Source organism: Candidatus Rickettsia barbarica, assembly GCF_041477405.1.
Lineage (GTDB): Bacteria > Pseudomonadota > Alphaproteobacteria > Rickettsiales > Rickettsiaceae > Rickettsia > Rickettsia rickettsii.
This window is the reverse complement of sequence record NZ_JBEWYL010000002.1, coordinates 230,686-288,356: the sequence shown is the minus strand read 5'-3', so window position 1 is coordinate 288,356 and position 57,671 is coordinate 230,686. Positions and strand designations below refer to the sequence as shown.

Here is a 57,671-nt window from a genome sequence, read left to right as displayed (position 1 = left end):
GCAAGTACTGCATAGTTTGAATCAACTTTAGCATTCTGAGCCATTCGCATAGCCTCAGAGTTTGTACTGTCTAGTTTGTCAAAAACAATTAGTTTAAATTTACCGATATTCATTTTTTTAGTAGCCGTCATTGCGAGGAAAGGCCAGCTTTGTTGCATGGCTTGAAAAACCCGCTCGATGTCATTCCTGCGAAAGCGGGAATGACATAAAAACACCTAACTCGCCTCCTACTGACATGACTTGTAGTTACACTATGTTTGCTTTGAATTTTTGGTGCTTCGCTTTTACTCTTAGTTATAAAGCTTTCTAAATCTTGTTTAGTAAATTTAAACTTAGCAATAAAACAGCAGTGTTTAAAGCATTTTCACGTAACTGTTCATTAGTTGCTCTTAGAGTGTTCAGTATATTTAAATTTTCCTCCTACTTTTGCAAGTGTCTTAAATAATATATCAAGCTAAAAACTTTACGGTATCACTTGGGCTTTCAAATTTTTTTGCACTATATATAGCAATATTTGCATCAGTTTCCATACCCGTACGTACCAAAAGCCATAGCTAGAGTTCTACCTTGTTTTTTAGCTAAGGTAATCTCCCCCATATTATCAGTTATTGCTTTTGTATCAAATTCCAGTTCATTGCCTTTAAAATATTTTGTCGGTATATTATCTCTATATCTGCCGTCTATATATTTTTTATTGTCAATTTCTACCGGCTTAAAAACAAGCGGTATAGAAGCAGAAGCACAGCAAGCTAAAGTAATTGCAACATTTGGCGTATCAAAACTATTGAAAATAGTTAGTTCACTTGTCTCTTGCTTGAGTTGCCATAATTACTAAATCTTTATACTGCACTGGATTGTATTTTCGCAGTAACGCTATATCCTTAAAATATATTTTACCGTCTTTTTGGTTGTATCTTTCTCTTAATTCATCAAGAGCTTTATCATCTTTAACATTTACTATATCTGATCTCTGTAAAAAATTTCCTGTATTATTCTTTAATAACAAGTTCTAATAGAGCATATAAAGGTTTACCGTCTTTATTTAACTGTATTATATCCGCAGAAAATCCTTTTTTTCCAAGTAAAGTTTGCAGATTTGTATTTTTAGAAATTGCTTCAAATTGCTTAGGCGGGTGTCCCAAGAGCTACCACTGTGGCAGTTATAGCACCAGCGGAAGAACCTGCTACCGTCTTGACATTATCTAAAATACCAGCTTTTTTGCGGTCTCATAAGCTCCGGAATATATTGCTCCCTTAGCTCCTCCTCCACTAAAAGCTATATATTCGATAGGAGCTTTCTGTGCTTGCTCGAACTTCTGCAATGTTTTTGTTTGATTGCTAGAAGATTGTTGAATTTTTTTAGGTCTTTTAACTCCTCTAATATATCAGATTGCTCATTAACTCCAGGAGTTTGTGACTCTTGGCTTCAGATTATTAATAATAGGATGTTTTCTTACCTTTATATCAGCCATAGTTTTATTTTATTAAGTTATCTTCTACAAACTTCCAGTTGATCATATGCTTAATAAATATATCAACATAATCAGGTCGTTTGTTACGATAATCAATATAATAAGCATGTTCCCATACATCACATGCAAGAAGCGGCTTCATACCGTGTGCTATAGGTGTACCGGCATTAGCGGTTTTTATAATTTGTAACCTATTATCGTGATATATAAGCCATGCCCAGCCGCTACCGAATTGCCCTACTGCCTCTTGCTTAAACTGTTCGCAAAACTCTTCAAAACTACCGAAATCTTTATTAATTTGTTCTAATATTTTACCGCTTGGCTTACCTCCGCCTTGCGGCTTTATTGAATGCCAAAAAAAGGTATGATTCCATATTTGGGCTGCGTTATTAAAAATAGCCGCATTTGAGTTTTGTGATGACCATTCTATTATTTCTTCTAAATCTTTTTTTTGTAATTCTTCTTGATCTGTGAGTAAATTGTTTAGATTTTGTACATAAGTATTATGATGCTTACCATGATGATAATCAAAAGTCTCGAGAGTAAAATGTGGTTTAAAACTTTCTTTCTCATAAGGTAAATCAGGTAAGATAAAAGGATATGAGGTTTGATTAGATTTGTTGCAATAGGTCATGTTATTTTCCCCTATGTTGGTTTTTATATATTTATAGCGAGAATCAATACGTCATTGCAAGGAAAAATTGAAAATTTTGACGAAGCAATCTCAGGAGTTCTACTTTATGAGATTGCCACGCTCCTTGCAGTTGCTTGCAATGACGATTTAGTATCCACGCAGGCATGACATCATAGTAACTTATAAAAATCGGAAGCTAAATAAAGCGATCCGGTTATTATAATGTTTGCTTTATTATCGCCGTTTATCTTCTTTATATCACTAATCGCTTCTTCGAGTGAGTCGCTTTCGCTAAAATCAATACCACTCTTTCTGCCTTCCAAATGTATTGTTGCTGCACTATGGCTTAGCGGTTCGGATAAAACTTTAACGCCGTAACCTTTAATTGTCAAATCCTTAAAGTAAGAGCAAAATTCCTCAATATTCCTATTTTTAGTCATACCGAGTATTAAATATATCGATGATTTTAAATTATCACGCATCCAATTTGCCAAAACTTGAGCTCCGCTATTATTGTGCGCTACGTCTATCCAAATTTGAACATTATCACATATTAATTTAGAATATTTTTTCGGTTCTATTTTTTCGATTCTAGCAGGCCAAATAGTATTTTGTAATCCTTTAGCAATAACCTCATTACTAATATTAAATTGTTTGTTAATAAGGCTTATTAAGGCAATAACGCTTGCAGCATTTATTAATTGATGATCACCAAGTAGCGAAGGAGTAGGAAACTCATAGGTAAAATTTTGTGATGAATAAATAAATCCGTTGTCCGTCTTTTTAATACCGAAATCATATTCATAACAGAAACTTGGTACTTCTAACTCTTCAGCCTTGGCAAATAATGTTTCATAAACTTCCAAAACTTGCATACTTATAACGCAAGGAACGCAAGACTTCATAATACCAGCTTTCTCAACTGCTATTAGGGGTAATGTATTACCCAGCATATGCATATGATCATATGAAATAGGTGTAATTAAAGTAATTAACGGTTGTTCTACTATATTTGTTGCGTCTAACCGACCGCCTAGTCCCGTCTCTAAAATTAATATATCGGCTTTTGTTTTCTCAAATGCTAGAAACGCTGCTGCCGTAGTACCTTCAAAGAAGCTAGGTTCAATATTAAATTTTTCGCTTGCTACCCTCACCTGCTCACAAACCTGCCATAATTCATTATCTGAGATTTGCTCACCTGCTACTACGATTCGTTCATTAAATTCTAATAAATGAGGAGATGTATAGCAATGTACCTTATAACCGGCAAGCGTAAAGATGCTTTTAAGCATAGCACTACTTGAACCTTTACCGTTTGTACCTGCTATATGTATGACGGGAGGAAGCCTTAAATGAGAGTTACCTAAGGCTCCTAAAAGTCTTACTATATTTTCAAGATCATATTTAATGTTATTTTTCCAGGTCGGCACCGGAAAATGCGGCATTAGCATTGTTATTTATTTTTTTCATGAATGATAGAGTTATACCATATTTGTTGTCAACTTAAAGATCGATGCCATTCCTGCAAAGGTGGTGTTTTTGCATGGTTCGAAAAACCTACTCGATGTCATTCCCGCGTAAGCGGGAATCCAGGGTAAAGCGAGATAAATCAAGCTTTTAGAAAGCTTAAAAGTAATGGATTCCCGCTTGCGCGGGAATGACATCGAAACTTTAGATCAACTGTTTTTAGGCAATACTGAAGTTCATCGAGTTTTTGGTTTTACTGCTTTGGTTTTACTGCATTGATAAGTCCAATTAATAATACTGATTTAATTATTCCCGGTATTATAAAAGGTAATACGCCGCCGTAAAAGGCACCGTTTGCTCCTAAGAGTGTAGAGAGCCACATCCAGCCTAAGCTTATAATAATTATATTACCGATCAAATATAAAGATATCTGATTTAACCATTGATTAGAAGTAAAAATTTTATCTTTTAAGCTCGCCATAACATATACGGCAATTACAAAACCTGCTAGATATCTTCCGGTAGGATCGAATAATATTCGTAAACCGCTTGAAAATTCTCCGAACACAGGGATTCCCATTACTCCAAGAGTTATGAAAGATAATATTGTTAAAGGTGCGGTAGTCTTATTATATGTAAGTCCGATGAATATCACTGCAACGGTTTGCAATGAAATAAATATAGGCTTTATAGGTATTACTATTTGTGAACAAATAGTAAGTAATGCCACTCCTAAAACTATTTCTATTGCTTGCCTTGTGGTTAACGGTAGTGAGATTGAATTAAGTTGCATAGAATTACCGCATGATCTATTTTTAAGTAATTACACTAAATAGAATTATATAATGTCCTTGTCAAGAATATAAAAATGAAAATAAAAATTTATAATGATCTAGGAGTTTCAAAAGAAAGTATTAAGCATTGCGTGCATACCTTAAGACTTTATGCTCCAAAGTATAACGTAGATTATATTACTGCACAAGAAATTATAGACGAAAAGTGGGTTCAAAACACCTTATTACTTATTTTACTCGGTGGAAGAGATTTATACTATGTACAAAAATTGCAAGGCAAAGGAAATGCTAATATAAAGAATTATATTAAAAACGGTGGTAATTTTCTTGGGATATGTGCAGGCAGTTACTACAGCGGTAACTATGTAGAATTCGCTAAAGGAACAAATATAGAGGTTATAAGTAAAAGAGAATTAAAGATTTTCAATGGAACGGTTAGAGGACCATTGCTTGCTCCTTATTGTTACAACTCACATAAAGGAGCAAGAGCCGCTTATTTAAAAATAAATCCAACACTTAATTTAAATATTAAGGATTGTTATGCTTTTTATAATGGCGGTGGATATTTTATTGATGCAGAAAATACCAAAGATACTGAAATAATAGCAAGTTATGAGGATTCCTCAGGCTGCAATAATAAAATGTACTTACGGCGACGGGACAGCTATTTTAAGTGGAGTGCATCTTGAATATGAGCCTGCACTCATAAAAAATCAATCTCTTAATAATATGCATAAAATACTAAAAGCTCATGATACGGAAAGAATCAAATTATTAAATTATATATTAGACTTCTTCGGAAACACGCTTATAGAGAGGAATTTGTAGAAAATACGCAGCACAACAGAACCGCAGCGTACGTAGAAGTACGTGAGAGGATGCGAGCAGCGAATTGATTCGCAAATTATCTCTAGAAGTAGAGTTTCCGAAGAAGTCTATTCAAAAATCTAAATCTGTATAATAGTTTGGAGGGGTAAAGCCAGGGATTCTATCTTGTAGTAATAACCTAAAAGCCGGTCTTGATTTAATTAGTGAATACCAATGTTTGATCAGCGTCCATTTATCCCAATAAATCTCACCGAAATAATCGAGTACCGATAAGTGACAACTTGCGGCAATATCGGCAATAGTTAGTGACTCCGATACAAGATAACTTCTTTTTTCTAGTAAAGAAGTTATATATTCCAAGTGATAATTTAAATTATTTTTTGCAACACGTAAAAACTCGGTTCGTGGGCTGCTCATTTTAGCAATTGATCTTATAACTTTTTCATCGATAATAATCTTAGTAACTTCACGATAAAATTTATCGTTAAACCAAAAGAATAATCGTCTAATTTCGCAACAAATATCAATATCTTCATCTAAAAAATTAAAATTCGGATATTTGCTATTAAGATATTCAACAGAAGGATAAATACCTACCACAAATAAACCGTATGATTCTGCTAAAATAGGTAAAGTTCCGGCAGGATTTATTTTTAAAAAATCTTTATTGAATTGCCAATAATCTTCTTTAATCGTAGTAAATTCTATATCTAATTCTTTTAAGAAGATACGGGCTTGTCTTGAAAGAGGACAAATAGGATTATGATATAACTTTTTCATTAAATTGTGTTACAGTCCTAGTCATTCCGCGACTTGATCGCAGGATCTATCAATATTTGTTAAGCTATTTTCTAAGCTCCCGCGCTCAAGTCGCGGGATGACAATAAGGTCTATAAGCCGGATTCTGTATGAATATCAATTCATTGCAGTTATTTATCTAGGATAAACGTTACCGTTTACCTCAAGCGATCTACCCGTATTACAAGCCGGTTAGAGATAACCCGGGAACTTAGATAAGTTCTTGTGTAACGCCTATTTGATCTTGCTCTTGGTGGGGTTTACCATGCGTAATTTGTTACCAACTTACCGGTACGCTCTTACCGTACCTTTTCACCCTTACCAAAAATACTCGATCAACTGCAAAAATTGGCTGCGTCATTTCACAAGTACTACGGTACTCACGTATTAAGTATACGCTCCGTTCCTCGTCTTATGAACTCCTAGCTCTTTTTGAAGTTGATCTTCGTATTCATACTTGGCGGTGTATTTTCTGTGGTACTGTCCCTAAAGTAATAATACTCTGCCGGAGGTTAACCGGCACCATACCTCTATAGAGTCCGGACTTTCCTCGTGATCTATAGCTTTGCTATATTATCACGCAACTGCACGACCATTTAGAATTATGGTCAATTTTCTTAAATTAGTCAATAACATTTAGAATAAGTTCAATTAACTTATTAGGTTCTGTGAAGGTTTCTAATTGATTTGCTATTTTGAGATATTTTTTAGCGAAAATTAATAAGATTTTTTTTGAAAATTTGACTTTTGTACACAGAATATAATTAAATTAGCAAGTATAATACAAATTTAAAATTTCAACTATTTTATTAAAGATATTCTTAATTTAACGTTGCTACTATTTTTTTCATACTGTATAAATATGTATTTAATGCTCCTAAACACATAAATTGTTAGCAAATTTTGATATATGATATGAAAAAATTAATTTATTATTTTGGCAGTAATGGTAGTGATGGAAACGCTAGCATGAAAAATATACTTGGTAACAAAGGTGCTGGTCTTGCCGAAATATCTAACCTCAAACTACCTATTCCTGATGGTTTTACAATAACTACAGAGCTATGTAATTATTTTTATACCCACAATAATAACTTTCCTAAAAACTTTCAAAGCGACTTAAAAAAAGCTATCACTGAACTTGAAATAATTACCGGTAAAATTTTCGGCAGTACAAGCAATCCTTTATTGTTATCGGTGCGTTCGGGCTCTACGGTTTCAATGCCTGGAATGATGAATACTATCCTTAATCTTGGAATGAATAACGAAGTGTGTAATGCTCTTGCAGATTCCTGCGGTGATAAACGATTTGCTCTTGATAGTTACAAAAGATTTTTAGAAATGTACGGTTCAACGGTATTATCTATACCTAGTGATCTATTTGAACAAATTTACGAAAAGCACAAGATGCAAGCCGATATTCATAAAGATAGCGATATTACTGTAGAATTATTAGAAAAAATTATTGATGATTTCAAACGGTTGCATATTAAGTATACTAAGCAACTGATTAATGATCCTTATGAACAGTTAGAATCGGCAATTAAAGCGGTGCTACATTCTTGGATGAGTAATAGAGCAGTTATATATAGAAAAATCAATAATATTTCGGAGGATTTCGGTACGGCTATTAATATCCAAGCAATGGTTTTCGGTAATTTAGGTAAAACTTCAGCTACGGGAGTTGCTTTTACTAGATCACCTTCTACAGGAGAAAAAAAGCTCTTTGGAGAGTTTTTAATAAATGCTCAAGGTGAAGACATAGTATCGGGAACTAGAACACCTATGCCTATTATTGCAAATGATTCAAATTCTATGCAAGCAATGATGCCAGAAGTGTTTAAGGAGTTATCACAAATTGCACAAAAGCTTGAAGAACATTACTTAGATATGCAGGATATAGAATTCACTATAGAAAATAATAAGCTATATATTTTGCAAACACGTACTGCAAAAAGAACAGCCATTGCTGCTATTAATATTGCCGTACAAATGGTAGAAGAAAAGCTTATTTCTAAAGAACAGGCCTTAATGCGAATCGATCCGGAATCATTAAATCAATTATTACATACAAGAATTGATTACAGTAAGGGGCTTACTTCTATTGCTGAGGGGCTACCTGCTTCTCCTGGGGCTGCAACAGGTATTGCAGTATTCTCACCTTATGATGCCGAAAAATTATCTCATCATCATAAAGTAATTTTAGTACGCCATGATACTAGTCCTGAGGATATTAACGGAATGCATGTTTCTTCAGGTATTTTAACTATTAGAGGGGGAATGACTTCACATGCTGCAGTTGTGGCAAGAGGTATGGGGAAGCCTTGTGTTTGCGGTACAAGTAATTTATCTATAGATGAGAAAAAGCAAATATTAACAGCAGGCGACATAGTTATTAAACAAGGTGATATTATAACGATTGACGGAGGTAGCGGTAAAATCTTCTTAGGTGAAATGCCGTTAATTCAACCTACTTTCAGTGAAGAATCAAAATTAATTTTAGATTGGGCAGACGAGATTAGTAGCTTAAAAGTTCGTGCAAATGCTGAAACAGTTAACGATGCTTTAGTATCTGTAAAGTTTGGAGCTCAAGGTATAGGTTTATGTCGTAGCGAACATATGTTTTTTGATAAAAATAAAATTCCTTTAGTAAGAGACATGATTATTGCTCCTGATATAGAACGGAGAAAGCTTGCCGTGCAGAAATTATTACCTCTGCAAACTGAGGATTTTAAAGCTTTATTCAGAGTAATGAAAGATAAACCGGTAAATATTAGATTACTTGATCCGCCGTTACATGAGTTTTTACCTACCACCGAAGAAGATAAAAAGAATTTGGCCAATAGCTTAAATCTACCTTTATCCATGATTAATCAACGTCTTCATGCTATACATGAAGTAAATCCTATGCTCGGTCACCGTGGATGTAGACTTGGTATATGTTCGCCGGAAATTTACCAAATGCAAATTGAAGCAATTTTTACAGCTATTTTTGAGCTACATAAAAAAGAACATATAGAATGTAACTTAGAATTAATGATCCCTTTAATTAGCAATGTAGGTGAAATACAAAAGCTTAAAATGGATATTTATGCGGTAATAGAGGAATTAGAGCAACGTTATAGATATAAGTTTTCCTTTACGCTCGGTACTATGATAGAACTACCCAGGGCAGCACTCGGCAGTAAGAAAATAGCTAAGGAAGTTGACTATTTTAGTTTTGGTACTAATGATTTAACTCAGACTACATATGGAATTTCTAGAGATGATATTGCCTCTTTTCTTCCATATTATTTAGAAGAAAAGATTTTTGAATCCGATCCATTTACTACTCTCGATGAAGAAGGAGTAGGAGAATTAATTGAAATTGCTATAAAACGCGGAAAAAGCAGTAATGCTAATTTGAAACTCGGAGCTTGCGGAGAACATGCAGGGAACCCTGCCTCTATAGAATTTTTTCATAGAATGAATTTAAACTATGTTTCTTGTTCTCCATACCGTATCCCTATAGCAAGAATCGCCGCAGCACAAGCTAAAATTAAACACGGGTGATAAAGGCGTTGTTGCAAGCGGGTATTGGATACCTATAGTACCAGACATTTTCGTTCTATATCATTTCCGCGTGGCCTTGTTGTGTGAATCAATTTCACCTCTGTCATCCCGTGGCTTGACCACGGGATCCAGTTAAAAATACTAATAATATTAGTATTTTTATTGTTTTTTGGACCCTGTGGTTAAGCCACGGGGTGACACAGTGGTTTTTACCGGTTCACGCAATGACCAAAAAATTATTTACAAATTAATATGATCATAATACCAATATTAAGCATTTTTGGGTTTTCATCTTTTTTTGCCAAATATTTCAAAACAAAATTGACTTTCGCTATTCCCATAACAATCAGCATATTAGTACCGATTTTATATTGTTTTGCTATGTTAAAGCTATTACCGGCTGCAACATATATATATTATTTCATCGGTATATTTTTAGCTTTCATGTCATTCCTGCATTTTATAGGCGTTGTTGTAGGGGGTGGCTCCGCTCCTGTCATCCCGCGACTTGATCGCGGGATCCAGTTAAAAATGTTTAGTATTTTTAAGTTATATTTTTGGATACCGTGGTCAAGTCACGGTATGACACTGCACGCATTTCTTGATCTATGCAATAATACCTCCTTCATGTCATTTCTGTGGAAGCAGGAATCTAGAAAAAATATAATTGAAATCATTGTATTTACTTTATTGACTCTTTTGTTTTTTCTTTATACCAGAGATGCATCGCTGCGTTCTTATGATGATTTCTCACATTGGGGAATATTTACTAAAGAATTGTTATATTTCGGTGTTTTTGAAAATCAGTCTTCGTTAACTTCCATTATTACTACTCATGCCCATTATCCAAGAGGAGCTGCCGTTTATCATTATTTGATGCTGCTACTTTCAGGTTATTCGGACGGTAACGTATTATTTGCTCATTTCTTATTACATTTAGCATTTCTAGTTCCTTTAGCCGCAAATAAGAAATTGTGGCAAACCGGAATGTTGTTTTCACTTTTACTTTGCGACGTAGTATTATATACGACTGGAATTCGTTCAATATATAACGATAGTACTATTGGCTTAATGTTCGGAGCTATTTTTGCAATTTATATCCTTGCGGAAGACAAGAAAAAAGCATTATTACTTATTTTACCTATTACGATATTACTTGCCTCTTTCCGAGAAATTGGAACATGGCTTGCTAGTTTTGCTTCGATAATTCTTATAGCTCATTATACAATTTTTTATAAAAAGCCTAAAAAATCAAGTGATTATATTATGTATCTGATTTTACTTACTTTACCTATTTTGTGTAGTTTTATTTGGATGAGTTATTTTAAAAACACCCATGATTTTTTTGACAGATGCGAACATAGTTTTAGCAATTTAGTATATATTGCTGAAAATTTTAATGAACAGCATAGATCATTATTACTAAATTACGGTAAATTTCTCTTGTTATTCTTATTAAAAGAAGGAAGTTTAGTTGTATATACTATTTGTATAGCTGCATGGTACGGAATTCGTAAATATAAACCGGATTTGCTGAAAGAATATAAATTTTTCCTGATAAGTACGTTTGCGTGTTTTATAATTTTTGCTTTGTGGCGGTTATATTTATATTTCTTTAACTTTAGTTATGAAGAGGCAATTAGAGGGGCATCATTACTTAGATATCTTGGATGTTATGTTATAGCTATCGGAATGATTGCAACTTCGTATGTTAAAAATAGTATTTTCTTACACAAGCAAAGTAATAAAGAATTATTTATATTCCTTCTGCTGCTTGCTGTTTCTACGTTTTCCGTAGTAAAAAATATACTAAGAATCAAACACTTCAACTTAGAACAAAAGAATTTTATCCAGCAAACAACAGAAGTTAAAAAGCTATTGGAGCAAGGCAATAAAATTGACTTTAACTTTAGCGGTAAGAAAGATAATTTACAATGTTATATATTAAATTATAATCTAGTACCGTATTTAGGTAAGAAATCCTTACAAGAATGCATAAAAGCTTCTAAAGAAGCGATTATAGAAACAAAGGAAGAAGCGGTATATGCTCCTTTTAAATAGCGTTGAGGATTTTGCACAGCTCCTATGTCATTCCTGTGTGGCCTTGTTGTGTAGATATTACCCCATCATTGCGAGCAGTTGTAGTACTTGCGTGGCAATCTCATAAAATAATAACAGATTTCTGAGATTGCTTCATCAATTGCTATGCAATTTCCGTAACTCAGATGGGAAAGCTGATTCACGCAACAACATCACGCGAGAATAACATAAAACCAATATAGATTTTTAACAATTATGGATATAAAATATAATTTAGCTGCCGCTTACCGAATAATGGCGTATTTATCGCTGGATGATCATACTTATACGCATCTATCCGCAAGACCTAAAAATGCCGTTTTTTACTATATTTATCCTTTTGGACTAAGATTTGAAGAAGTAACTACAGAGAATCTTTTAAAAGTTAGTTTAGACGGACAAATTTTAGAAGGAGAAGAATATCAATATAATAAAACCGGTTACTTTATTCATGGTAGTATTTATAAAACACGCCCTGATATTTCTGCTATTTTTCATTATCATACTCCTGCATCTATTGCCGTTTCTGCTTTAAAATGCGGGCTTTTACCGATCAGTCAATGGGCATTACATTTTTACGATAGAATATCATATCATAATTATAATTCTCTAGTACTAGATGCCGACAAACAGAGTAGTAGACTTATTACTGACCTTCAACAGAATTATGTGATGTTACTTCGTAATCACGGTGCTATTACCTGCGGAAAAACTATTCATGAAGCTATGTTTTATACTTACCATTTAGAACAAGCTTGTAAAACGCAATGCCTACTAAATTCTACAAAAGAACAAGAGCTTATAATCCCTTCCGTAGAAATATGTAAGCAGACGGTAAAAGACTTATTATCGTTTGAAGAAGATTTAGGCAAACGTGACTGGGCAGCTTGGCTACGACTTGTGAAGATGTGATCACAATACTACGACCCCAGCGGCTTTACTTGCTTGTTTTAAGGATTTATCAAGTGTTGCTATTGGTAACCCACAGCGTAATACTAGCTCTAAATAGCTAGCATCATAAAGTGTTAATCCATATTGTACGGCTAAATCCATTGTCTCAAACCATATATGTTCCAATGTTATTTGATCAATTTTGATGTAAAGATCCTTTAAAGTATAAATTGCTTGGTGACGTTGATTTGCAGTAAGACGTTTTGTACGCTCTGCACATAATAATACATTTCCAATCTCAAGCCCCCAAATAGCAGGGACAATTGCTCCTTCTGTTATGGTTTTATCTAGTATATCCAAGCTTGCTACTTCATCAGGCATAAGCCATGATAAAGCAATTGAAGAATCTAAAACAAAAGAGACCATTTTTTACTTCTTACCCTCATTTTTGTAATTTAGCCATACTTCTAAATCCGATGGTTGTAAATTAATTTCTTTTGCAAGTTTTCGAAGTCTAAGAGCTGCAATCTTTGCTATTTCAATATTATTATGAGAATCAATAGGAACAATTTTTGCAGCAGCTTTTCCTCTTTTAGTAATTAAAATTTCTTCACCTTTACTCACTCGGTCTAATAATTTAGAAAAATGGGTTTTAGCATCAAAGGCTGTAATTGTGTTTTTCATATAATGAACTAGTTAATTAACTAGTCAGTTATAACATATTTTAAATTTAAATGTCAAAAACTTTAATAGATATCTTTCCAAACACTTATAGAGAGGAATTTAAAGGAGACACGAAAGCACTTGTCACCGCAGCATACAAACTAGTACGTGAGGATACGAGTCTAGGCTTGATGTATAAATTACCTCTAGAAGCGAAGTTTGAGAAAATGTCTAATGCTTACAACCGCTACCGTGAATATGTGGAGGATGGAGTTTGATATGCTTTAGCATCTTTTTAAGTAGTGTATCACGCTTAAGTTTTGATAAATAATCTAAGAAAGTTTTGCCGTTTAAATAATCTATTTCATGCTGAATTACAGTTGCTAAAAAGCCTTCTGCTGCTAGTTCTTGCTTATTACCGTTATAATCAAGATATTTTACCTTGATTGCTTTTGATCATGTAATAGATGCTTCAATGCCTGGAAACGATAAAGAACCCTCAATAAAAGTTTGTTTTTCTTCTGAAAAATAAGTTATGTTCGGATTAATAAAAACTATAAATGATGACTCAGTGTCCATGCGCAACAACGCATCCTTGCAATGGTGTAGCTTTTTCAAACCATCAATATTTATTTAGCAATGCCATTATTTCATTACGATAGCTGATAATATATTCTGATTATAAGGTTCTTGCAAGTGATATGAGCGTCTGTTACTTGGATATTTTAACGGATTTGTGTAAGTATCTTCAGCAATATTTTTTATATCTTTGACGCCTGCTTCTTTAAGTTTTAACTCTACAAAAGCCGGTAAATCAAACATATAATGATTTTCTTTTATAGAGTTTATAAAAAACTGTTTATTGTTAATATCCTTACTTAAGAAAGCTTTATAATATTCATCATCAACTTCATATGAACTTTGAGCTATAGCAGGACCTATCACTGCTATTAAATTCTTTGCTCCTTTTTCTATTATTTTAGTAACTATATTGCTAATAATATTATTTATACTTCCTTTCCAACCTGCATGTGCCGCTCCGATTATTTTACCGTCGCCGCTTGCAAGTAATACCGGTACACAATCTGCTGATTGTACCGCTAATATTAAATTTTTCTTAGTTGTAATGCTACCATCTGCTTCAGGTACGGCAATTATGGACTCATCAGCATTAACAATTTGATTGCCATGTATTTGGTTTAAAATTAAAATATCTTGTGCTTTAAAATAAGTAATAATAGATTTTTTGTTTTCAACTATTTCTGTTTCATTTATAGAGTTATTTTTTTTTATATATCTATGACTAGAATTATTGAATGTTTTATCAAAAATTTTATAATAAACTGATCCGTTTATTAATCCTTCCATGAAAATATCCCATATTAATTATAATAGTTTTATTAATACTTTATCCGGTCGTTTACAAAAAAATAAACAGCTAGAAAAAATAATAGCACAATTTCATCAAGACTATAACCTAAGCCCTATTATTGGCGTAGAAATAGAGTTTTATTTAAGTCACAATATTGATATAGCTAAATTTGAAATACTTTCAAGAAAATACTTAGCTAGATTTAAAATTGCTAAAATAAAAAAAGAAAAAGGCAATAACCAATTTGAAATAGATCTTCCCCCTTCTGTAAACTTAATACAATATATAAAAAATATATTAGAGGTTAAAACTATTTTAACAAAAATGGCACAGCAGTTAAACGGTTATATAGATTTTTCGCCTAAGCCGTTTTTGGATGATTATGGTAATAGTATGCATTTTCATATTAATTTTAATTCCGAGTTCAATGATTATTATATAATTTTAGCAGCACAAGGGCTATGTCACTATATGTTAGACACCCTACTCGCTTTTATGCCTACTACTCTAGATTATGCACGGATAAATAAAAAATTTATGGCTCCTACGCATATATCGTACGGTGGAAATAATAGAAGTGTAGCCGTACGAACTCCAAATGCTTGTCCCAAACGTTTAGAACATCGCTTATCTTCCCCCGAAACCGATCCATATATAGCAATTTTTACTATTTTAAAGTCAATATTGTTGGCTTTAAAATCTCCAAGTTCGCTCCAAACAATAGAAAAAATTTACGGGAATGCTTTCGATCCACAATATAATTTAACTCCATTACCGACATCATCTCAGGCGAGCTTTATGTTATTTAAACCGGATTTTTTTAAATAATTTGTATTTTGTTCACAAAACCTAAAAACTAAACAATAATTGTTTTTTACAACTAAAATAAAGATTGATATAAAATATTCAATATAAAACTGCCGAAATTGTTTCAATTAAGTATTTTATTTTTCTGATGAAGTACTTTAAGCTGCACTTCACTCTATATTTTCATAATTTTTCATTAGATAATTAAATTCCGCACCATAGATAAATATCATATTTATAATATAGAAGAATATTAATGTAACTATTATACTACCAAGTGAACCATACATGAGATTTAATTGATTATAGTAGACTATATAAGTTGAAAGTAAATAGCCGCTTATTATCCATAATATCACAGTTAATAAAGCCCCTGGAAATACATCAATAAAATTTAGTTTTACATTAGGTAATATATAATACAAAGATGAGGCACCTAAAAATAATAAAATTAAAATTAAAAAATATCTTATAAAATTTAAAATGATCTTATATTTTTCAATGGTCTCTAATATTATCGGAATTTTTGTAAATAATATTGGAATCACCACTAAAAGAAACATAGTAAAGGTAATCAAGGCACTAATTATAAGAAACTGTATAATACTAAGTAATCTTCTTCTTATATAAGGGGGTGGAGATTTTATTTGATATACACGATTTAAAATAGTCCTTAAACATTCTACAAAAGAAGAAGCAGTCCAAATACTGCCTACTATGGCAAGATTCATTAAACTTTGAGGAGGAGCACTTAGTAATTCGCGTATTCTTTTTTCTATTGATTCCGTTGCTTGTTCCGGAAGACTCTCTAGAAAAATTTGTATAAAATTTTGACCAAGTTCCGAAGCTCCTAAAAAGCTTGTTAAAGCTAATAAGAATACTAGGAAAGGGAAAATAGATAAAAGTATCATGAATGACATATATCCCGAATGTTCAACGCCATCATCTTCTATTGTTCTAAATAAGGCTACGTAAAGACAATTAAAAATTTTTCTCATTATAAAAGCTAAGTTGTTATTATTAATTTTATATTTAATCTTAAATAAGTTCGCTGTAAATAATTAATTTATAATTAAAATGAAACTATACTTTATCCTTGATTTGAAATATTAATATAGAAATGAAATTTTTTCCTTGCATTAATTTTATATTTTTCTATAATGTACCAAAATTTTATTTTTTATAAATTGTTAATTTATGCTTCAGTAAATAAGTTTTTAAAACATAAGGTATTCATATTTTACAAATAATTTTAAAGTTCTTATGATATTTTTATTTGATAAGAAATAATTTTATTCTTTAATAATTATTTACCAAATGATTACAAAAAACTTAAAAAATGTTATTTTATAGTTGCTTATAATATTAATTTATGGTATCATTTCCATTTACGCTTGGATAAGTTTAACGGTATTAAATTATTAATAACCACATGTTTTATAATAATATAGGATAATATCATTTTTGTTCAAAGAAAATTTTTAAATATAGATGTAATTAGTAGTAACCAAGGAGAGGATAATGGGTAGAAAAAACGATATTATACAAAAAATCGATAGTTTTATCGGCAAGAAAATTTATTCTTTAAGACTCGCTAAGGGGTTATCTCGTCAACAACTGGCTGAAGTAATTGATGTTACGCATCAACAATTACAAAAATACGAAAAAGCAATTAATAGAATTTCTGTAGGAAGGCTAGTACTAATCGCAGAAGCTTTAGATAGGAATATTGATTATTTCTTTGAAGGTTTAGAAGAAGCTAATAAACCGCAGCCCGTACATACTCAACATCAACGTATGTGCATTGAAGTTTCAAGAAATTTTATGAAAATTAATAGCACGGAAGAACAACAAGCCGTTAATAATTTAGTAAAATGTTTAGCTGGAAAGAAAAACTAAAAACTAATGCATAACGGCAAGCTGCCATTCTGATTACGTTGTGATATAATTTATGTCATCCCCGCAGAAAGCGGGAATAACATTGTTTGCCTTGATAATATACAGAATACAAATCTTAATCAGCGTTGTGGAGGGGAAGACTCTCTTTTAATAGGTGTTGATTTATTTAAATTTTTCGACTGAATGATATCTCTTGCATTCATTAATGCTCCCATAATTTTTATATTCCCTTTGATATTAACTCTATCTCTTCCTACTACTACCCTTACATCTTCCATTTTAACACTAGGGTTTTCAATTGCTTCTGCTCGTTTTTGTTCTTGTAATAACTTATCTATAGTTTGTAAACGTACCTCTTGAGATAAAGTTTTATCATCAATTAAATTAGTTTTAATGAAACTTTGCTGTTCTTCAGTAGAAGATTTAGTACCAAATGCCTTTACCAGCTCATCTACTTTTTTTATTGATTCCTCTTTTTTTTCTTCAAGAGTTTTAAGGTTACCATTTCGAGAAAGCATAGCACGAAAATTATTGACTTTCTCAACTGCAAGCTTAGAGATATTATTTAATATACTAGAAGTTTCTTGTACAATTCTTTCTTCTGCCGACACTACCGGTTCTTTAGATTTTTCTAATGCTTCTATAACAGGATTAACAGCGTTAATTACTTCTCGAGCTTTGTTATATATATCATCGTGAGGCTTGTGTTCTTCTATATTCTGTCCTTTTAACCCTTCAGTTAAATTTTGAGTGTCTCTATCTAAAGCTGCCTCACTCGCTGCATCTTTAGCTTTTTTAAGTGCCTCTTTCTCAGAGTCATTAATATTACTATTATCGATCCCGCTAGAAACTGCCTTAGTTATTTCAGGACCTCCTTTGCCTTCATAAATACCGTCTACTAACCCTTTAGTCATTAGCTCTCTATCAGGTAAATTGGTCTGACTTTCTGCAATACCTTTTTCCGCTGATGCCATAATAAGTGCTTTATTAGGTAAGGATAAAGAGGTATCACTATGAGTAGCTATAGTCTCGCCTACCCCTTTAATAATCGCTGCTTTGTCTTGAGCTTCAAACGAGCTTCCTGCAACTGTGTTAGTAATTTCTTGAATTATTTCGCCTTTGACTTCTGCTGTAGCCGGACCATCTAAAACATTAGACGTAATGGTTTGTATGTTTGTTGTTTTTAATTCAGTATTACTTAGAGGATCAAACACAATATCATTTACTTTTTTTATTGTATCTTTTTTAGTTTGTTCTGCCGTAATCTTATCTAAATGCTGCTGCATCAATTGTTGTTGTGCCAGACTGAGCACTTGGGCTTCTACATCTTTCTTTAATACAGAACCTAATAATTTTTGTTTTTCCGCATTGCTTAATTCAGATACATTAACCTTATCACCTACTGCTATAAGCATTGTCCCTTTATCTTCAGTAGAAAGGTTACTTTTTATTACAACATCCTTAATACCGTCAATTGTTGCAGCTCTACTTGCATCATCTTTAAGACTTAAACCGACATCTACTGCCTTTTCTAACATCTGCTGTTTTTGCTTCGGCTCAAGATTCTCTGAATTTAAAACGATAGCTACTGTAGCTTCAAGCATTTTTGATTTTTCTAGGTTTGGGGTATTCTGATCATTTTTTATGGTTTCTAATACTGCATTGACTCCAGCTACTTTTGCATCCGGTTTGAGGTTTTTATTATTGACCGTATTTTCAGCTAAAGCACTGATATTAGCCTGCTTTTCAGCAATATCACTTTTCTCATTATTAAGAATTGCCGTGGCTGTTTCTTTAATTAAATCAATTTGTTTATTGCTATCAATTTCTTTTGTTAAACCTGCATTTACATAATTTAATAAATCTTGCATGCTGCCTGATAAAGCCGTAGCTGTATTAAGAAGATTTGGAGTCACTTGTTGCGACTGTTGCATTTGTGAAGTCTCAGGTTGCAGTGGTTGGTTAGTAGGAGTAATTGGCGGTACTTGTTGTTTATACTGAGGTGGTTCAACCGATGAACTTGCTGTTTGCTGTGGAGTTATTAGCGGTTGTTCCTTACTTTGTCCTTGTCCTATTATAATATCTTCAGCTTGCGATAAATCAACGCTCTGTCCTTGGTTTAGTTCTACCTCCTTCATCATTTCTTTATATTTACCGCGTGTTACCGCAAGTGTATAAATTTCTCCACCATGCTCTATATAAGCTATTGCGTCATCTCCGGTTCCGGCAAATTTTAAAGGTTTTGGTGAGCTTATTTCTTTAAGTTGAGGTTTACCGTTTGGTCCTTCTTCGTAGTGGGCAGTGAAATATACGGCTTTATCTTTGGAGGGCTTTGTGCCATCAGCTTTTAATGCTACCATCGATAAATGTATTGACCCATCGGCTTTATCAAGTTTTATAGGAAAATCTATTTCCCTATATGAGCTGATCTGCACCTGAGTACCATCTTGTTTAGCTAAAGTAAAAGGCTTAGTTTTAACAGTTGTTTCATTTAAGGTACAGAGTTCATCACCTGCATCATTTTTAACTACTGTTGCTCTAAAATCGCTTGCACTTACGTGATGTTCCCACTGTACCGGTTTAAATCCACCAGGGTATCCACTAGCGGCGCTAAATGTATTATGCACATTTTTATAGCCGGCTATGTCTATTGATTCTAATTTCTTTTTAAGTTCAGGCTTTTCTAAAGCCTTATCAATAAATTCTCTATTAGCCGGATTACCGAAAAAAGTACTTAATGTTTTATCTTTTTCTTTTTCCTCTTCTATTTCTTTTCTTTTTTGTTCAGCTAAATCACGGTCTGTAAGGGCTGCCAGGTCTTTTAATATTTGTTCTATTAAATTATCTTTTTGCGGTTGTATAATTGTTTCTCTTACAGCCTTGGTTATTGGGTCTGATGTCTGACTGTCAGGAGAGATATTGCCCGATAAAGTACTCATTGAAGGGGTAGATTGCGCAAAAGATGCAGAAGTAACGATAAAACCATCGTCAGCTTCTAGTTCTGGGGTTATAGTTTGAGATAAAAATTCTTTTTGTTCTTGTTCTAATGTTTGCTTTTGTTCTGCTGTATATTCCTTATTTGCTAAAGTATCAAATTCACTTGTATCTAGGTTACCATCTTTACTCATAAAACCTCTCATTTAACCAAAAATTAATTAGCATAAACTGTAAGTGATGCGTATCAAGCCGATGTTGTTACATTGATCTTTACCCCCTTATGTCATTCCAGCGTAGGCGGGAATCCAGAAAAAAGCGAAATAAATCGAGCTTCTAATTTAAAAATCTAGTGTGTTTAGACTTTTTAGTGACTGGATACCCGCCTACGCTGGAATGACATAACATATCCTTTTTTCACAGTTTGAGTTATACTGTCAAAGATAGTATATAGAGATTTTAGTAATATCAAGAAAAAACTAATATTATTGAGGAAATTTAATAGAATTTTTATATTCTTTATTGAGTGCTTTAGTTGCCCAAAGCCAGATTAAGCAAGTAATTATAAATATAATCATTAAACAGGTGGAAATAGATTGATAACTAGCGGAAGGTAATATTATAAATACCAATGATTGTAAAAATGCACTACCAGATTTACCGAGTTTTGTACCTATCACGTCGGCAGCAGCTTTGCCTTTTATTTTTATTTCCGGATCTAAAGGAACATAGGCCATTTCTTTTGTTGAATCAAATAAGGTATATTTGCTTGATTTACTAAGCACATTTTGAATAGCACCTATTGTTATAGCAATTAAAGCAGGATCGGTTAGAATAAAATTTGCTATTATTAAGCCGGCAAATCTTTCAAAATTATTAACGGCAAAAAATAATATACCGGTAATAAAAACTATTAAAGGGGTGATAACAGCCGCCGTAAACCAGCCAAGTCTTCTAACTATATTTGAACCAAGTATGACAAATAAAATAGCAAATACTCCAGTATAGCTCAAATAACTTCCTATAAAAGCTGCATATTCGGTTGGAGTTTTATAAATTTTAGTAGCTGCTGCTTTCCAAGGACCTTCTACTAAATTAATGGCAATGCCATAGCAGATAAGCAAAGTTGCAATTAATCTAATATGTCTTGACGATAGAAGCATCTGAAAACTTTCGGCAATAGTCATAGATTTTTTCTTTGCTTTAAACCTGAGTAACGCCATATGCTCTTTGTCTAGTACTTTATGATTAAGCAACCAAAAAGTTTTAATAGCTATTATTCCTAAAATTAATACTATAGTTAGTATAATTTGTATAGAAAGTGTATGAAAAGACGATTGCAATGCAAATTTATTAGTTACGTAATCATTAATATTACTTAGATTTTCTAAAAACTGCCCTGCTAAATAAATACCTGTTTGACTAAGTAAACCGAATAACGGATAAAATCTTTTAGATTCTTCTACTGTAGTAATATTATTAACAAACTGCCAAAAAAGTAATGCGAAAACTACGTTTGGCCATAATTCGGCTATTATATAAAATAACGAAAAACTCCATTTTGATAAAAGCCATATAAACCATTTTAAATTAGGTAAACTTGCCGTTAAATTTTGAACGGTTACAGGACTGAAATGCAGCATTTCATGATTTGGAAAAATAACGTAAGCAAAAAGAGCAAAGAATGTTAAAAATATTGATATAATAAAATAAAATATATTTTCTGCTTTCATCTTATTAACAAGCTTTACATATATAGCAGTCATTAAAAAAGCTGACGGCATCACGCCCCAAAACTTCAAAAATGAGATAATCTCGGCACCGATCATAGTAGTAACAATACTATCTTTTAAAGCTCTGATTAGATTTTGGATAAATAAAATACAGAACATTAATAAAGTGATGAATAAAAATTTAGAAACTTCATGGCGTTTTATAGGCCAGATATAATCGGTAAGTTTAGAAAAATAGCTATTGATTTTAGAGGAAGAATTTTCTATATTACTAGGGTTAATCGTCATTTTATTTGGTCTAACCTATCTTGCTATTGGTTAGAGTTATATATTAAAGATTGTCTAAATTTAAGTCAAGTTAGAATCACATTAAAATGAGTAATTATTGGTTAAATATTTATAAACCAAGAGGTATAAGTTCTGCTCAACTTGTTAGCATAGTAAAAAAAATACTCGGTAAAACCAAGATAGGACATGCCGGTACTTTAGACGTAGAAGCGGAAGGAATATTACCGTTTGCCGTAGGTGAAGCTACAAAACTGATACATCTGCTAATTGATGCTAGAAAAACCTATATTTTTACCGTAAAATTCGGAATGCAAACCAATAGCGGCGATTGTGCCGGTAAAGTAATAGCAACGAAAGATTGTATCCCTTCTCAAGAAGAAGCTTATGCCGCATGTTCTAAATTTATCGGTAACGTAACACAAATACCGCCGGCGTTTTCAGCTCTTAAAGTTAACGGTGTAAGAGCTTATAAATTGGCTAGAGAGGAAAAAAAAGTAGAATTAAAGCCACGAAATATAACTATTTATGATCTAAAATGTTTAAATTTTAATGAGAAAAATGCTACCGCTACATACTATACGGAATGCTCAAAAGGTACTTATATAAGGACTTTAGCAGAAGATTTGGCATTGTCCTTGCAAAGTTTAGGATTTGTGATAGAATTACGCCGTACTCAGGTTGGAATATTTAAAGAAGAAAATGCTATCCGAATTAAATCGCCTGACGAAATTACCAAAAATGCCCTAGAGGAAAAAAGTATAAAGATAGAAGCAATACTGGACGACATCCTGGTTCTTGATGCAACTGACAGCCAAGCACAGCAAATTAAATATGGACAGAAATGTTTATTTAATTATGAAAAAGACTTTAGACATCTTGCCAAATTTGCTTATAGAGAGGAATTTAAAGGCAACACGGAACGCAGCACCACAGCGTACACTTTAGTACGTGAGGATGCGAGTACCGGATTGACGTACAAATTACCTCTAGAAGTAGAATTTGGCAAGATGTCTGTTGATCTTTTGTGGGTTCGCTATAAAGGCACTTTGCTTGCAATAGGTAGCTTAAACAAGAGTTGCTTTAATTCTTTACGGGTATTTAATTTAACACAAGACTTCTTTTAAAACTGGAAGTCTATATATTTAAGGAGCAATTATCGATGTCGATTACTACAGAACGTAAACAACAATTAATTAAAGAATATGCTATAACGGAAAATGATACCGGTTCAAGTGCAGTGCAATGTGCTATCTTAACTGAAAGAATCAATAATTTAACCGAGCATTTTAAATCTAACCATAAAGATCATACTTCAAGACGCGGATTATTAATTTTAGTTGGGCGCCGCCGCAGATTACTTAACTATATTAAAAAGAATAATGTTAGCAAATATTTAGATTTAATAAGTAAGCTAGGAATTAGAAAGATTAAGTAGTTGGATAATCGTCATTGCGAGCAGCCGTAGGATGCATGGCAATCTCGTCAAATATCCTGAGATTGCTTCGTCGAATTACTTCGTAATTTTCCTCGCAATGACGTGGTAGAATACACTAAAATATAAATTATGAAATGAGATAAATAGATGTTTAATGAAATAACTAAGAGTGTTACATGGAACGGGCAAGTTCTTAAGCTTAGTACAGGTAAAATAGCAAGGCAAGCTGACGGGGCAGTTACGGTGAAAATGGGTAATTCCGTTTTATTATGTACGGCAGTAGTAGCTAACAAAGCAAAAGAGGGCATAGGTTTTCTTCCTTTAACAATTAATTATAGAGAAATGGCATATGCTGCCGGTAAGATACCAGGGGGATTTTTTAAACATGAGGGAAAAGCATCAGATAGAGAAGTTTTAGTATCTCGTTTAATAGATAGACCGATTAGACCATTATTTCATCCAGCTTTTGTGAATGAAACGCATGTAATTTGCAGTGTTCTTTCATATGATCCTGAAACTCCGGTAGATATACTTGCAATTATCGGTGCATCGGCTGCACTTAGCCTATCCCCTGCTCCTTATCTAGAAATAGTTGCGGCAAGTAAAGTAGGTTTAATCAATGGTGAATTTGTTTTAAATCCGACACTTGCATTATTAAAAACAAGTCAGCTTGATTTAGTAGTTGCAGGAACATCAGATTCAGTAATGATGGTTGAATCGGAAGCTCATTTACTTTCTGAAGAACAAATGTTAGAAGCCGTAAAATTTGGATTTGAAAGCTTTCAGCCGGTAATAAAGATAATTAAAGAACTAGCCGAAGAAGCTAAAAAACCAAAACTTGAAATGCAAGCTTTATATCCTGCTTCATTAAAGAAAGAAATTGAGAAGTTATTTGTAAAAGAAATTGAACAAGCTTTTGCAATTAAATCTAAACAAGAACGTAGCACTAATTTAGATTTAATACCTGAAAAAGTTCTTACACATTTTGTAAGCGACATAGAAAATAAAAAATATAGTAATTATCAAATCGAATCAGCTTTAAAAGCTATTGAATCAGATATATTACGTAACGAGATTTTAGAAAAAAATAGACGTATCGATGGAAGAAGTACCACGGATATAAGACAAATTGCTTGTGAAATAGGTTTACTACCTTCTGCACATGGTTCAGCTTTATTTACTAGAGGTGAAACGCAAAGCTTAGTTAGTACTACATTCGGTACTAGTTTAGATGAGCAGATAGTTGACAGTTTAGAGGGTGAGTATAAAGAGCGTTTTATGCTCAATTATATCTTTCTGCCCTACTCTGTAAATGAAGCAATGCCAATGAAAGCACCTAGTCGTCGTGAAGTCGGACACGGTAAACTCGCATGGCGTGCTATTAATCCAATATTACCTAATAAAGTACAATTTCCTTATTCTATTAGAGTAGTTGCCGAAACTACGGAATCTAACGGTTCTTCTTCAATGGCAACTGTTTGCGGTAGTTCTCTTGCTTTAATGTATGCCGGCGTACCGATAAAAGCACCGGTTGCGGGTATTGCTATGGGACTTGTTAAGGAAGGTAAAAATTTTGCCGTATTATCGGATATTCTCGGCGATGAAGATTATTTCGGTGATATGGACTTTAAGGTTGCAGGAACTAGCGAAGGGATTACTGCATTACAAATGGATATCAAAATATCCGGAGTAGATTTTAAAATAATGAAAGTAGCTTTAGAGCAAGCACGACTCGGTCGTTTGCATATACTGGAGCAAATGAATAAAGTTATCAGTAAACCAAATAACGCACTAAGTAAAAATGCTCCTTCTACTACTACTATAAAAATAGGTAAGGATAAAATTAGAGATATTATAGGACCGGGCGGTAAAGTAATAAAGGAAATTTGTGAAACTAGCGGTGCTAAAATAGATATAAGCGATGACGGTACGGTGTCTGTTTATGCTTCAGATAGAGATAAGCTAAAAGTTGCCTTAGATAAAATTAAAGCTATTGTCGTTGAACCTGAAATCGGTGAAATATTTAACGGTACGGTAATAAAAGTCTTAGATTCCGGTGCTTTTATTAATTATGTAGGTAATAAAGACGGCTTTGTTCATATTAGTGAAGTATCAGGAGAAAGAATAGAAACGATTAGCAGTGTTTTAAAACAAGGCGATATAGTAAAAGTTAAGCTAATAGGCTTTGATAATAAAGGCAAAGCAAAATTAACTATTAAAAATGCCGATAAAGATAAATCTTCAAATAATACAAAGCCAAAAACCAATGTTAATAATACTAAGGACAATTCAGAACCTGAGCAGCGACGTGATTCTAGTAAAAAACGAGCTTGGAATGAAGATAATAATGCTGAAACTGCTGAAGTAATTACAGAACGTAAGTATTTTAATTGATATGAAGCTTAATAGTCATTGCGAGGAAGTGACGAAGTAATTGACAAAGCAATCTCAGGAGTTTGTTATTATTTCATGAGATTGCCGTGTAGCCTACGGCTGCTCGCAATGACGGTTCGGGTATCCACAAAAATAGCTCATAATACTAATAATTTGCTGGATACCGTGGACAAGCCACGGTATGACAATGAGTAAATAAATGACCAACACAAATAATTACCGAATTATCGCAAAGAGGGTTATTTCTAGTGAAGCAAGTGCTTTAGAAAAATTATCCGAAAATGTCCCTGAAGACTTTAACAGAATTATAGAATTTTTACTATCTTTCAAAGGACGGATAATCCTAACCGGCATAGGCAAAAGCGGTTATATTGCAAGAAAAATAGCTGCTAGCTTTTCTTCAACCGGTATGCCTGCTTTTTATTTACATCCGGCAGAAGCAAGTCACGGCGATTTAGGTATGGTGACGAGAAATGATCTAGTAATTATGTTATCTAATTCCGGCGAAACTAAAGAACTATTTAATATAATTGAATATTGCAAGAACTCTTCCATAAAAATTGCTGCAATGACAATGAATAAAAATTCTACTTTAGCTAAAAGAAGCGATTTTTTATTAATAGTACCTGAATACTCAGAAGCTTCTGTAATTGGAGTTCCTACTATATCATCTTTAATCATGCTATCACTTGGTGATGCTTTAATGACTGTTATACATGAAAAACGAGGCTTTACTAAAGATGATTTTAAAATTTATCATCCGGGAGGTACAATCGGTGCTAATTTAACAAAAATTAAAAACCTAATGCGTAGCGGTGATGAAATACCTTTAGTATATGAAGATACTTCCTTTGCCAAAACGATAATTATTATGAATAAAAAACGTTTAGGTTGTACGCTTGTAACAGATAAAAACCAAAATTTGGTGGGAATTATAACCGATAGGGATTTACGTCGTCATATTAACGATCAAATCCACTTAAAAACAGCATCAAGCATTATGACCAAAAACCCTATTCATATCTCATCGGAAATATTTGCAAAAGAGGCTTTAAATTTAATGAAAGCCAAGAATATTACTAATATACCGATTGTTGATGATAATATTATTATAGGCATTATTCATATTCATGATTTACTACGCATAGGGGTTAGCTAAAATCTATGCCCTCTTCTTATAAACTGCGAAAAAAAATTTGGAAATCTGTATATCTTTTAATAACAGTTGGAATTTTATATATAGGGTATATATTAATTAAAAGCGGTTATATTAATGAAAAAAACGATATTAACGTTACAAAAAAAAGTTTAAAAGACAATAAAAATTTTGATTTAAAGTATAATATTATATTGAAAGATTCAATTTTTGAAGGAGTAAGTAAAAATTTAAATGCGTATAAGATTAAAACTGAACGAGCTATAAAAGAGTCGAATAACAAATATAAACTAGATATAATAAATGCTATTTATGACGTAAATCAAGACCAAACTCTTATTATCAATGCGAAAGAAGGCTTTTTAGATGAAGAATCAAACATATTAGATTTAAAAAACGATGTAAAACTTTTTTTTGATGAGATCATATTTAACACTAATGATGCAAGGATTGATTTAGTAAATAAGAATATAACCGGTTATTCCCCTGCTAAGTTACTTTACAAAAACTCTTCAATTACTTCGGATAGTTTTAATACAAAAGATGAAAATAATATTATAATTTTTAAAGGCAATGTCTCTACAATCATCGATTTATCGGATTAGACATCTTGCCAAACCAGCTTATAGAGAGGAATTTAAAGGAGACATAGAATGTAGCACCGCAGCGTACAAAGAAGTACTTGAGGATACGAGTACCGATTCGACGTCTAAATTACCTCTAGAAGCGAAGTTTAGCAAGATGTCTATTGTTAAACTTGTTTTACTTCTTATAATTAGTACTATAATATATGCTAATGATAAAAATATTTCAAATTTACATATCACATCTGATAGTTTAATTATTGATAGAGCCAAACAACAAGCAGCATATCTTGGAAATGTTATTGTTTACTTCGATAATGCGATACTTAGAACGAAAGAATTATATATTTTTTATAAAACAATAGATGAAAAGCAAACTATTGATCATATAGTTGTCCCTACTAAATTGACTGTAGAAAGAAAAATAAATAATGAATTATTACTTGCAGATAGTGCTAAATATTTTTGCGATAATAAACAACTTATTCTAGTTGGTAATGTAATATTACAGCGTGACGATAATGTTTTAAAAACTAATAAACTAATCTACTATGTAGATATTATTAAAAAATAGAACTATTTACCGTTGGTACGTCATTGCAGCAAGCGATTGCAAGAAGTGTGACAATCCCAGAAAATAATTAAAAAAATGCTAAAGATTAATATTTTTAACTGGATTGCTTCATCAATTACTTACGTAATTTTCTTGCAATGACGTTAAAAATTAATCCACGCAACAAAATCTTAACAAATAAAAAAGATGGACAGCTTACACGTTAAAAATATATCAAAATCCTACAAAAAAAGGAATATATTAACTGATATATCTCTGAATATAAAACAAGGAGAGATAGTTGGTTTATTCGGTCCGAATGGAGCCGGTAAAACAACTTGCTTTAACATTATTATCGGTTTAATGAAACTGGACTCAGGGCAATTACTTTTAAATGATATAAATATTACCAACTTGCCTATTTATTTACGAGCAAGGCTTGGACTCGGTTATCTTCTGCAAGAACCTTCGATATTTCGGGAATTGTCGGTTGAAGATAATATTAAGGCTGTAGTTGAGATATCTAACAATGATAAAGAAGTAATTGAACAAAAAACCCATAATTTGTTAGAGAAGTTTTCGATAGTTCATTTAAAAGATTTATCCGCTGCTAGCTTATCAGGTGGTGAAAGGCGTAGGCTTGAGATTGCACGTGCACTTGCAATAGAGCCTAAATTTATCATGTTTGATGAACCGCTTGCCGGTATTGACCCGCTTGCTATTTCCGATATTAAAAATCTAATTACTTATTTACGTGAATTTAATATAGGGATATTAATTACCGACCATAATGTACGTGATACTCTAGATATAGTCGACCGTGCTTATGTTATTTTTGAAGGTAAAGTATTATTAGAAGGAAGTGCTAAGGAAATAGCAAATAGCAAGAAAGTTAAGGAAGTGTATTTAGGTGAGAGCTTTAGTTTCTAGACTATGCAAATTCGTCATTGCGAGCGACTTGTAGGTGTTGTTGCATGGTTTGGAAAACCTACTACTCGATGATAACATCGAGTAGGTTTTCCAAACCATGCAACAAGGCTCTTTTGTAGGAATGACATAAGAGCCTTGTAATAATATTCAAAACAGTTTTCTATGCAAATTAACAAAGAAATTTTCAGGGCTTATGATATAAGAGGCAATAGCCTTAAAGATTTAACGGAAGAAGTAGCTTATAAAATCGGCTTTGGTTTTGCCGAGATGACTATAACGCAAGATAACGATAAAATCTGTGTCGGTTTAGACGGTCGGCTTAGCTCCCCTACCCTTTGTAAAGCTTTAGAACTAGGATTAACTAATGCAGGGGCTGAAATTATAAATATTGGCGTAGTTCCAACACCAGTTTTATATTTTGCCGATAAACACTTTACGCCCGTCGGTAGTATTATGGTTACGGGGTCACACAATCCTCGTGACGATAACGGCTTTAAAATACTACAAAACGGTAAACCTTTTTTCGGTGATCAGATACAGGAGTTATTGACTAAGATTTTGGATAACTACTCCAATACCACACCAGCATCCCCTTATGTCATTCCTGCGCAAGCAGGAATCCATAATATACAATCTAAATACCTAAAACGTATTTTAGATGGAATAAACATTAATCCAAAATTAAAAGTGGCTTGGGATTGCGGCAATGGAGCAACCGGCGATATTGTTGAAGCACTTAAAAAGCATCTCTCAAACAAGAATATAATCATACATAGTAAGATTGACGGGAATTTTCCAAGCCATCATCCTGATCCTACAAATCCTGCTAATTTGCAGGAGTTAATAAAAGTGGTTAAAGAACAAGATTGTGACCTTGGTATAGCTTTTGACGGTGACGGTGATAGAATCGGCATTATAAGCTCAAGCGGTAAAATATTATTAGGTGATCAAATTTTATGCATTTTTGCTGAGGATATTTTAAAGGAAAATCCAAACGCAACTATAATAGTTGATGTAAAAGTCAGCCAATTTATAGTCGCTAAAATAAAATCATATGGAGGACATCCTATAATATGGCGAACAGGTCATCCTTTTATTAAAAGCAAAATGCTTGAGACAAAGGCTTTACTCGCTGGCGAAATGAGCGGGCATATATTCTTTGCCGATAAATATTTTGGTTTTGACGATGCAATTTATGCAGCTCTTAGATTTTTAGATTTACTTAGTAGATCAAGTAAAACTCTAGATGAGATAATAGAGGATGTACCGAAAAGCTATAGTACACCGGAAATTAAAATTTTTGTTCCTTCAGAGTTAAAATTACAAATTATTAAAGAGATTAAAGAAAAATCATTAGAAGAGAAAATAGAGTTTAATGATATAGACGGTGTACGAGTAAATACTGCACATGGTTGGTGGCTCTTGCGTAGCTCTAATACCGAATCTATTATAGTTGCAAGGGCTGAATCAGATAGTAAGAATGGTTTAGAGGAAATAATCACTATAATTAATAAATATCTTGAAAAATACGGGTTATTAATTAATTATTAAAACATTATTGCTTTCTAAAATATTATTTTATATATTTTTTTACATTAAATTAATATAAAGAAAAATAATATGTTAAAAATCTCAAATATCAATCACTCATTTGTTGATACTAAATTAGTTACAATAACGCCAATAGGTGTAAATCATTAAATATTAACATTGAGGCACCATTAGTAATAAAACATAAAGACCTTGAGCCTACTGATAATCCTCTTAACAGTGACGTAGCCGCATCTAACGGTTTAAATAGTCTGACCATTGACTACAGTGATGCGGGCTTATTTAGTGGTCCAACTATTAGTTATGACAACAAACTTGGTACAATAACATTTAGTGGACCAGCAGATAGTAATGCTAATACTGACACTTTAGGAAATACTAATGAAACCGTTTAAGGGTATGAGGTCATTCCTGCTAGGCGTTGTTACATGGATAGGTTTTTCCGTCATTGCGAGGAGTTGCGTTAGCAACGACGCGGCAATCTCATAAGATAATATAAAAAAACTCCTGAGCTTGCCACGCCAGCATAAATGCTGGCTTGCGATGACGATACAAGTTTGTATTTATTAGTTAAACAAGTGACAAAGAAAGAACTATACTCAAATGATTTAGAGAATGGGAATGTAAAACGAGGAGCGAGTACGCACAACCTATATTTAATAGGTGATCCGAAGTGTTGCAGAAACAATTCTTCAAAGCAGAAGAGTATAATTATATTATGCGGGCCGACTGCTAGCGGGAAGTCTTATTTAGGTCATGAACTGGCTAAAGCTTATAACGGCGAAATCATTAATATCGACTCAATGCAGGTTTATAAGGAAATTCCTATTATTACCGCCTCCCCTCCGAAAAGCTACAAAACTGAAATCTTGTATCACTTATATAACTTCTTATCAATGACAGAAGATTTCTCGGTAATAAAATATCTAAAACTTGCGACAGAAAAAATAAAAGAAATAACCGACAGGGGTAAGCTACCTATATTAATAGGTGGAACGGGTTTATATATTAATTCTTTAGTTTTTGGCTATAATAATATTCCTGATATATCAGAAGATTTACAAGAACAGGTAAGAAATTTACATGTTAAAATAGGCAATATAGAATTATGGAGTAAATTAGAGAAGTTTGACCCGCTTGCTGCTTCTAAAATAAACCAAAATGATACTCAGCGTTTAATTAGAGCTTATGAAGTATTCATGCAAACCGGTAACTCTATTTTTTCTTTTCAAACTTTGCCAAAAGAACAAATCTTACCTGATTTTAATTTCAAAATTATTTTCTTAAATCCTGAGCGAAAGTTTTTATATAAAACATGTGATGAGCGTTTAGATAAGATATTTAAAGAAGGGGCAATTGACGAAATAGCTTTAATAAAAAAGCAATTTGCTCCTAAAGATTATACGAATTTGAAAGCTGTAGGGATAAAAGAAATTTTAGCTTATTTAAACGGCAATCTCACTTTAGATGAGGCTTTAAATGCAGCTCAAATACGAACCCGTCAGTATGCTAAAAGACAAGTTACTTGGTTTAAAAATCAGATACAAGATAAAATCACATTGGAATATGCTAACCAAGAAGAATTTACTCAAACTTTAAAAAAACCTTTTAAAATTATATAGCTTATCTATGTATTGCTTCTTTCTTTTTATTATTGGAAATAGGAGTAATGGACAGTGTATTTGTCTTAGGTCCTACAATATTAATCTTACTATTTAAATTTGAGACGATACTTTGTGCTTCTTTTAATACATCAGCCGGAACTTTATTTTCTAATTCTGGTTTCTTATCAGATTTTTGATTAAAATAACCAACTCCCGCTTTAACAACATTTAGTATTTGTTTAATAATATTCAGTGCTTGTCCTTCTTTCCAAACTAAACTACCTATACTAGTAGCAACATTAATATATTTTTTATTTTCAATATTTTTTAAGATTGGAATCAGCTTATCCGGTTGATTGAGCATAGGTGTTAGTATACTATATAATTCTTTCTTATCGAGCTTATTTATACCTGGTACATCTTTTAAAGTTTTATCTAAAATACCTGTAAATATTTCCTTATTATCGTTTAAATATTTTTTGATCTCGGGATTATCTTTAGTTAACATTACCAATTCTTTAGCTATTCCCGTATAATCACCTTTAACAAATCCATCAAAAACCTTTTTTAATTATTCAGGATTATCAAGTAATTTTGTAGTATCTTTTGTTTCTAGTCCATAATTTTCAAGCTGCTGTTTATAGTGTGGCTATTTTTTCATTTTGCTCTAAAATGCCTTTAATTAAATTATCGAATAAACCATCTTTACTTTGCTCTACTAATATATTTTAACTTAAATGAAGGTTCGTTAAAAGCAGTAATTACACGGCTTGTTACGGTCATATCATCGCCTTTATTTATATCTGTAATAATAGCATGTGCAATTTCCGGTTTTGACATAACTTCACCTACTATACTAAGCATTTGTTTATCGAAATTATATTCTTGCGTTATGCTTTGTATATTCGGAGTATTTTCAATAATAGCTGCGGCAATATCTGGTAAGACTGTTTTATTATCAGCAAAAAAACTTTTTAATTTATCGTCACCCGCTACCATTGCTAAAGATTTCTCGCGAGCCACCATTACTCCTTGATTTGCATTCAGAGTATTAAAAATCTCTGTTGTTTCAGGCATTTTATTTAATAAAGTAGGAATAGTATCTACATCAACTTTATAGCTTTCAAAATATTCTTTTAAGAAAGGTTTAGCTTGTTCTTTAGTTTCTATTAAGAAACCTTCTATAATTATTTATTTTTCAGGAGATAATTTATTAAACCTTTTTAGAGCATTAGGATTGTTTATATTTTCAGCCAGCTCTTGTTTAAACTCAGGGTGTTCATTAAATATTTTTATAACTTTTGCATATGTGTCATTTACTTTGAGGTTTTTGTAATATCAAAAGCTTTGTGATATAGTCGCTTGGAAGTATTGCAGTTATGTAATTCGCAATATCGTTACCTTTTTCATTAAAAAATTTTCAGCAATTTTTATCCGTGGATAACATTCCTAATATTTTAGAAGTTACTTTATTATAGTCCGGTACTTCTTGCTTTATCTCAAGTGCACTTTCTTGAAGGCTTTTAAGTAAAGCATCATTTTTAAAACATTCTTTTAGTATTTCGAGTCCCTTTTCATCTAAAGCACTCTTATCTTGAAATTCTCTAAAACCTGCTTTTGCTAAGATTTGTCATATTTTTGGTAAATCATCGGCATGCTTTTTTAGAAAACCCTATATTTCGGATTTTTTAAGAACAGATTTTTGAAACTTTGAATCTATCAGAGGAGCTTGCAAGTTTAACAAGATTATAACTATTTACGGGATTAGTGAAAGCAAACTTCGCACCTTTTAATAAGGCTCCTATACTAACTAGGCTCCTATACTAACTGGTAATATTTTTTCTTTGGAGATGCAAGGTCATAAATAAAGCTTGTCAATGCCTTTCTGCATCAGTAGAAGATAATGTCCTTTTAACAGTTTTATTAAAATTCTTTAATTTAATATCTTTAATGGAATTTGTAACTGCCGTAAAAATAATGAAATATATTTAATTACATAAACATTAAATTATCTTAAAATTGATGCAAAGAAATAAATTAAGCACTACTTAAATAGTTTAATTTATATTACATAATATGGTAATTAAATCAATTTGATCTAAGATTTACGGAGTTATCTGTGTATTTGTTTACTTTTTGTAGGTAATGATGCGTAAATATGTGATTTATCGTGATTACCTACTACATGCACTTTACTATCTAAACTTGAAACTATATTTGTTGCGTCTTTTAAAACATTTAATTTAGTAATATTTTCGAACTCATTTTTAAAGTTATCTTTTAACTGTTCATTGAAAATTTCTTTTGGTAAATAAATGCCACCGGTAATAGTGCCTACCCCAGTATATTTAGATTTAGAATATAAAGTAGAGGCAATATTACTGGCTAACTTTTCTAGATTTTTTGATTCTAAAAAATTATTTATATTATCAGGATTTTCTTTAGAATATTCAGAAACGATAGCTTTTAGCATCTGATTTATCATGTAAAAATCTTCACCTCTATTATCACCTTTATCAAAAAGTTTTTGTGATATTTTCTCGCTTAAAATATTTGCCAATAAATTACTCTGAATATTTTGTTTATTTGCAATATTTTCATATAAAGGGTTCAATATTTGTAATGGAGAATTTACATGATGTGTAATATGTTTATATTGATTTGTTCTAGGAGTAGTTAGGTTAGTAACCATATTCATAGGTAGTGAATTTAGTTTTTCTATAATATAGTCTTTAATCGTTTGATTTTCTTCATATAATCTTTTTACTTGTTGAGCAAAATTTTTTTTACTAAGTACATTTCTTTTTCCTTCAGCTTGTATTTGTAAAAATAATTTATCAATTGCCTTATCAATTAATTTTGCTTGTTGTTCTTTAATTAGTTTAGGTACTAAAGGAGGGATAGCCTTATCAAGATTGTAAGTATCAGTAAGTAGCATTAAATTATCAGGTAATTTAGCCTCTGCTAAATTAATATTTTTAAAATTACAATCTTTTAAAGAAGTGACTTTAGTTAAATCTGCATTTTTTAATGATACGCCTGAGAAGTCGATATTAGATAAATCGCCTACTAATATAGCTCCCTCTAAGCTGAATTTTCCATTTTGTATTTTATGTAAATTATTTCTAAGAGTAATTGCATCTATAGTTTTACCTTTAAAATCTTGTGATGGACTAAATACGTCTTTTAGTTTTTCAGTAGCATAGCTAAAACCTGTTTTTATAATATTCGGCAATTGCCCTTCCAAATAATTTGTTTTTTGAGCTAGAGTATATATAGCACTAGCAGCCTCACGATAATTACTTTTTTCAACCTCTTCTATAACTTTAACTAATTCATTAGGATGGTTTAACATTGATGGAAGTACATTATATAATTCTTTCTTATCAAGGTTATTTATACCTGGTATTTCTACTAAAGTTTTATCTAAAATACTTGCAAATATTTCTCTATTATTGTTTAAATATTTTTTAATTTCAGGATTGTCTTTAGTTAAAGTTATTAACTCTTTTGCCATTCCCGTATAATCACCTTGAATAAAATCTCGAAAAACCTTTTTTAATGATTCAGATTGATCAAGTAATATAGGCATTATGCTCGTTAGCTTTGTAACATCATTCGCTTCCAGACCATAATTTATAAGTTGTTGTTTTATAGTGTGGCTATTTTTTGCATCTTGTTCTAAAACTTCTGTAATTAAATTATCAAATAGACCTCCTTTACTTTGCTCTACTAATATATCTTTTAATTTAAATGAAGGATCATTAAGGGCGGAGATTATATTACCGGTTAAACTCATATAATCGCCTTTATTTAAGTCTGCAATAATCTCATGAGCAACTTCCGGTTTTGACATAACTTCGCCTACAATACTAAGCATTTGTTTATCACAATTATATACTTTTGTTACGCTTTGTATGCTAGGAGTATTTTCAATAATACCTAAAACAATATTTGGTAAGATTGTTTTATTATTAGCAAAAAAACTTTTTAATTGATCATCACCAGCTACCATTTCTAAGGATTTCTCAAGAGATATCATTACACCTTGATTTGGAGCATTAAGAGTATCAAAAATCTCTTTTGTCTCAGGCATTTTATTTAATAAAGTAGGAATAATATCTAAAATTTTAAGATCAATTTTGTAGGTTTCAAAATGTTCTTTTAAGAAAGGTTTAGCTTGTTCTTTTGCTTCTTCTAAGAAATTTTCAATAATTATTTGTTTTGCAGGAGATAACTTATTAAATCTTTTTAGAGTATTAGGATTGTTTATATTTTTAGCCAGTTCTTGCTTAAAATCAGGATGTTCATTAAATATTTTTAATAAATTTTTCTTTTCGGGTTTTTGTAATATATCATCAAAAGTTTTTATATAATCGCTTGGAAGTATTTCAGTTGCTCCTGTACGTATGTATTTCGTAATATCTTCACTCTTTTCGTTAAAGAATTTTTGGAAGTTTTTATCGGTAACCAGCATATCTAAAGCCCTAGAAGTCACTTTATTCCAGTTCGGTAGTTCTTGCTTTACTTCAACTGCAATTTCTTGAAGTTTTTTAAGTACTTGTTCATTTTTAAAACATTCTTTTAGTATTTCGAGTCCCTTTGCATCTAAAGCACTCTTATCTTGAAATTCTCTAAAGCCCGCATTTGCTAAGATTTGACCTATTTTAGGCAAATCATCCGAATGTTTTTTTAAAAATTCCCATATTGGAGATTTTTTAAGAAGTGATTTTTGAAATTCCGGATCAAGATATATCTTAGAAGAGTTAGCAAGCTTAACAAGATTATAAGTATTTACAGGATTAGTTAAAATAAATCTTGCTCCGAGTAATATCGTTCTTAAGCTTATACTCTTTGAAGATGATAAGTCCTGAATTGCACTCTTTAGTACTTTATTAGCTTTAGAAGAAGATAAAACTTTTTCTACAACTTTTTGATAGTTTTTATTATTTATAACAGCCATAAAATCACTCGCTAATGTTTAAATATTCTAAATCTATTTTAAAAAATTTTTAAAAATAAAGATCAGGTATTTTTAATTTTTTGTTATTGTTAATATGTATACTTCGACACAACATGTTCAGCATAAGTGCTATCTGAGTATATTATTTAGCCTCCGCTGTGGCGTCCATCTCAGTGAATACTTCTTCCCATGAACCGGTAGTCGCTGCTTTTGAATATTCAGTTGTTCTATTTTCAAAAAAGTTCGTATGTTCGACTCCGTTTAGCATTTCATCAAGCCAAGGAAGGGGGTTATGATTTACCAAATATACATCTTTGAGTCCTAGTTGCATTAAACGACGGTCGGCAATATAACGAATATATTGTCTTACTCCATATGCCGTTAATCCCTCAATACCGCCAACTTCAAAAGCAAGTTCAATAAAGGCATCTTCAAAATGCACAATAGTCGTACAAGCTTCATAAATACGTTTACGTAAAGTTTCTGTCCAAACTTCAGGGTTTTCTCTTACAAAAGTCTTAAACAGAGTAATAATTGAGTTAGTATGAAGTGTTTCATCACGCACTGACCAAGCAATAATCTGTCCCATACCTTTCATTTTATTAAAACGAGGGAAATTAAGCATGATCGCAAAAGAAGCAAATAGCTGTAATCCTTCAGTAAAAGCTCCAAATACTGCGAGTGTAGTTGCTATATCTTCTTTGGCATCCACTCCGAATTGCTGCATATAATCATACTTGTCTTTCATTTCCTTATATTTAAGAAATGCTGAATATTCTACTTCCGGCATACCTACCGTATCAAGTAAATGTGAATATGCCGCGATATGTACCGTTTCCATATTAGAAAATGCTGATAACATCATTAATATTTCAGTCGGTTTAAATACTCGTGAATAATGCTTCATATAGCAATTATTCACTTCAATATCTGCCTGTGTAAAAAAACGAAATATTTGCGTTAATAGATGTTTTTCCCCTGGAGTTAAGTTATATTTCCAATCTTTAACATCGTCGGCAAGCGGTACTTCTTCCGGTAGCCAATGAATTTTTTGTTGAGTGTGCCAAGCTTCATATGCCCATGGATATGAAAACGGTTTATAAATTGGACTTGCATCAAGTAGTGACATAATTTTTCTTCTTTTAATTTTTCTATTTCTTCTTTTGAAAGCTTAGTATATTTAATTATTTTCTCGATCGGCGCTCATTATCCGCTAACATTTCTTTTGCTATTTCTGTATTTCTTCTAGTTTCTCCAATTTCAATACCCTCAGCTTTCCCCTCATTATATTTACTTTTTTGATTTAACTCTTCCGTTTGAGTAGCAAGCATCGCTTTAATATAATTATCATATTCTGCTTCGCTCCAGTTAAATTATTCAATAGTTTTATAAACTGATAATGCTATTTTCATCTTTTGTATGTTGCGGGGGTTCTTTTGCTCTATCGAATTTAGCCATCATATATAACCAATCATCTTCTAAGCTTTCTAACTCATCTGCTTCTTTGGTAAATTTGTCTAATTCAACAAATACGCAAGCATTTAAGTTGATGCTTACCGTTGCCGACATTAATAGTTTGATGATAGCTAATACATTCTTTTTCCTCGGGCAATGCCTGAAATCCAGAAATAATTACTACCATTACTACAGGAGCTAGATTAACATATTCTTTTCCTCTTTTTAATTGCGAAGAAAATGCTATACAACTGTAAAATGGTACTCTTGCTAAAGAAGCATCGGGGCATAACCGTCTTGCATCTCAACAATATAAATATTGCCGGAGTTATCTCGAACTTTTACGTCTACTATACTCCTTTTATTCTGCCCTAAATCCGGCGCTTGTTCGTTTGAAATATATTCAAGGTTGATAATCCTTAACTCTTCAAGTAACCTCATAATATATTGAGAAAGCCTAGTCACCTTGTTTTATCCGTAAACAATTTTTTAAATGTTACATCATTTGTTGAGTCTAAATATCTTTGCATAGTTATACTTACTGACAAGCTAAGCATTCTTCGTAGTTACCAGCTTCTGCTAACTTATCGTTTTGTTCCTCTAAATCTTTAAAATCGGCCTTTAATACGTCATGCGAGACCGTATCGGCTCGCTGTATTGATGTCGATCTACAGTAATATAAACTTTTTACCCCTTTTGTCCAGGCTTTAAAATGAATATTATTTAAATATTTCTTACTAACATTCCCCGGTAAAAAGATGTTTAAAGATTGTGCTTGCGTAATGTAAGGAGTACGATCGCTTGCCAGTTCAATTAGCCAATTCTGATCAATTTCGTAAGCGGTTTTGAAAACCTGTTTTTCTTCTTCGGATAAAAATGTTAAATGTTGTACTGATCCTTCATGTGTTGCAATCGAAGACCAAACTTGATCATTATTAAATCCTTTCTCCTCTAATAACTTTTCTAAATGTTTGTTACGCACGTTAAAAGAACCGGTTAAAGTCTTTTGTACAAAGCTATTAGCGGCAAACGGCTCTATTCCGGGTGAGGCATTACCTGCTATTACCGAAATTGAGACGGTAGGTGCTATTGCGGTTTTATTGCTAAATCGTTCATTACTTCCTGCATCTAGAGCATCAGGACATGCTCCTTTTTCTTTACCGATTTCTATTGAGGCTTTATCAGTTTCAGCAGATATATATTCAAATATTTTTTTATTCCAAACTTTTGCCATAACCGATTCTATCGGTACTTTTTTCATTTGCAAAAATGAGTGGAAGCCCATTACGCCAAGTCCAACGCTGCGTTCACGTAAAGCCGAATATTTAGCTCTTGCCATAGTATCCGGTGCTTTATTAATAAAGTCTTCTAAAACATTATCAAGGAATAACATAATAGAATGGATAAATTCTTTATCGTCTTTCCACTCTTCGTAATACTCTAAATTTAAAGAGGAAAGGCAGCAAACAGCAGTTCTTGACTTGCCTAGATGGTCAATTCCTGTCGGCAATGTAATTTCGCTACAAAGATTAGACATTTTAACTTGAAGCCCTAATTTTTTATGATGCTCAGGGATAGATTGATTAACACTATCTATAAATAACAAGTAAGGCTCACCTGTTTCTATTCTAGTAGTTAATAACTTAACCCATAAATCTCTTGCTCTAACTTTATTTACGACTTTTTTGGTAGCAGGACTAACAAGGTCAAAATCCGTATTGTTTTCAACTGCTTTCATAAATTCATCGGTTATAGCTATACCGTGATGAATATTAAGAGCTTTACGGTTAACATCCCCACCTGTAGGACGTCTTATATCGATAAATTCTTCAATTTCAGGGTGATTAATAGGCAAATATACAGCCGATGAACCTCGTCTAATAGAACCTTGCGAAATAGCAAGAGTCATAGAATCCATTACTTTAATAAACGGTATAATACCAGATGAATGACCTTTATCACGAATCCCTTCATTAATAGCACGAACATTACCCCAATAACTGCCAATCCCGCCACCGCGTGCAGCAAGCCAAACATTTTCTGTCCATAAATTTACTATATCGTCTAAGCTATCATCGGTCTCATTCAAGAAGCATGAAATAGGAAGTCCCCTATCCGTCCCGCCGTTACTTAAGATTGGTGTTGCTGGCATAAACCACATTTTACTCATATATTCATATAACTTCTGAGCATGCTGTTTATTTTCGGCATAATAACTAGAAACTCTTGCAAATAAATCTTGAAAATCCTCACCTTTCATAAGATACCGATCTCGCAGAATAGCTTTACCGAAAGGAGTAAGTAAATTGTTATGGTTGTTGTTTATAGTGATTTGAAATTTATTTTTTTTAAACGTGTTCATTATAGGTACTAATGGGGTTGTAGGATTTATAATGCTTATTTTGAAAAAATGACACCATATTCAGTGTATAGAATCTTCACTTAAGTAGACACGAGAATAATAATTTATTCAATATAAATATTTATTTTTTTTTAGATTTTTGACTTGACACAAATCACTCTTGATTACTATATAAAATTGTTTGTACAAATATTATACTTTCTTAAGGCACAAACAGTCTTATCCTGCGGAAGTAAGGCAACGTTGAGTGGTTCCCGGTTGCATTGTCGCGTAGACATAAGTTTAAGGATCGATTCCATCTCTGTCATCTCACGATCAAGTCACAGCGTAACAGAAAGAAAACCGATCCATGCAATAAGACCTTATCTATACGGGAATAACGTTAAATACATTCTCCATCATTCGTATTAAGAGACCTATCGGTGTGACCTCATCCTTATGTTCAACAATAAACGATGCAACAAACGTGGTGTGTCCGCTACTATCCAATCAACTTCTACAACATAATATCCTGGCTTTCTATCTGGAAAAGTTACTTCAATCATTTTAGAAGGAACTAATGTATGATCTCAGTAAGGACATTGATCAGAAAGTTCACTATAAATTTCGTCTAAATCATCGTGTTTCAGTCTATTTTCAAAGGTAAACTCTGCTTTTGTCATTTGCACTATATAACCGCAAGTGTTATGTGATACAGTATAATCCCATGCTATTGTAAGTTTTTTCTCACCTTCTAATGGTATAGTTTATCCAGTTAAACGTTGGATCTTTTAATTCCGCTCTTATTTCTTCATTAGTAGCATTTACCCAATCTGTATCATCTGTACGCCCACCATTAAGAATATGCCCATCTAGCGGTAGCGGTTCCCCTGCGACATCATTTCCAAAACGCTCATCACTCCCTTTCCCTGTTTCAAATTCGTTAAGTTTCCACTCTTCATCTACTAGCTTCTTATCTACACAAACTTTTCCCATTGTGTAAAGCGGGAATATTATTCGACCATGTTTTGGAGTTGGTGGATTGTGTTGTTCTTCATTTTTCATAAATTCGACCTTTATTTAAGTTAAAAATATTAAGTAACTACAAAATACTAAATGTAGTTATAGTAATATAAAACTTAAATTGTTTTTGATATTATAATAAAAATACAGCTTCATAATACTGGACAGCAATGTCTAGCACCCTAGGAGTCAATCCATGTAAGCAACAAAGTTAGAACCTAGGCTGAAGAATTTTGATTTTAAAGATTTTTTATTATATAGCCATGGCTGGGTTACGGTAATAGTGTCTTGAAACGTGCCGGCAGCAGCAAGAGGTTGTGACGGCAGACGTGCATATACGGTATAGTTTTTTGTGACCGGTTCAAGACCTAGTGTATAGGCTATCGGTAAATGTTACAGTACTACTAGTACCGTTACCGAGGATTTGAGTAAAACCGGCACCTTTATACAAATTATAATTCAGCTTACGTACCCCATTAATCATATTTCTTGGGTTATAAATATTAGCAGCTCCCGTACTAAAAGTTACGGTATAGCTAACAAGTAGTGATAATAAAGCACCATAAGTAACTGAAGCAATAACGGCAGTTGTGCTAATGGCACCGACATTAAAACTACCGAAATTTACGGTTGGAACTGACGGATTACATGTTGCAAGTAATGCCATAGCATTTCCTGGCATAATCATGTTGTTGATTAATAATATTATTATTGATTTCTTGACATTGCTTAAAAAGAATTTGTCATACCGTGGTGGTCAAGCCACGGTATGACAACGGAGCGTTTTTAGTCCACACAGGAGTAACAATAAAGTCTTCATTTGCATATTGCTTCGCCTAAATCAATTACAGGGTCATTTAAATCTCTATTAACCGGTACGCTAAAATGACAGCATTTATTATTCTCCTCATTCTCATCACAAATAGAACCGTTTAATACTTCAAGATCTTTAATATATATCTTACCGTCATAGCCTACAAATATTTCTTCATCTAAACCTTCAATACTCACGTACTATCAAATACTGTCATTTCAATGCTTTTAATTATTTTAATATTAAAGTCTAATAATACCGCTGATTCTGTTCTTGGAGCAACTTTCAAAGCAATTTCTTCAAACTCTGTATTAAGAGGTAGATTTTCATCGTCTAGTCTTATTTCGGAAGGAACATACGGTGTTAAGTTAGGTACAAGCATTTTACCTTTATCATCGGGTATCACCCGCTATTATTATAAACCCCGACATTCTTTAAACTATTTACTTTAATCAAAGCAAGACCTCCGTTAATCGGTCTTGTCTCATAATAGCTTTTATCAATAGAGAAAATTCCTCCTTTGATATTAAACTGTTTCATTATTTCGGTATCATTTTTCTGCAGATAAACTCCAATATCATTATTTTTACCGTTACGGTTAACTTGTACATTGTAATTTGTAGCTTTAGCTTTGATCAGGTTAGCATTATATCCCCATCCCATATTTGAAGTAATCGGCGAGGAAACACCAAGTTGCTTTGTATGATATTTATTTTGATATAAATCGGTCAATGAAATGCTTTTATTGGAATCTAAATTCAAGTTAAATGGTATATAGGCAAAATTATTTTTAGTAATATTTCTTTGATAAGTCGATGATAATATATTTGAGCGTTTACCTTTTTGCATTGTGTTATTTACGACAAAAGACAAAAAATTAACACTTATATTACCAAAATCGGTATTACCGCAACTAGCTGAAATCTGATAATTTAAACTTGAGAAAATCTTATCGGGATCGTTATATACGTTCTGATAATTACTATTATTCCAATCTAAATTACTATTAATATCAAAATATTCCGATTCATAAGTATAGCCGCAATTAATTCTTTGACAGCGACCGAAATTTTTGATATTATTTGCAGCTGAAATGCCTATAATAAATTTCCGACTTTTAAATTATTACCCCTACTGCGCCATTATTTTTAAAAATTCAAAATGTCCGCCGCTTGTTAAATAATCACTCATACCAAGCATATAATCAGTATTTAGAACTAAATATTTATAAGCACTGCTATATATAGTAAAATCTTGTCTTTGAAAACCTGCTTCGTAAGAGAAATATGAAAGCCCGGAACGTAATAAGCTCGGTGATGCGTAATAAGGAATAGTAATTGTCTAAACTTTACCGGTTATATCTTGCGTTTTAACTTTTAACTATTAAATCACCTCTACCGGTGATAACCGGAATATTGGTTATATCAAAATCCCCCATATGAGCTTTAGTATTATATATAGGTATACTATTTGAAAATATCTCTATACTGCTTGGAAGTTCTGATTTCCCTCTAAAATCCAGTAACGGATAGGTAACTAAATTCGGTCTAACTGCAAAATTAGTAGCATACTGAATACCGGCAAATCCAGTTGAATTAGACCAAGAAGACACTTTAGTTATGCTATTATCCCCTACCCACCAATTAGTCATCTTATCCACATTCTCATATGTCCAATTTGTGTCTAAACGTGTAAATTTATTTTGTTTTTTGTGGTATTTGTGATTTTGGAAACATTTGATTTAACGGCTTCAGTTTGAAATAAGAAACTATAACTATACACCGTGTTCAGTGAAATAATTGAGTTCCTCTACTCCGGCTAAATAATTAATATCATCATTTGGACTAAGAGTCACATCATAGTTTAAATATACCCCACTAATAAGTTTAGTATCGACGTTCTTCATAGGACCACCTGAAGCATCAAATGATTGAGGTTAAATTTTTCTGCTGGAACTTTTACAAAGTTTAACGATTTTACAAGGCTAGTTTAAGAAATGGTTATATTTAAATATGAATTGATGATATTTGCCCCACAGAATTTGTTTTGGTTTTTCTTTAAATTTTATTTTTTACATTAAAATATAATGAATATAATCCAAATTAGCTATAAATAGATTCTTTATATAGAAAAATTACAAACAGATAAAGAATCTATTATAATTACCAAAAGGCGGATATATTAGAACCCGTAGAAGAAAAGTGGAATGCAGCACAACCTTTAAATGCATCTCGTCTAGTATAATATCCGACAGTTTTTAAAAATCCCCCTGCGAAAGTGTTGGATTTCTATAAATATACTCACATAACCATTGATTATTTTCTCAATATCCAATAAAATCCTTTTTAAAATTTAAATATAAAAAGTATGTATAATACTGATGTTGTAATAATAGGTGCCGGTCCGGTTGGATTATTTGCAGTTTTTCAAGCAGGAATGCTTGGCATGAAGTGTCATGTTATTGATGCACAAGAAGTTATCGGCGGTCAGTGTATTACCCTATATCCTGAAAAGCCTATTTACGATATACCGGCATATCCTAAAATTGCAGCAGAAGAGCTAATAAAACAGTTAGTACTTCAAGCAACTCCTTTTAACCCTATATATCATTTAAATCAGCAAGCTATAGAGCTAAATAAACAAGATGATTTTTTTGAAATTAAAACCTCAAAAAACACTCTTATTAAAAGCAAAATTATTATTATTGCAGCAGGAGCAGGTTCATTCGGTCCAAACAAACCGCCCCTTGCGAATATTGAAGATTTTGAAAGCAAGTCAGTTTTTTATTTCATCAATGATAAAAGCAAATTTGCGGGTAAAAATATAGTTATAGCAGGCGGCGGGGATTCGGCTGTTGACTGGGCTATTTCTCTTTCAGATATTGCAAATAAAATATATTTAGTACATAGGCGGGATAAATTTACGGCAGCTCCTGAAAGCGTAAGGCAATTAAGGCATATTGCAGAAACCGATAAAATCGAGTTAATAACCGGTTATCAATTAAATGCTTTAGATGGTAATAATAGTGAACTTCAATCGGTTATAGTTAAAGATTTACAAAATAATACTCGCAAATTGGATGCCAATATATTACTACCTTTTTTTGGTTTAAAACAAGATTTAGGTAGCTTAGCAAATTGGGGTTTAAATGTTAAGCTTCACCATATTGAAGTAGACTCTTCCTATTATCAAACTAATATAGAGGGTATTTATGCCATTGGCGATATTGCTCATTATGTTGGTAAGCTTAAGCTGATTCTTACGGGTTTTGCTGAAGCGGCAAGCAGTCTTCATCATGCTTATAGTAGAGTATTTGACGGCAAGGCTCTACATTTTGAGTATTCTACTACCAAAAATACGGGGCAAAGAAGTAAGAGCGTGACTAAATAAAGAGATCGTCATTGCGAGCAACCGTAGAGAGCGTGACAATCTCATGAAACAATAACAAACTCCTGAGATTGCTTCGTCAATTACTTACGTAATTTTCTTGCAATGACGTTAAAACTGAACGGAGACAAAAATAAGAGTGAATAATATAATTGACGGTAAAGCATTAGCCAATGAGATACTAGCAGACTTAAAGCTAGAAATTCAAGAACTTACAAGCCAAACCAACGCTTCACCGAAGCTTGCTATAGTCCTAGTAAGCGATAATCCGGCAAGCATTATTTATGTAAGACACAAAATAAAAAATGCACATAAAATAGGAATTTATACTTTATTAATAAATCTATCTGCTACTATTCATACTAATGATTTAATATCAAAAATCAATGAGTTAAACCTTGATAACGAGATTTCAGGAATTATAGTTCAGCTTCCTTTGCCAAGCTCCATAGATAAAAATAAAATTTTATCTGCAGTATCACCTTCTAAAGATATCGATGGTTTCCACCCTTTAAATGTCGGTTACTTACATAGCGGAATTAGTCAAGGCTTTATTCCCTGCACTGCTCTTGGTTGTCTTGCAGCTATCAAAAAATACGAACCTAATTTAACCGGTAAAAACGTTGTAATTATTGGACGCTCAAATATAGTAGGCAAACCTTTAAGTGCTTTACTGTTAAAAGAAAATTGCAGCGTTACTATTTGTCATTCTAAGACACACAATTTACGCTCTATTACTTCTAAAGCCGATATTGTCGTTGCTGCAATAGGCTCACCTTTAAAATTAACTGCAGAATATTTTAATCCTAAATCTATAGTAATTGATGTAGGCATTAATAGAATTAGCAGCAATAAAATTATCGGTGATGTTGATTTTGAAAATGTTCAGTCTAAAGTACAATATATTACTCCTGTCCCAGGCGGCATCGGACCGATGACTATTGCGTTTTTACTTAAAAATACGGTTAAGGCATTTAAGGATTCCTTATATACTCTTGATACGTAAAAAGTAGATAGACGACGCCAATTTTTCATTGTACAGGCATGAATAAGAGAGAGATGACCGATAGTTATATTATCGCCTATTTCTACCGGTCCGTTAAACCTTGAAGCATGAATTACACTACCGTCTTGTACGTTAGTATTATTTCCTATTTTTATTGATTCAACGTTGCCTCTAAGAACCGTATTAAACCAAACGCTTGAATTACTACCTATTGCAACATCTCCTATTAAAGAGCTGCTTTCGGCAATATATGCACTTTTATCGATTCTTGGTGTAACTCCTTTGTAAGGGATAATGAGCATTAATTATAATCTACCCAAGAAATATTACCGTCTTTACGATAATAAACTATATTGATACGATCATTATTTATATTTTTAAATACTACTGCAGGTAAATCTTCTAAATCCATTTGCATTACCGCTTCTTTTACTGATAATTTTAATATTTCTACAGGCTTTTCAGCGATAATTGCCGGATTATCATTATCTTCGGCGTTAGAGATTTCACTATCAGATTGCGGATTAATAATATATTTGGTACCTTCGTAAGCAATTTCTGATATTTTTACTTTACCCGCATGATGATTTTTGAATTTTGATTTATATTTTCTAAGCTGTTTTTCTAGTTTTGACATAGCTTTATCAAAAGCTATATATATATCACTACAACTATCATTACTTTTGACTATATTATGTTTACCGGAACCATATTTTACTATAATATCACATTTAAAGTTAATTCCTTCTTTTGAAAAATGTATATTTATATTTATTATATCGGTAAAATATTTTTTAACGACTTGAGTAGCCCTCTCTTTTGAATATTCTTGTAAATTATTACCGATAGAAATATGTTGACCTGAAACTGAAATAATCATAAATAACCTTTATAATCTGAAATAATTAACATATAGGCGTTACTAAGTAACACCTATACAATTAATTTATATTTAGAGTAATTTCAAGTTTTATTACAAATTAATTTATTTAAACTTTAGCCGTAGAGTTTGGGACGCTTATCCTTATTTTGTTGCGATTTAATTAGTTTTTTAGCAGTCTTTCTTACATAATGAGGCTCAATGCCAATTTCTAAGCAGGTAGCATTAAAATTTTCATTATTTTCAACAAGCCATTTTTTAGCGTTCTATTCTGCTTTTATTGCCTCTTTCTTGGTAGAAGTATTAGTTGCATCTATTATTGCCTGCATAATAATAGCACTTCTAAGAGCAATATCGGGTATAGGATTATAAAATTTAATACGCTCAAAAGGAGTAGTTAATTTAATGACATATGGTTTAGTCATATAAAACCTCTAATTATTATTAATACAGTAAGATTTTATTAATATAAATGTAACTACTAGGTTTTTCTTTTTTAACAAAGGCCTTAAAAAGTATAATAATTTTCAAGGCTTCAACTAGTAGTGACTAATTTGGATTAATAGAGATATCTAGTAATTATAATATTAGGAATAAGCTAGATTTTAGGTTCTGTATATTTTTTGATAAAATACGATATTTTACTCTTGCAGGAATAGAAGAATTGTTATATACATTGTTATCTTTTACGTATACTCAAATGATTTCAAGAATTGAATTTTATTTTGAGAGGTGAGCACCCGCAGCCTATACTTAATAGATGAAGATGCAATTCTTGATAAAATGAAAGAGCAATTCTTAAAAGCAGAAGAGTATATAAGGGGGTGTAGCTCAGTTGGTTAGAGCATCTGCCTGTCACGCAGAAGGTCGCGGGTTCGAGTCCCGTCACTCTCGCCAACCCCTTTCAGGTTTTGGGATTTCCTGTCGTTTTCTAAAAAATTCATATGCTCCGTTTATTCGCCTTTTGTTTTAATTGTTATATTAAACTCTTTTAAATTCCGAATTTTAAATATTATAAAAAACTAACTTTTTATATTCCTTAAAGTAACCTCAACTCATTTGTTCGCACTTTTAGTTAAATTTCTATTGTATTCTTAAAACTGCTTATTATGATTCTATCTATAAGCTCATTTTTAACAAAATATTAAAATTTATAGAATTTAATAAGAAAATAATTATGTTTAGATGGTTTCAACCCTCAAATCAAGAATTAATAAGAACTATACAGAAAAAAATACCGCAGAAGCACAAAAATTAATTGCCACAATGGATATTACTGAATTAAGTAAAGTTAGGGATATTTATATTAGCATTAGCAGGACTATTTGCAGCATCCGTACCTATATTTTGAGTTACATTACCGTCACCTATCAAATTCAATGTACCGCCTACACCGCCGGTGTTCAGTACTGCTCCATTTGCTCCTACGCTATCGGTTAGCATAACCCCATCTGCTAAAGCTAAGATAGAGCCATTCTTATTTAAAGCTACGGGAACAAATACATTAGCTGAGAACGTAATGGGGGTTGCTCCGATATTTACAAGTTTTAAGCTGCTGCCGTTAGCTCCAATCGTACCGTTAACATTACCGCTTTGTATTGTCAGTGTGCCTTAGTTATTTCCTTGGTTATTTGCAGAGGTCGTAACTGAACTGGTCACACCATTTACTATTAACTCACTATCTGCTCTAAATAATATGTTACCACCCGCTCCTAGATCTAAAGCTTGGTTAAATGTTACCTGCTATTCATACTAAGTAACTGCGTAAATACCGTATTATCGACTACAACATCACCTGCTCAGTCTACTATGAAATTCTTAAGGCGATGGGTATTCTATAGTATAAGGTCCACCGTTATTTGCTATGGTTAGGTATTTTGTGATTGCTCCTATTCTCACTATTCCATATTCATCATTGCCAGATTTGTTTAAATTATTATTTTAGCAAATTTACATTCCCATTTGCTGCATCTATTGTATATGTTGTATTATCTGCTATTCTAATATCACCTATATCTCCGGCACTTGGATCATTGATTGTTAAATTAGCATTTATTTGTATTTTTGCTTGTATAGCGTTTAATAATGCAACATTAATTGTATTTTCGGTATTTATTATTAAAGTAACGCTAGCGGCGGTACTATTATTAAAAGTAATACCTCCTACATCTAATAGACTGTTAACACTTATAGTTCCCGCAGCTAAAACACTATCTGCAAAAACAATACTATTTACCGTAGTATTACCTTGTCAATCAAGAATCTTACCGTTACCTCCATTACACTGAAGTATATTGAAATTATTTATATTTCCGTTAAGTATAGCATTCCCTATAAAATTTCCGTTTACTCCTTTAGCGCCGTCTATATTACCCGTAACCGTTATGTCGTCATCTAAATTAAGTACGGACGTATTACTTTGTAAATTAATATTAGTAGCTTTTAATGCCTATATTACCTATATCGCCTGTTATTATGTTACTACTACCAAGATCATGAGCTGGATTTAGTAGTATCCCTTGACCGTCAACGCCGGTAGTATTATTTATATTACCCGTTAACGTTGTTATATTACCGTCAAAAAGAGTAAGTATAGAGTTATTGTTAGTAAGATTTATATTTGCAGCATTAATTGTAATATTAACTGCTCCGAACATATAAATCTGTGCTTCCCCGTTTCCTACATTTATTCCGGCAAGAGAGTTAGTTAGACCTATGTGATTTGATATAGTACCCGTACCTACAAATGTTATTGTTGCCAGCTACCGTATTATCTATCTGAGTTGTAATATTTAAACCGTTATTAATTTGTCAAGTAGAATTCTTACCGGCGAAATCTATATTACTAAATGTTTGATTACCGACTCCGGTAACAATTGACGTAACATTATTATTAATACATTTAAGAGGAGTGAAATTAGGAGTAAGACCTACTGTTGCACTAAAAGCACCTATTGATACATTTTGGCTTACCTCAACCCCACCAAAAGCAGGTAGCGCTATTAATTAATGTATTTATCCCGCCAATAACAGCATTTGTTTTATCTGCCAATATTTTAATTCCAAGCCCTTTGAATAAATATTGCCGTTATTAAATACTCCTCCTACAAGACCGACACCGGAACTCAAGCTTACGCTACCGAGATTAGGAATTATTGCTCCTGCATTATCAGAGCTAGTGAATAATGTTCCACATAATGATGCCGTTGCTAAAAATTTTCTTAATATTTTTGATTCTTTCATTAATATTAATACATTTAATTAATACTTTGTAGCAACTTTTTTACAATAATAAAATAGAAGCAGATAGAGCTAGATTCAGAAAGCTTTAGACAAGATGAATTGACGACTGAGCCTGCGGAACGTACAAAAAGTACGTGAGCAAAAGGCGCATGTCAGAAAATTCACTTGTATCAAGCTTTCTGAACGACGCTGTACCAAAAAAATATTGTTACTTGGTAGTGTAGAAATTTAATTTTGTATTTAGAATTAAGTTAAAGGAATTTCTCAATGAAAGTTGGAAAGCAGAAAGATAAACTAAGCTGTTTTGTCTTTTATTGTAGGCATGGATTTTACTACCTCAGATACACCGCTTTGAGTAGCTGCTGCAGTAGTAGCAGCATTACTGTGTCCACACCCCCACGGGGTCCATAAAAACAATAAAAATACTAATAATATTAGTATTTTTAACTGGATCCTATGGTCAGACCACGGGATGATAGAGGTGCAATTGATCCACGCAACAATATAGTCAATTCAGCCCAATTTAGTGACAGGCGTAAGGAAGAGAGTCTATAATAATAGGTGAGCTCAAGATAGTCAGGAATTAAGCAAGAAAAATCGCATTTTGATTGAAAAGTCAAAAAGAATTACTTTACTATAGCTTGCATTAATTTAATATATGATATTTTGACTATTAACAAATCTCTATTTATTTATCGGTGTTCCTACCAAAGCATGCTTAAGTACTTGATCAATATTTGATACAGATATAATTTCTAAGCTTTCTTTTATATTTGGCGGTATATCTTTCAAATCTTTGACATTTTCTTCAGGAATCAACACGGTTTTAATACCTCCCCTACTTGCAGCAAGTAACTTCTCTTTCAGACCACCTATAGGTAAAACATTGCCTCTTAAAGTAATTTCACCGGTCATTGCTACAGTACGATGTACGGGTATTTTAGTCATCAACGAAACAATAGTCGTAAACAAAGCACAGCCGGCAGACGGTCCATCTTTTGGAATAGCTCCGGCCGGTACGTGAATGTGAATATCAAAATCTTTATAATTGTCGTACTTTAATCCAAAATTTGTTGCTCTGCTTCTAAAACAACTATAGGCAGCCATTGCCGATTCTTTCATAACATCACCGAGTTTTCCGGTGGTCTTTATTTCACCTTTCCCTGGAAATGCTAAAGCCTCTATAGTTAAAAGCTCTCCGCCTACTTCAGTGTAAGCAAGTCCCGTAGTACTTCCTATTTGATCTTCTTTCTCGGCAAGCCCGAAATTATATTTCTTAGCTCCTAAAAATTCTTCAAGATGATTACTATCTATGGCAATATGCTTAACACTTTTATCTGCTAAAATCTGCTTTAATGCTTTTCTAGTTAATGCCCCTATCTCACGCTCTAAAGCTCTTACACCTGATTCCTTGGTATAATATCTAATTAAATCCAAAATTGCCGTCTCGGATATAGTAATTTCATCTTTTTTGATTTTATGCATTTTAAATTGTTTTGGAACTAAATAATTTCTGGCAATTTGGAGCTTTGTTTCCTCTACATAACCGGAAATATATATTTTTTCCATTCTATCACTTAAAGCTCTAGGTAAATCATGAGAGTTAGCAGTAGCAATAAATATTACATTTGATAGATCATATTCTACTTCTAGATAATGATCAACAAAGTGACTATTCTGCTCAGGGTCTAATACCTCAAGCAAAGCGGATGCCGGATCACCTCTAAAATCAGAACTCATTTTATCGATTTCATCAAGCAGCATTACAGGATTACTAGTCTTAACTTTCTTAAGTTGACCTAAAATTTTACCGGGCATTGATCCAAGGTAAGTTTTTCTATGCCCTCTGATGTCTGCTTCGTCTCTAACACCGCCGAGCGCAAGTTTAGTATATTTTCTGCCCATTCCTTCGGCAATAGATTTTACAAGTGAAGTTTTACCGACCCCTGGCGGACCTATTAAACATAATATAGGTCCTCTAATTTTACTTGAACGCTGTAACACCGCTAAATATTCTATAATTCGTTCTTTAACTTTTTCGAGTCCAAAATGGTCACGATTTAAAATTTTCTCTGCTTGGTTAATATCTATTTTGCTATTATCATACTTACCCCAAGGCAGGCTAAGCAATGTCTCAAGATAGTTACGCGTTACTCCCGACTCCGCTGACATTTGGTTCATAGTACGGAGTTTCTTAAGTTCAGCCTCAGCTTTTTCTTTTGCTTCTTTTGATAATTTTAAACTTTTAATTTTTTTCTCAATATCGGCAAGTTCTGATTTATCTTCATCAAGCTCTTTTTGAATAGCTTTCATTTGTTCATGCAGATAATAATCACGCTGCGTTTTTTCGATTTGCTTTCGTACTCTTTGCTGCAATGCCTGCTCGGTTTCTGAACTTACTATATTGGAAGTAAGCATACTAATAACCGTAGTGATACGCTTAAAAGGACTCGTTTCTTCTAATAAATGCTGCTTTGCCTCAAGTGAAGTTATCAAATGTGAGGCTAATATATTTATAATATCTATGAAATTAGTGCTATTACTTATTTTTTTATTGATAGTTTCAATAATTTCTGCATTAACTTTCTTATCATTAATCGCATCTTTACTAAATAGTTGTATTGCATTGTCAACGAGTGAACGCATGTTATTAACGTCAAATATTTCTTCATCTGGAATAATTTCATAATTTGCTTCAAAAGCTTCCTCGCCTTTGATATTGCTTAGCTTTACTCTTGCTACTGCTTCTATTAAGATTTTTGCCGTATTATTAGGCAGCTTCACTATTTGGATAATCTTGGCAAGTATAGCTGTGTTATAAAGTTCGTGTGTACTAGGGTTTTCTTGATCAAATTTTTTCTGTAAAGTTACTAAAATGTATTTACTATTATCTTCCTCGCAAATGGTAGTATTAGAGAGTGCTTGCAACGATTTTGGCCTACCGACAAAAATAGGCGCAACTACTCCCGGGAATACTACCATATCTCTCAGTGCCATTAACGGAAGGGATTTTTTATGCATCAATTAAAACCTTTTAAAATTTCTAATTATTAACTATATAATATAGTATCAACCTGATTTCAAGCTACCATTATTAATTATACTTATGAATTTATTACTACAACCTCCTCAAAATGTAGCAGCCGCACATAATAGAATAAAACAATATCTACATTTAACTCCGATCGTTCACTCTGAAAACTTAAATGCGATGCTCGGTCATGAGATTTTTTTTAAGGTTGAATCATTACAAAAAACCGGTGCATTTAAAGTTAGAGGCGTGTTAAATCATTTATTAGAATTAAAAGAGCAAGGAAAATTACCTGATAAAATAGTCGGTTATAGTACGGGTAACCATGGAATCGGTCTTGCTTATGCGAGTAAATTATTCGGTATTAAAACAAGGATTTATTTACCGTTAAATACTTCAAAAGTAAAACAGCAAGCAGCTCTTTATTACGGCGGTGAAGTTATATATACATATACTCGACAAGAAGCGGAAGAAAAAGCAAAAAAAGATGAAAAGCAAGGATTTTACTATATGCATCCTTCCGATAGTGATTCTACAATCGCAGGAGCAGGCACGTTATGCTATGAAGCATTACAGCAGCTAGGTTTTAGTCCTGATGCTATTTTTGCCTCTTGCGGCGGCGGCGGTTTAATTTCCGGCGCATATCTTGCCAAGGAATTAATATCACCGACAAGCTTGTTAATAGGTTCAGAACCTTTAAATGCCAATGATGCTTATTTATCTGTTAAAGATAATAAAACATATAGATTTAACTATGCTCCGAATACTATTGCGGACGGTCTTAAAACCTTGAGTATATCAGCTCGTACATTTGAATATCTGAAAAAACTTGATGATTTTTATTTAGCAGAAGAATATGAAATATATTACTGGACGGCGTGGCTTACTCATTTACTTAAAGTAATATGCGAGCCGTCAAGTAGTATAAACATGGTTTCAGTGGTAAATTTTTTAAAAACACAATCCAAACCTCAAAAATTACTAGTACTAATCTCAGGCGGTAATATCGATCCTATTCTTTATAATGAATTATGGAAAGAGGAGTATTTAAGCATCTCACCTAAATCTTTATGTTCTGATGTCATTTCTGCGAAAGCAGCAATCTAGTAACCTTTAATGTCATACTGCAACTTGATCGCAGTATCTTAGGACTCAGCTGGTGATACAAGACCCCGTGGTCACGCCACGGGGTGACAATAAAAAATCTAGATTCCCGCTTTCGCGGGAATGACATAGAAGCAATGTAACAACGCCTCCTCACAATGATGAAGTTATATTAAAATTTAACCCTTTCTTCTTACTGCTTCTTGATTTTTAGTAGAAGGATTAGGAGTGATGTGCGGAGGTTTTATATTAGAACTTCTTAGTTTTATTGAATCTTCAAATATGGTTTTATCAAATGCTATTGGATTGATTTTTCTGAGTTCCGCTAAATTAAAATTATTAATTTGTTGCGGTTGAACTATAATAGGCTCACCCGTAACAGGAATTAAATTTTTAAATTCAGGATTAGTTGCTACTTTATCTTTATTTTCATTTAAAAATTTTGTTAGACCTGCAGCAATGTCAGGGTTTGTTAAAGCATTTGAAAAGATTTCATCATTAATTGTCTTCACTACATATTCATCACTCAGAGTAATATATTTATCTACAACTTTTCCTAATCTTTTTTCCAAATAGTTTCTACCTGTAAATATCTGCTTAAATTTTTCCCCTAAAGAAGTACCTCTATCATTAATATCTTTTAATTCATTGGCTATTTTAGTACTATTCTCAGTTAGATAAGTAGAATCTAACTTATTTAATTCCCTTATTATTTCAGGATTCTTTATGCCTGATGAGTTAGTAAGTATAATAATTTGTTCTAATTGCTTACTAATTTTATTATTTTTTTCTAATCTATTACTAATCTGCTGTACCGTATAAGTGGCTGCATTTTGTAATGCCTTAAATTCCACTTGAGATAATTGATTTACTCTTGGGATAAACTGCTTACTATTTTTATTAAATTTCTGGTTTTTATCTCCTTGCATAATAAATTTTTCATATTTCTCAAGTTTGTCTGGAGTGTTTTTAGGATCTTGTTTTAAGATTTCTATAGCTTGATCTTTTACAGCCTGTGCATATTGCTCTTTAGGTATAGACTTTCCGCTTACGGCTATTAATGCTTCTTTAGTTGCTCTTATAGGATTGGCAAAGATTTCTTCTTCATCTTCTATACCCATCAATGATAATGCATCAAAAGGTCCTCCTTTATTTAGAGGAAGTATAAAACCCTTAAGTGCTGCTTCAGCCCTTGCGACATCAAACTTTAGCTTATCTGCTAAACTAGGTATTAGTTTTATATCTTGTCCTAAATTGATATGCAAGTTATCTACTAATTTTTGTATATCTTTATTTTCTACAACTTCACTAATAATTTTACTGGCAAGTACTTCAAGCGTACTAGTGATATATTCTTCAGATTGTAAATATTGTTGAATAGGATCGGGAGTAACAATATTTTTATTCAAAGTATCTAATCTCCTATCTACGTTTTTTATATCAACTATTTTATCTTTTACTGCAGCCAATATCTCCGTCACTTCATCGTTTTTTTTAATAGCATCATCTATATTAGTTATAATCTCTGCCATATAATACTCATTATTAAGTTATGTGATATAATGAACTAAATTATCACACTTTTTAAAAGTTCGCAACTATATTATCATATAAATCACTACTTACTATGCCCTGACTGTTGCCCACTCTCTCTACTTTTATTAAGGTTTTCAACATGAGATATAGGGATTGATATAGAAGACTTATAGCCTTGGGGTATTGTTTTATTTTGCTTTACAATATTTGGTGCTTGTTTTTCTCTTTGTAGTTCTTCCGACAAATTTTTCGTTTCTATATGTAAACTATTACTTTCTTCAAAGTTAGCAAATGCTTTATCTATATTTTTTTGAGCATAATCCGTACCGGTAAAAACTGCTACTATCCTTTGCCATAGCTTAGGTTTGATTACTCTTTGTAATTCTAATGCTATACTTTCTCCCCCCATCCGTGTGTTCCTTAAATATCCAGGATCTAACTCTGCTAATACTCTTTTAGTACCGTTAACA

The 57,671-nt window shown here is 32.4% G+C and carries 53 protein-coding genes, 1 tRNA gene, 1 other RNA gene and 7 pseudogenes (2 of these 62 only partly in view); 21 read left to right on the top strand and 41 right to left on the bottom strand.

Annotation, left to right across the window (positions count from 1 at the left end; translation table 11 throughout):
• The 7 genes from ABVF33_RS04085 to ABVF33_RS04055 all read right to left on the bottom strand — a co-directional run.
• Nucleotides 1-113: the start of a biotin--[acetyl-CoA-carboxylase] ligase gene (locus ABVF33_RS04085; protein WP_499706444.1), read on the bottom strand. Its footprint begins 700 nt before the window's first position; only the first 113 of its 813 coding nucleotides appear in the window; its start codon is at nucleotides 111-113; the stop codon falls past the left edge of the window.
• 406 nt (nucleotides 114-519) lie between these two features.
• Nucleotides 520-759 (bottom strand): patatin-like phospholipase family protein, encoded by a 240-nt coding sequence (locus tag ABVF33_RS04080; protein WP_499706443.1) that lies wholly within the window; start codon nucleotides 757-759, stop codon nucleotides 520-522.
• 40 nt (nucleotides 760-799) lie between these two features.
• Nucleotides 800-1,006 carry a hypothetical protein gene (locus ABVF33_RS04075; RefSeq protein WP_499706356.1) on the bottom strand — a complete coding sequence of 69 codons (207 nt, stop codon included), beginning with the start codon at nucleotides 1,004-1,006 and terminating at the stop codon, nucleotides 800-802.
• Nucleotides 990-1,142 carry a hypothetical protein gene (locus tag ABVF33_RS04070; RefSeq protein WP_499706355.1) on the bottom strand — a complete coding sequence of 51 codons (153 nt, stop codon included), beginning with the start codon at nucleotides 1,140-1,142 and terminating at the stop codon, nucleotides 990-992. Before ABVF33_RS04070 ends, ABVF33_RS04075 begins: the two co-directional genes overlap by 17 nt.
• A 334-nt stretch (nucleotides 1,143-1,476) precedes the next feature.
• Nucleotides 1,477-2,106, bottom strand: coding sequence for a superoxide dismutase (locus ABVF33_RS04065; RefSeq protein WP_499706354.1), 630 nt, complete (start codon nucleotides 2,104-2,106; stop codon nucleotides 1,477-1,479).
• 170 nt (nucleotides 2,107-2,276) lie between these two features.
• A complete protein-coding gene (locus ABVF33_RS04060) occupies nucleotides 2,277-3,557 on the bottom strand; it encodes a folylpolyglutamate synthase/dihydrofolate synthase family protein (RefSeq protein WP_499706353.1) in 1,281 nt (426 codons plus the stop codon).
• Nucleotides 3,558-3,826: 269 nt separating this feature from the next.
• Nucleotides 3,827-4,366, bottom strand: a complete 540-nt coding sequence (locus ABVF33_RS04055; protein WP_499706352.1) for a biotin transporter BioY — start codon at nucleotides 4,364-4,366, stop codon at nucleotides 3,827-3,829.
• Between the two features lie 75 nt (nucleotides 4,367-4,441).
• Here ABVF33_RS04055 and ABVF33_RS04050 point away from each other — a divergent pair.
• Nucleotides 4,442-5,195, top strand: a pseudogene (locus tag ABVF33_RS04050) (BPL-N domain-containing protein).
• 111 nt (nucleotides 5,196-5,306) lie between these two features.
• On the opposite strand, the gene ABVF33_RS04045 reads toward ABVF33_RS04050, so the two are convergent.
• A complete protein-coding gene (locus ABVF33_RS04045; protein ID WP_499706351.1) occupies nucleotides 5,307-5,975 on the bottom strand; it encodes a glutathione S-transferase family protein in 669 nt (222 codons plus the stop codon).
• A gap of 97 nt (nucleotides 5,976-6,072) precedes the next feature.
• Nucleotides 6,073-6,593: RNase P RNA component class A (gene rnpB / locus ABVF33_RS04040), an RNA gene on the bottom strand.
• A gap of 315 nt (nucleotides 6,594-6,908) precedes the next feature.
• Between rnpB and ppdK the strand changes: the two genes are divergently transcribed.
• A complete protein-coding gene (gene ppdK / locus ABVF33_RS04035) occupies nucleotides 6,909-9,545 on the top strand; it encodes a pyruvate, phosphate dikinase (protein WP_499706350.1) in 2,637 nt (878 codons plus the stop codon).
• Between the two features lie 236 nt (nucleotides 9,546-9,781).
• On the opposite strand, the gene ABVF33_RS04030 is transcribed toward ppdK, so the two are convergent.
• Nucleotides 9,782-9,898, bottom strand: a complete 117-nt coding sequence (locus ABVF33_RS04030) for a hypothetical protein (RefSeq protein WP_014273508.1) — start codon at nucleotides 9,896-9,898, stop codon at nucleotides 9,782-9,784.
• A gap of 28 nt (nucleotides 9,899-9,926) precedes the next feature.
• Between ABVF33_RS04030 and ABVF33_RS04025 the strand changes: the two genes are divergently transcribed.
• A complete protein-coding gene (locus ABVF33_RS04025; RefSeq protein ID WP_499706349.1) occupies nucleotides 9,927-11,606 on the top strand; it encodes a hypothetical protein in 1,680 nt (559 codons plus the stop codon).
• A gap of 234 nt (nucleotides 11,607-11,840) precedes the next feature.
• Entirely contained in the window at nucleotides 11,841-12,536 is a 696-nt protein-coding gene (locus ABVF33_RS04020; RefSeq protein ID WP_499706348.1) for a class II aldolase/adducin family protein, read from the top strand.
• Here the strand turns inward: ABVF33_RS04020 and ABVF33_RS04015 are convergent, their stop codons facing one another.
• Nucleotides 12,537-12,941: a type II toxin-antitoxin system VapC family toxin gene (locus ABVF33_RS04015; protein WP_499706347.1), complete on the bottom strand. Its 405-nt coding sequence runs from the start codon at nucleotides 12,939-12,941 to the stop codon at nucleotides 12,537-12,539.
• Between the two features lie 3 nt (nucleotides 12,942-12,944).
• Nucleotides 12,945-13,199: a type II toxin-antitoxin system Phd/YefM family antitoxin gene (locus tag ABVF33_RS04010; RefSeq protein ID WP_004995655.1), complete on the bottom strand. Its 255-nt coding sequence runs from the start codon at nucleotides 13,197-13,199 to the stop codon at nucleotides 12,945-12,947.
• A gap of 50 nt (nucleotides 13,200-13,249) precedes the next feature.
• Here ABVF33_RS04010 and ABVF33_RS04005 point away from each other — a divergent pair, with 50 nt between their 5' ends.
• Nucleotides 13,250-13,456 carry a palindromic element RPE1 domain-containing protein gene (locus tag ABVF33_RS04005; RefSeq protein ID WP_083762104.1) on the top strand — a complete coding sequence of 69 codons (207 nt, stop codon included), beginning with the start codon at nucleotides 13,250-13,252 and terminating at the stop codon, nucleotides 13,454-13,456.
• Here the strand turns inward: ABVF33_RS04005 and ABVF33_RS04000 are convergent.
• Nucleotides 13,410-13,745 (bottom strand): annotated as a pseudogene (locus ABVF33_RS04000) (peptide deformylase); the annotation flags it as partial. The gene ABVF33_RS04005 and the pseudogene ABVF33_RS04000 sit on opposite strands and share 47 nt — an antisense overlap.
• A 78-nt stretch (nucleotides 13,746-13,823) precedes the next feature.
• Nucleotides 13,824-14,546 (bottom strand): peptidoglycan editing factor PgeF, encoded by a 723-nt coding sequence (pgeF, locus tag ABVF33_RS03995; RefSeq protein WP_499706346.1) that lies wholly within the window; start codon nucleotides 14,544-14,546, stop codon nucleotides 13,824-13,826.
• On the opposite strand from pgeF, the gene ABVF33_RS03990 reads away from it, so the two are divergent.
• Nucleotides 14,545-15,378, top strand: a complete 834-nt coding sequence (locus tag ABVF33_RS03990; protein ID WP_499706345.1) for a type I glutamate--ammonia ligase — start codon at nucleotides 14,545-14,547, stop codon at nucleotides 15,376-15,378. The genes pgeF and ABVF33_RS03990 overlap by 2 nt on opposite strands.
• 149 nt (nucleotides 15,379-15,527) lie before the next feature.
• On the opposite strand, the gene ABVF33_RS03985 is transcribed toward ABVF33_RS03990, so the two are convergent.
• Complete coding sequence (locus tag ABVF33_RS03985; protein WP_010977294.1) at nucleotides 15,528-16,355, bottom strand: YihY/virulence factor BrkB family protein; 828 nt, start codon at nucleotides 16,353-16,355, stop codon at nucleotides 15,528-15,530.
• 523 nt (nucleotides 16,356-16,878) lie between these two features.
• Between ABVF33_RS03985 and ABVF33_RS03980 the strand changes: the two genes are divergently transcribed.
• Complete coding sequence (locus ABVF33_RS03980; RefSeq protein ID WP_010977292.1) at nucleotides 16,879-17,256, top strand: helix-turn-helix domain-containing protein; 378 nt, start codon at nucleotides 16,879-16,881, stop codon at nucleotides 17,254-17,256.
• A 119-nt stretch (nucleotides 17,257-17,375) separates the two neighbouring features.
• Here ABVF33_RS03980 and ABVF33_RS03975 read toward each other — a convergent pair whose 3' ends face one another.
• Together ABVF33_RS03975 and tlc4 are read right to left on the bottom strand one after the other, a co-directional pair.
• Complete coding sequence (locus tag ABVF33_RS03975; RefSeq protein WP_499706344.1) at nucleotides 17,376-20,384, bottom strand: Sca4 family spreading effector; 3,009 nt, start codon at nucleotides 20,382-20,384, stop codon at nucleotides 17,376-17,378.
• Nucleotides 20,385-20,675: 291 nt separating this feature from the next.
• Nucleotides 20,676-22,211, bottom strand: coding sequence for an NTP/NDP exchange transporter Tlc4 (gene tlc4 / locus ABVF33_RS03970; RefSeq protein ID WP_499706343.1), 1,536 nt, complete (start codon nucleotides 22,209-22,211; stop codon nucleotides 20,676-20,678).
• A gap of 86 nt (nucleotides 22,212-22,297) precedes the next feature.
• Between tlc4 and truB the strand changes: the two genes are divergently transcribed.
• The 10 genes and pseudogenes from truB (at nucleotide 22,298) to miaA (ending at nucleotide 32,436) form a co-directional block, all read left to right on the top strand.
• Nucleotides 22,298-23,335 (top strand): tRNA pseudouridine(55) synthase TruB, encoded by a 1,038-nt coding sequence (gene truB / locus ABVF33_RS03965; RefSeq protein WP_499706342.1) that lies wholly within the window; start codon nucleotides 22,298-22,300, stop codon nucleotides 23,333-23,335.
• 35 nt (nucleotides 23,336-23,370) lie between these two features.
• Entirely contained in the window at nucleotides 23,371-23,646 is a 276-nt protein-coding gene (gene rpsO / locus ABVF33_RS03960; protein ID WP_004995678.1) for a 30S ribosomal protein S15, read from the top strand.
• A gap of 147 nt (nucleotides 23,647-23,793) precedes the next feature.
• Nucleotides 23,794-26,040, top strand: a complete 2,247-nt coding sequence (pnp, locus tag ABVF33_RS03955; protein ID WP_499706341.1) for a polyribonucleotide nucleotidyltransferase — start codon at nucleotides 23,794-23,796, stop codon at nucleotides 26,038-26,040.
• A gap of 199 nt (nucleotides 26,041-26,239) precedes the next feature.
• Nucleotides 26,240-27,199 carry a KpsF/GutQ family sugar-phosphate isomerase gene (locus tag ABVF33_RS03950; RefSeq protein WP_499706340.1) on the top strand — a complete coding sequence of 320 codons (960 nt, stop codon included), beginning with the start codon at nucleotides 26,240-26,242 and terminating at the stop codon, nucleotides 27,197-27,199.
• A 5-nt stretch (nucleotides 27,200-27,204) separates the two neighbouring features.
• Nucleotides 27,205-27,801, top strand: coding sequence for an LPS export ABC transporter periplasmic protein LptC (gene lptC, locus ABVF33_RS03945; RefSeq protein ID WP_499706339.1), 597 nt, complete (start codon nucleotides 27,205-27,207; stop codon nucleotides 27,799-27,801).
• A gap of 136 nt (nucleotides 27,802-27,937) precedes the next feature.
• Nucleotides 27,938-28,354 carry an LptA/OstA family protein gene (locus ABVF33_RS03940; protein WP_499706442.1) on the top strand — a complete coding sequence of 139 codons (417 nt, stop codon included), beginning with the start codon at nucleotides 27,938-27,940 and terminating at the stop codon, nucleotides 28,352-28,354.
• 186 nt (nucleotides 28,355-28,540) lie between these two features.
• Nucleotides 28,541-29,263 (top strand): LPS export ABC transporter ATP-binding protein, encoded by a 723-nt coding sequence (gene lptB, locus ABVF33_RS03935; protein WP_499706338.1) that lies wholly within the window; start codon nucleotides 28,541-28,543, stop codon nucleotides 29,261-29,263.
• A 162-nt stretch (nucleotides 29,264-29,425) separates the two neighbouring features.
• Complete coding sequence (locus ABVF33_RS03930) at nucleotides 29,426-30,814, top strand: phosphomannomutase/phosphoglucomutase (RefSeq protein WP_499706337.1); 1,389 nt, start codon at nucleotides 29,426-29,428, stop codon at nucleotides 30,812-30,814.
• 69 nt (nucleotides 30,815-30,883) lie between these two features.
• Nucleotides 30,884-31,209, top strand: a pseudogene (locus ABVF33_RS03925) (hypothetical protein).
• 135 nt (nucleotides 31,210-31,344) lie between these two features.
• The gene (miaA, locus tag ABVF33_RS03920; protein ID WP_499706336.1) at nucleotides 31,345-32,436 is read left to right on the top strand and encodes a tRNA (adenosine(37)-N6)-dimethylallyltransferase MiaA; all 1,092 of its coding nucleotides are present in this window, start codon (nucleotides 31,345-31,347) and stop codon (nucleotides 32,434-32,436) included.
• A 172-nt stretch (nucleotides 32,437-32,608) separates the two neighbouring features.
• On the opposite strand, the pseudogene ABVF33_RS03915 reads toward miaA, so the two are convergent.
• The 14 genes and pseudogenes from ABVF33_RS03915 to ABVF33_RS03850 form a co-directional block, all read right to left on the bottom strand.
• Nucleotides 32,609-34,370, bottom strand: a pseudogene (locus ABVF33_RS03915) (pentapeptide repeat-containing protein); the annotation flags it as partial.
• 161 nt (nucleotides 34,371-34,531) lie between these two features.
• Entirely contained in the window at nucleotides 34,532-37,381 is a 2,850-nt protein-coding gene (locus ABVF33_RS03910) for a pentapeptide repeat-containing protein (protein ID WP_499706335.1), read from the bottom strand.
• 142 nt (nucleotides 37,382-37,523) lie between these two features.
• Nucleotides 37,524-38,510 carry a ribonucleotide-diphosphate reductase subunit beta gene (locus tag ABVF33_RS03905; RefSeq protein ID WP_499706334.1) on the bottom strand — a complete coding sequence of 329 codons (987 nt, stop codon included), beginning with the start codon at nucleotides 38,508-38,510 and terminating at the stop codon, nucleotides 37,524-37,526.
• A gap of 55 nt (nucleotides 38,511-38,565) precedes the next feature.
• On the bottom strand, nucleotides 38,566-38,712 hold the full coding sequence (locus tag ABVF33_RS03900; protein WP_499706333.1) for a hypothetical protein: 147 nt from the start codon (nucleotides 38,710-38,712) through the stop codon (nucleotides 38,566-38,568).
• A 55-nt stretch (nucleotides 38,713-38,767) separates the two neighbouring features.
• Nucleotides 38,768-38,950: a hypothetical protein gene (locus ABVF33_RS03895; RefSeq protein ID WP_010977276.1), complete on the bottom strand. Its 183-nt coding sequence runs from the start codon at nucleotides 38,948-38,950 to the stop codon at nucleotides 38,768-38,770.
• A 156-nt stretch (nucleotides 38,951-39,106) separates the two neighbouring features.
• Nucleotides 39,107-39,301: a PD-(D/E)XK nuclease family transposase gene (locus tag ABVF33_RS03890; RefSeq protein ID WP_499706332.1), complete on the bottom strand. Its 195-nt coding sequence runs from the start codon at nucleotides 39,299-39,301 to the stop codon at nucleotides 39,107-39,109.
• Between the two features lie 73 nt (nucleotides 39,302-39,374).
• On the bottom strand, nucleotides 39,375-41,198 hold the full coding sequence (locus ABVF33_RS03885; protein WP_499706331.1) for a ribonucleoside-diphosphate reductase subunit alpha: 1,824 nt from the start codon (nucleotides 41,196-41,198) through the stop codon (nucleotides 39,375-39,377).
• Between the two features lie 726 nt (nucleotides 41,199-41,924).
• The gene (locus ABVF33_RS03880; RefSeq protein WP_014410714.1) at nucleotides 41,925-42,242 is read right to left on the bottom strand and encodes a hypothetical protein; all 318 of its coding nucleotides are present in this window, start codon (nucleotides 42,240-42,242) and stop codon (nucleotides 41,925-41,927) included.
• Between the two features lie 147 nt (nucleotides 42,243-42,389).
• A pseudogene (locus tag ABVF33_RS03875) lies at nucleotides 42,390-42,888 on the bottom strand (spore coat protein U domain-containing protein).
• Between the two features lie 128 nt (nucleotides 42,889-43,016).
• Complete coding sequence (locus ABVF33_RS03870) at nucleotides 43,017-43,211, bottom strand: hypothetical protein (RefSeq protein WP_146709108.1); 195 nt, start codon at nucleotides 43,209-43,211, stop codon at nucleotides 43,017-43,019.
• On the bottom strand, nucleotides 43,208-43,420 hold the full coding sequence (locus tag ABVF33_RS03865) for a pilus assembly protein FimD (protein ID WP_499706330.1): 213 nt from the start codon (nucleotides 43,418-43,420) through the stop codon (nucleotides 43,208-43,210). The genes ABVF33_RS03870 and ABVF33_RS03865 overlap by 4 nt, the downstream gene beginning before the upstream one ends.
• Entirely contained in the window at nucleotides 43,417-43,887 is a 471-nt protein-coding gene (locus tag ABVF33_RS03860; RefSeq protein WP_499706329.1) for a hypothetical protein, read from the bottom strand. The genes ABVF33_RS03865 and ABVF33_RS03860 overlap by 4 nt, the downstream gene beginning before the upstream one ends.
• 496 nt (nucleotides 43,888-44,383) lie before the next feature.
• Nucleotides 44,384-44,665 carry a hypothetical protein gene (locus ABVF33_RS03855; protein ID WP_499706328.1) on the bottom strand — a complete coding sequence of 94 codons (282 nt, stop codon included), beginning with the start codon at nucleotides 44,663-44,665 and terminating at the stop codon, nucleotides 44,384-44,386.
• Nucleotides 44,666-44,788: 123 nt separating this feature from the next.
• Nucleotides 44,789-44,920, bottom strand: coding sequence for a hypothetical protein (locus tag ABVF33_RS03850; RefSeq protein WP_012150834.1), 132 nt, complete (start codon nucleotides 44,918-44,920; stop codon nucleotides 44,789-44,791).
• 461 nt (nucleotides 44,921-45,381) lie between these two features.
• On the opposite strand from ABVF33_RS03850, the gene ABVF33_RS03845 reads away from it, so the two are divergent.
• Nucleotides 45,382-46,404 (top strand): NAD(P)/FAD-dependent oxidoreductase, encoded by a 1,023-nt coding sequence (locus tag ABVF33_RS03845; RefSeq protein WP_499706327.1) that lies wholly within the window; start codon nucleotides 45,382-45,384, stop codon nucleotides 46,402-46,404.
• 136 nt (nucleotides 46,405-46,540) lie between these two features.
• Nucleotides 46,541-47,407: a bifunctional methylenetetrahydrofolate dehydrogenase/methenyltetrahydrofolate cyclohydrolase FolD gene (folD, locus tag ABVF33_RS03840; RefSeq protein ID WP_499706326.1), complete on the top strand. Its 867-nt coding sequence runs from the start codon at nucleotides 46,541-46,543 to the stop codon at nucleotides 47,405-47,407.
• A gap of 20 nt (nucleotides 47,408-47,427) precedes the next feature.
• Here folD and ABVF33_RS03835 read toward each other — a convergent pair.
• The 3 genes and pseudogenes from ABVF33_RS03835 to ABVF33_RS03825 all read right to left on the bottom strand — a co-directional run.
• Nucleotides 47,428-47,709, bottom strand: a pseudogene (locus ABVF33_RS03835) (gamma carbonic anhydrase family protein); the annotation flags it as partial.
• Nucleotides 47,709-48,287 carry a ribosome hibernation-promoting factor, HPF/YfiA family gene (gene hpf / locus ABVF33_RS03830; RefSeq protein WP_499706325.1) on the bottom strand — a complete coding sequence of 193 codons (579 nt, stop codon included), beginning with the start codon at nucleotides 48,285-48,287 and terminating at the stop codon, nucleotides 47,709-47,711. The pseudogene ABVF33_RS03835 and the gene hpf, both read right to left, overlap by 1 nt.
• 116 nt (nucleotides 48,288-48,403) lie before the next feature.
• Nucleotides 48,404-48,712, bottom strand: a pseudogene (locus ABVF33_RS03825) (hypothetical protein).
• Nucleotides 48,713-49,107: 395 nt separating this feature from the next.
• On the opposite strand from ABVF33_RS03825, the gene ABVF33_RS03820 reads away from it, so the two are divergent.
• Nucleotides 49,108-49,184: transfer RNA gene (locus tag ABVF33_RS03820), tRNA-Asp, on the top strand.
• A 384-nt stretch (nucleotides 49,185-49,568) separates the two neighbouring features.
• Here the strand turns inward: ABVF33_RS03820 and ABVF33_RS03815 are convergent.
• The 5 genes from ABVF33_RS03815 to lon all read right to left on the bottom strand — a co-directional run bounded on the left by ABVF33_RS03815 (nucleotide 49,569) and on the right by lon (nucleotide 54,551).
• Nucleotides 49,569-49,730: a hypothetical protein gene (locus ABVF33_RS03815; protein ID WP_499706324.1), complete on the bottom strand. Its 162-nt coding sequence runs from the start codon at nucleotides 49,728-49,730 to the stop codon at nucleotides 49,569-49,571.
• A gap of 989 nt (nucleotides 49,731-50,719) precedes the next feature.
• Nucleotides 50,720-50,944 carry a hypothetical protein gene (locus ABVF33_RS03810; protein ID WP_499706323.1) on the bottom strand — a complete coding sequence of 75 codons (225 nt, stop codon included), beginning with the start codon at nucleotides 50,942-50,944 and terminating at the stop codon, nucleotides 50,720-50,722.
• A gap of 358 nt (nucleotides 50,945-51,302) precedes the next feature.
• Nucleotides 51,303-51,530 carry a hypothetical protein gene (locus tag ABVF33_RS03805; RefSeq protein WP_499706322.1) on the bottom strand — a complete coding sequence of 76 codons (228 nt, stop codon included), beginning with the start codon at nucleotides 51,528-51,530 and terminating at the stop codon, nucleotides 51,303-51,305.
• A 294-nt stretch (nucleotides 51,531-51,824) separates the two neighbouring features.
• Complete coding sequence (locus ABVF33_RS03800; RefSeq protein ID WP_499706321.1) at nucleotides 51,825-51,947, bottom strand: hypothetical protein; 123 nt, start codon at nucleotides 51,945-51,947, stop codon at nucleotides 51,825-51,827.
• Between the two features lie 267 nt (nucleotides 51,948-52,214).
• Nucleotides 52,215-54,551, bottom strand: a complete 2,337-nt coding sequence (gene lon / locus ABVF33_RS03795; protein ID WP_499706320.1) for an endopeptidase La — start codon at nucleotides 54,549-54,551, stop codon at nucleotides 52,215-52,217.
• Between the two features lie 85 nt (nucleotides 54,552-54,636).
• Between lon and ABVF33_RS03790 the strand changes: the two genes are divergently transcribed.
• A complete protein-coding gene (locus tag ABVF33_RS03790; protein ID WP_499706319.1) occupies nucleotides 54,637-55,668 on the top strand; it encodes a serine/threonine dehydratase in 1,032 nt (343 codons plus the stop codon).
• Between the two features lie 176 nt (nucleotides 55,669-55,844).
• Here ABVF33_RS03790 and ABVF33_RS03785 read toward each other — a convergent pair whose 3' ends face one another.
• Both ABVF33_RS03785 and ABVF33_RS03780 read right to left on the bottom strand, forming a co-directional pair.
• Nucleotides 55,845-57,197 carry a hypothetical protein gene (locus ABVF33_RS03785; protein ID WP_499706318.1) on the bottom strand — a complete coding sequence of 451 codons (1,353 nt, stop codon included), beginning with the start codon at nucleotides 57,195-57,197 and terminating at the stop codon, nucleotides 55,845-55,847.
• An 86-nt stretch (nucleotides 57,198-57,283) separates the two neighbouring features.
• On the bottom strand, nucleotides 57,284-57,671 hold the final stretch of the coding sequence (locus tag ABVF33_RS03780; protein WP_499706317.1) for a hypothetical protein. Its footprint extends 443 nt past the window's final position; only the last 388 of its 831 coding nucleotides appear in the window; its start codon lies off the right edge, out of view; the stop codon is at nucleotides 57,284-57,286.

Bases quoted from the DNA above. Each gene is read 5' to 3' on its own strand.
- ABVF33_RS04065 (WP_499706354.1), bottom strand. From the start codon at position 2,106: ATGACCTATTGCAACAAATCTAATCAAACCTCATATCCTTTTATCTTA.
- ABVF33_RS04060 (WP_499706353.1), bottom strand. From the start codon at position 3,557: ATGCTAATGCCGCATTTTCCGGTGCCGACCTGGAAAAATAACATTAAA.
- ABVF33_RS04055 (WP_499706352.1), bottom strand. From the start codon at position 4,366: ATGCAACTTAATTCAATCTCACTACCGTTAACCACAAGGCAAGCAATA.
- ABVF33_RS04045 (WP_499706351.1), bottom strand. From the start codon at position 5,975: ATGAAAAAGTTATATCATAATCCTATTTGTCCTCTTTCAAGACAAGCC.
- ppdK (WP_499706350.1), top strand. From the start codon at position 6,909: ATGAAAAAATTAATTTATTATTTTGGCAGTAATGGTAGTGATGGAAAC.
- ABVF33_RS04030 (WP_014273508.1), bottom strand. From the start codon at position 9,898: ATGCTGATTGTTATGGGAATAGCGAAAGTCAATTTTGTTTTGAAATAT.
- ABVF33_RS04025 (WP_499706349.1), top strand. From the start codon at position 9,927: ATGTTAAAGCTATTACCGGCTGCAACATATATATATTATTTCATCGGT.
- ABVF33_RS04020 (WP_499706348.1), top strand. From the start codon at position 11,841: ATGGATATAAAATATAATTTAGCTGCCGCTTACCGAATAATGGCGTAT.
- ABVF33_RS04015 (WP_499706347.1), bottom strand. From the start codon at position 12,941: ATGGTCTCTTTTGTTTTAGATTCTTCAATTGCTTTATCATGGCTTATG.
- ABVF33_RS04010 (WP_004995655.1), bottom strand. From the start codon at position 13,199: ATGAAAAACACAATTACAGCCTTTGATGCTAAAACCCATTTTTCTAAA.
- ABVF33_RS04005 (WP_083762104.1), top strand. From the start codon at position 13,250: ATGTCAAAAACTTTAATAGATATCTTTCCAAACACTTATAGAGAGGAA.
- ABVF33_RS03990 (WP_499706345.1), top strand. From the start codon at position 14,545: ATGAAAATATCCCATATTAATTATAATAGTTTTATTAATACTTTATCC.
- pgeF (WP_499706346.1), bottom strand. From the start codon at position 14,546: ATGGAAGGATTAATAAACGGATCAGTTTATTATAAAATTTTTGATAAA.
- ABVF33_RS03985 (WP_010977294.1), bottom strand. From the start codon at position 16,355: ATGAGAAAAATTTTTAATTGTCTTTACGTAGCCTTATTTAGAACAATA.
- ABVF33_RS03980 (WP_010977292.1), top strand. From the start codon at position 16,879: ATGGGTAGAAAAAACGATATTATACAAAAAATCGATAGTTTTATCGGC.
- ABVF33_RS03975 (WP_499706344.1), bottom strand. From the start codon at position 20,384: ATGAGTAAAGATGGTAACCTAGATACAAGTGAATTTGATACTTTAGCA.
- tlc4 (WP_499706343.1), bottom strand. From the start codon at position 22,211: ATGACGATTAACCCTAGTAATATAGAAAATTCTTCCTCTAAAATCAAT.
- truB (WP_499706342.1), top strand. From the start codon at position 22,298: ATGAGTAATTATTGGTTAAATATTTATAAACCAAGAGGTATAAGTTCT.
- rpsO (WP_004995678.1), top strand. From the start codon at position 23,371: ATGTCGATTACTACAGAACGTAAACAACAATTAATTAAAGAATATGCT.
- pnp (WP_499706341.1), top strand. From the start codon at position 23,794: ATGTTTAATGAAATAACTAAGAGTGTTACATGGAACGGGCAAGTTCTT.
- ABVF33_RS03950 (WP_499706340.1), top strand. From the start codon at position 26,240: ATGACCAACACAAATAATTACCGAATTATCGCAAAGAGGGTTATTTCT.
- lptC (WP_499706339.1), top strand. From the start codon at position 27,205: ATGCCCTCTTCTTATAAACTGCGAAAAAAAATTTGGAAATCTGTATAT.
- ABVF33_RS03940 (WP_499706442.1), top strand. From the start codon at position 27,938: ATGTCTATTGTTAAACTTGTTTTACTTCTTATAATTAGTACTATAATA.
- lptB (WP_499706338.1), top strand. From the start codon at position 28,541: ATGGACAGCTTACACGTTAAAAATATATCAAAATCCTACAAAAAAAGG.
- ABVF33_RS03930 (WP_499706337.1), top strand. From the start codon at position 29,426: ATGCAAATTAACAAAGAAATTTTCAGGGCTTATGATATAAGAGGCAAT.
- miaA (WP_499706336.1), top strand. From the start codon at position 31,345: ATGCTGGCTTGCGATGACGATACAAGTTTGTATTTATTAGTTAAACAA.
- ABVF33_RS03910 (WP_499706335.1), bottom strand. From the start codon at position 37,381: ATGGCTGTTATAAATAATAAAAACTATCAAAAAGTTGTAGAAAAAGTT.
- ABVF33_RS03905 (WP_499706334.1), bottom strand. From the start codon at position 38,510: ATGTCACTACTTGATGCAAGTCCAATTTATAAACCGTTTTCATATCCA.
- ABVF33_RS03900 (WP_499706333.1), bottom strand. From the start codon at position 38,712: ATGCTTGCTACTCAAACGGAAGAGTTAAATCAAAAAAGTAAATATAAT.
- ABVF33_RS03895 (WP_010977276.1), bottom strand. From the start codon at position 38,950: ATGTCGGCAACGGTAAGCATCAACTTAAATGCTTGCGTATTTGTTGAA.
- ABVF33_RS03885 (WP_499706331.1), bottom strand. From the start codon at position 41,198: ATGAACACGTTTAAAAAAAATAAATTTCAAATCACTATAAACAACAAC.
- ABVF33_RS03880 (WP_014410714.1), bottom strand. From the start codon at position 42,242: ATGAAAAATGAAGAACAACACAATCCACCAACTCCAAAACATGGTCGA.
- ABVF33_RS03855 (WP_499706328.1), bottom strand. From the start codon at position 44,665: ATGACTAATTGGTGGGTAGGGGATAATAGCATAACTAAAGTGTCTTCT.
- ABVF33_RS03850 (WP_012150834.1), bottom strand. From the start codon at position 44,920: ATGAAGAACGTCGATACTAAACTTATTAGTGGGGTATATTTAAACTAT.
- ABVF33_RS03845 (WP_499706327.1), top strand. From the start codon at position 45,382: ATGTATAATACTGATGTTGTAATAATAGGTGCCGGTCCGGTTGGATTA.
- hpf (WP_499706325.1), bottom strand. From the start codon at position 48,287: ATGATTATTTCAGTTTCAGGTCAACATATTTCTATCGGTAATAATTTA.
- ABVF33_RS03815 (WP_499706324.1), bottom strand. From the start codon at position 49,730: ATGCTAACCGATAGCGTAGGAGCAAATGGAGCAGTACTGAACACCGGC.
- ABVF33_RS03810 (WP_499706323.1), bottom strand. From the start codon at position 50,944: ATGTTCGGAGCAGTTAATATTACAATTAATGCTGCAAATATAAATCTT.
- ABVF33_RS03805 (WP_499706322.1), bottom strand. From the start codon at position 51,530: ATGAAAGAATCAAAAATATTAAGAAAATTTTTAGCAACGGCATCATTA.
- lon (WP_499706320.1), bottom strand. From the start codon at position 54,551: ATGCATAAAAAATCCCTTCCGTTAATGGCACTGAGAGATATGGTAGTA.
- ABVF33_RS03790 (WP_499706319.1), top strand. From the start codon at position 54,637: ATGAATTTATTACTACAACCTCCTCAAAATGTAGCAGCCGCACATAAT.
- ABVF33_RS03785 (WP_499706318.1), bottom strand. From the start codon at position 57,197: ATGGCAGAGATTATAACTAATATAGATGATGCTATTAAAAAAAACGAT.